This window comes from Ruminococcus sp. AF31-8BH (genome assembly GCF_003460605.1).
In the GTDB taxonomy this organism is placed as follows: domain Bacteria; phylum Bacillota; class Clostridia; order Lachnospirales; family Lachnospiraceae; genus Blautia_A; species Blautia_A acetigignens.
Genome location: NZ_QTVN01000015.1, coordinates 57672 through 111808, shown reverse-complemented (window position 1 = coordinate 111808; position 54137 = coordinate 57672). Strand labels below are relative to the sequence as shown.

Genomic DNA, 54137 nt, shown 5'->3' with positions numbered 1-54137 from the left:
AATAGCCGTTCCGCAGTAGCGGAACTGGCATTCCGTTTGAACGTAATTTGCACTTCCAGAACCTTGACATATTCCTGATTATTTTGATTTTCTGCTATTGCCAAAGAAATCAACTTCATGCCAACATTGACCTTAACTGGTTGCCCATTACGATCGAATAAAGGAAGTCCATAGTCGGAGGTTGTAGTTCTAATCAGTTCTTCCAAATAGGAATACGCAAAGGGCGTAAGTACGGAGAAGGAATCAGGGAATTTCTCGTATATTCTTTGCACTTCTCCCCAATCAGGAGCCCAGTTCCAAAAATGTGCGTAATCTATTATTTGATTGAAATCTTCTTGCAGTGCCATAGAATGACCTCCTTCTTATATTGAAATGTATAATTTTATTGTAGCACGATTGGCTGTGGATTCAATATCACTTATGAGATAGCTGTGTTTTTCATGGATACAGCTTTTTCATGGGCTACAGTAGGATTATACAATACATTTACAAGAAGTATGAATATTGCAAAAGGAAGAGGTATAGATTTTAATTTTGCTGATGGCATGATCTGTGACTGGAAAAATGAAAGGGAATATAGGTTGTTGGGGTATATCTCACACATGAGTGAAAACATAGCGGATGGTTACCTACAATGATTTCATTAAGGATATGACCATCATAAGCAAAAAAGTACAGAGACGTATAACTGTATAATATACTTCTCTGCACTTTTTAGCTTATGAGATATATTTATTTTTCCTTATTTTCTGGTGGAACGTACTCCAACAGATCCTCGATCTTACAATTCAATGCACAGCACAACCTGGCTAAAACAGCGGTATCCAGCCGTGTTACCGTTCCTTTACAAAACTGGTTGAGTTGGGTCCTTTGCATTTCGGCGCGGTGAGCCAATTTGTTCTTACTGATGTTTTGCTTTTCTATCATTTCATCCAATTTAATCCGGATAGTTCCATAATTACGATCTTCCATATACCATTACCCTCAACTACAATATTATTCAGAGATTGTAAGTATAGGATAACTAATATATAATTGAATTATAAGTTGTAGAATCTCTACTGTAATTACTTGCACATACTTATTCCAATGGGAGGAAATTTTGATTATGGAAAAAAGTTTATTCAACGAATTGACCTTGGAGCAAAAACAAAAATTACTGACATTGCCGGCAGAATTGAAACATTTCACTCAGACTCAATGGGCTGCAATATACGGGATCGTACCTATGACACAAGAACTTTTTGATAGTATTCAGTTGGAACGTTTGAAAGCAGGAGAGGAACTGGAATCTGCTGCCCTGGATACATTTCTGAAATACCCTGAGTTTGCCCTTAATTACAGCAGTCGGCTCGAAAGTGCCTTAATCACTTCAAATACTATCTCTTCTGACTATGCAGAAGAAAATTTTAAGCAATTATATGAAAAAATGCGGCATTCTATATATGCGAAATTTCAATATGATATAGGCGCATAAGCTAAGAGAAATCAGGAATTTAAAAATTCTGACCTTCTTGTAAACATTTTGTCACATACGACATTATCTTATATAAAAAGACAGAGAACCCTCTTATATAATTATGTTTTGCCATATACCTAGATAATAAGAGAGTTCCCCGAATAATATTTTATCTATATTATTACTCATTCAGCTCTTCAAAGAAATCATTAAACTCACATTCAAAGATTTCCTTCATGGCCATCAGTTCGCTTACTTTAATATTCATCCGATTTGTTTCCAGCTTCGCATAGGTACTTTTGGAGATCTGGATCCCCATGAGATTCATTTTGGCAATCACTTGATCCTGTGTAAGCTTTCGGCTATACCGTATTTTCTGTATGTTCCCGCCAATGTTCATATCCGGTCTGAGTTTCTGCATGATATTCCCTACTTTCATCAATAATTCGTTATTAAGAAACTTTTGTATTGATAATAGCCGAGAAACTTCATATAATGTTTCGTAATAGAGAAATATCTGTAAGCATATCAAACACACAAAGGAGAAAACAAATCAATGAAAGAACAAGCAAAAACCCCCGTCTTTCAGGAAGACAACGGTACCTGGGCTCATCTGACCAAATTGGTAAATCCTCTTATCTGCACCATTGAATACGGCCGTCGTACCGGGTTTTCATCCCGGGAAGAAGCAGAAGAGAGCTTCCAGCGTTCCCTGGTTTCTTACCAGGATCAGTTGTCCAAACTGAAAAAGGACCGGGATATGCCTTTTACCTTTTCGGAATATCTGGATTACTGGCTGAATGATGTATGTGCTCAGGGTTCTAATGGCAGCCGTACACTGGTTCAAAAGCAATGGATCATAAAACTGATCATCCAGCCCCATCTGCATAAAGATATTCTTTTGGGATGTGTCACTCCTGATTATCTCAATAGGGTTCTGGAATCCTGCCAGGCTTACTGCTGCAACGGAGGCTATTATGCATATAAGCTGCTGCACAACGCTTTGAAAAACGCCCGCGTAAACAATTATCTTCCGGATATGGACTTCCAGCAGATCCGACACTATCCGGAGCCTCCCGGAAATCCGGTTTTCTATTCCCCGGAACAGCTTCGCACATTCCTGACTGCCGCTTCCAATTCCAACCATTACCTGGAGATTCAACTGGCTCTTTTTTGCGGCCTGACACCTGGGGAAATCCTTGGACTGAAGTATTCGGATTTCAACCGTCATGAGCAGACCATCACAATCCAGAGGATCTGTACCTCGAACGATTCCGGGAAGAACTGCCAGTTAAAAAAACTGGAAGGGACCAAACAGAACCGAACATTAAAAATCCCTTCTTTTCTATTTCCAGAACTTTCTACCCGGCGAAAAGAAAACCGGAAACTTCTGGCAAGATATCCTTCTGCTACAGAATATAAATCTTATCTTTGCCTCGGTCCCACTGCAAAGATAAAATCTGCTGTTACATTAGGAGCCGCTTTAAAAACGATCACCACAGAAACCGGCCTTTCAAAACTGAACATGCGTGATCTGAGATATATGTTCGCCCGTTTTCTTCTCGAACAGGATTTTTCCCTTGAAACAGTCTCTGGTATCCTTGGCCACACAAAACAGACTACAACACTGGCATTCTGTAACAGGATTCCATGTACGGATCCTGAAGTTGGTGCTGTCGTTGCAGGTTCCCTGGATCCGGTCCTTGGTGCTGAAAAAAAGAGGGGGAAATAGCCTGTGAAAAAGAATGAGATCTATCCCCAGATGCAGGTAAAGGAAACCTTCCTTTATGGCAGGCTCATCTCTGGGAAATCCCTTGGTGACGTTATATATGTAAAAGCCAGACGAAAATACTGTTTTCGTCTTTTACTTGTTTTTGAATCCGGCGATGTGAAGATGGTACAGCGGGCCGCCTCTTCCAACAAGCAGCTGGCCCGCCAGAAAAGGGATGAGACTCTCATGGAAATCGCAAAAGGCAGTTTCATCCCCTTTTCTTATACCGTGAAAGAGTTTTATGATTTCTGGTTTTACCATCATATGATCGGGCAAAAAAGGATCACTTATAATACCTACAACGCTTACCGGAATATCATAGAAAACTACCTGCTCCCTGCGATTGGTCATAAAATGCTGGATACGCTGCAGAGAAAAGACCTGGTAAATGCATTATCTGCTATCCCGTATCAGAAAGTACAGAGAACTGCAATCGGTGTGGTCACAGGTTCCCTTTGTTACGCCCTGAAACACAACTGTCTTTCCAGGGATATCTATACCGGAATCTCTTCCGAAGTAAAACAGCCATGCCTAAAGAAAAAAGCGGATACCCGGCAGCAGGTTTATACCGTGGAACAGGCTGCCCATCTTTTATATCTGTGTAAGCAGCAGGAACCCATGATCTATCTGCCCATGCTCCTTGCCGTCACTGCCGGCCTGCGGTTCTCCGAGATCACCGGACTCCGGTACAGCGATATTGATTTCCTTGGCAAGAAACTTTTTGTGGAACGACAGCTTGGAAAGGACCTGTACATGGAAAAACAGCAGGAAAACAGGCCGGTACTGTGCAGTGAACTCCCACTGAAAACCAAAAACAGCAAAAGAGCAGTAGTACTGGCTGATTTTGTCCTGGATGAGATCCTCCTGGAACGGCAGCGCTACGAAAAACGCAAAGCTTCTGATCCAGGGTTCCTGGATCTGGGCTACATCTGCTGCCATGAAAACGGGCAGTGCCATAACCGCAGTTTTTATATCAAACCATATAACCGCCTGATGGAACAGAGCGGAATCTCCCGGCTGCCCTGGAGAAAATTCCGGAATACCTACGCCACGATCCTCGCCCAGTACCAGGTCAACACGAAAACGATCTCCAAATGCCTGGGGCATTCCAGTCCAGAATTCACAAGCAGGGTTTATGTAGCCTTCCAGGAACAGGAAACCTATGATATCTCAAAAATAATCGAAGATTATGTGTTGACCCATCATCTTTTACCGAAAAAACAGGGCAGTGTGGAACAGAGGCCCTACCAGCTTCCTGATGCTCTTGCTTATCGGAATTATTTCTATGATTAAATTTCTTCTTTAACATTTCTTCTTCATTTCTGTATCCCCGGCTCATTACAACTCACAGATAAGCCGGGGAATTTTTGTATCAATTTTTCTAAAAAAATGTTCTTATAAAAAACGTTATTCCGACCCCAATCATACATATTTATAAAAAACAAAGCTGCTAAAAACCGGTACCCATAGCAGATAAAAACAAAACATTGATTTTTTTTAAAATTTTTCAAAAAACAGCAGAAAATTTCCGTTCTTCTGACAATATATTCTTAAAAAGCTATCGAAGCTTTCGAACAACAAAAGCGGGATGGGAAAGAGCCCTTTCATTTCCCACCCCAAAATTTTCAGGAGGATAACGTTATGAACAAACTCAAAGAACTATCCATTTTTTATTCACCTAAAGAGCTCTGGTGTTGCCGTACCAGAACGCTGAATGCTGTATCAGGGACGGTCGAGTATCATACCCACACCGGATTTACCACCCAGACAGAAGCCGAAAAAACATTAGAAGAAACAGAAACTGTTTTTCAGAAAGACTGGAAAAACAGGAAGATGTGCAGCAGCTGCTTTTGTACTTTCACGGAATACCTGGAAGACTGGTTTGAGAAACTTCCGTCAGATATCAGCAGCACTACAAAAGTGAAGTATCACTGGATCATCTACCACCTTATCCTGCCCAGGATTGAAACAGACCCACCGCTTGGCCACATCGATGCAGACTATCTTGATGCCGTGATAGATGCCTGCAAAGAATATTGTGCAAGTGCAGAATATGCGGTTTATAAACTGCTGTACAGGATCGCCACCTCCATATGGATGAACGGGTTCCTCCCATATAACCTTGCTTCTGCACTTATTCCCCGCAAGGAACCCCGTTCAAACGTATGTATCTATACAAAAGAGCAGACGAAAGTTTTCCTGCAGGCAGTGAAGAATGATCCTTATTCCCACCGTCTTGAGTATGATCTTGCATTGTTCTGCGGCTTACGTCCGGGCGAGATCCTGGGGCTGACCTATGAAAATTTCCACCCGGATACCGGGGAACTGGATATCCATAAGCAGTATACAAAAGACGGCGTTCTTCCCACTGAAAACGCTTCTTCCAGATACAGTTACAAGGATCTGGAAGAAGAACGTTTCCGTTCCCTGAAGGTACCGCTTTTCGTAAAGGACGAGCTTTCACTCCGCCAGATGGAAAACAACCATTATTTCCTGGAGCATCCGGATAAGAAAGACCCGCAGGCATTCTGTGTCAGCAGCCGCGGCTCCATAAAAACACTGGTGACCCTGAATACGAGACTGAAGCATATTACAAAAGACTGTGGTCTTCCCCTTATTTCCATGTACGATCTCCGCGACATGTTCGTCTGGACCATGCTGGAAAACAATTGCAGTCCGGAATCCATCCAAAAACTTACCGGCGGTGTTGAAATAGACCGGATCCTGGCAGCCCTGTAAATGCATTCCTTTTACCCAGATTTTCAAGGAGGATCTTATTATGAATCAAGATAAAAAAAATGTCTTTCTGTCACACGACCATTTATGGTGCAGTCAGACGAAACGCATAAACCATGAGAACCAGGTGGCTGTTTTATGTATACATACTGGATTTTTTACCCGTTCCGGAGCAAAGAAGGATTACAAAGAAACAACCCGTCTTTTTCAAAAAGAGCTGGCGGCCCTGAAAGATTCCAGTCATTGTCCTTTTTTGCTTAGCGAATATCTCGATTACTGGTTTCACAAAATATACCTTCCAGCATGCACCTGTGAAAACACCGCAGTAAGATATCGCTGGATCATTGAAAATGTCATCCTGCCAAATATGGAAACGGACCCACTTATTCAAACTGTTGATACCGGATATATGGAAGATCTGATCCGGTCCTGTCAGAAATATTGTAAAGGTACCGAACACGCTGTTTATGAATTATTGTGTTCGGTTACAGAGTCCGCCTGGAAGCAGGGACATTTGAAGCAGGAGCTGGTTTTGCCTCCAGTCCGCAAAAAAAGGCCAGAGCCCATGATATCTCTCTATACCAGGGAACAGACCAGGCTTTTTTTAGAAGCGGTGTATCAGGCGCCCTGCCCACACCGTCTGGAATTTTTTCTGGCTCTATTTTGTGGATTACAGCCAGGGGATGATGATGATAAAATAAGACTAAATCAACGGAAACCCAGTAAATACAAGGGGTTGAGTCGATTTGGTCCTGAAAAAAACTTGCAACGAATCAACAAATTTATGAAGGAAAGGCCTATCTTTTATAAAAACCTTATTCAGATGAAAGAAAATTTCCGCTTTTATCGGAAATGCTTTTACTGCATCACGAAAGTGGTGATATTACAATTTAATAGAGTAAAACAGGACCGAATTAGCTCGTAATGGATGAAAATCTGTTTAGCTGATTCGGTCATTTTTATTGATTGAAAGGTGATGAAAAAATGGCTAAAATTATTTCTATTGTAAACCAAAAAGAGGGAACGGGAAAGTCCGCATGTACAGCTAATTTAGCAGTAGGATTGGCACAAAAGAATATGAAAGTGTTAATTGTAGATGCAGATCCACAGTCTGATGTATCCGCAGGATTTGGATATCGTGATTGTGATGACAGTAATGAAACACTTACAGCTCTTATGGATGCAGTAATGAAAGATGAAGATATTCCTTCCGACTGTCATATCAGACATCAGGCAGAGGGAATAGACATTATCTGTTCTAACATTGGACTGGCAGGTACAGAAGTACAGTTGGTAAATGCAATGAGCAGGGAATATGTATTGAAACAGATATTATATGGTATCAAAGATCAATATGATGCGGTCATCATTGATTGTATTGGTAGCGGAAATGGCGGCATCATCAGTCAATTAAAGATGCAGAATGAAATGAAGTTGACGGATGAAAGCTGGATCAGCTATCAGCAGGGAAAAGGCAATGAAGAATATCAGAAGTATATGGAAGATCTGACGGATATGCAGAATCATGTACTGCCGTATCTGCAGAGCTTTTGCAGTCTGGAAGAAAAAGGTGTGCAGGAGAGACGAGAACAGCAGGTAGCAGAGAAAAATGAGAGCAGAGAAGCTGTGCCAAGAGCTGGCGTTGAAGCAAATATAGCAGTTAAGGACGCAGGGAAAGCTGAAAGAAAGCCAGTAGCACAGAAAAAGGCAATGCCAAGAAAAGAAACCGTCAATCCATGAACGCTTAGAAATCAATAAGAGAATTATCCAGGAAAAGCAGGGAAAAGATAAGCCGGAGAGAGGAGCTGATTTGGGTGTAAGGACAGTGTAGAATAAGTATAACGAGTCGGAGGTCATGAAGATTATTGTGACCTTCGGCTTTTTGTAAATTGTTAAAAGAATTATATTGTTATATGATTTCGTAAGTGATATACTTAAACATAAGGAAAACCGTGTGAAATTACAGTTTGCTTTTCGCACGGTTTCTTTTATACATAGTAGTTAGCTAAAACTAACAACAGAACGATGTGAAAGTACTTTTGACTATACCGAGGAATACATAATGCTAATGAATGTTTTTGAAGGTATACTGATTCCATTTGTTGGAACAACGCTAGGTGCAGCATGCGTGTTTTTTATGAGAAAAACACTTAGCAAGTTACTACAACGTGCACTTGCAGGGTTTGCAGCAGGTATAATGGTTGCTGCTTCAATCTGGAGTCTTCTGATTCCGGCAATTAAACAATCTGAGAATATGGGAACTTTATCGTTTGTTCCGGCAGTTGTTGGGTTCTGGATTGGTATATTGTTTTTACTTGCACTTGATCATTTGATTCCACATCTTCATGTTGGAAGTGATCAGGCAGAGGGACCGAAAAGCAAACTTGGCCGTACTACGATGATGGTGTTGGCAGTTACGTTACATAATATCCCTGAAGGTATGGCAGTTGGTGTTATGTATGCAGGATTTCTTGCTGAAAATGCACAGATTACAGCAACAAGTGCACTTGCTTTATCACTTGGAATTGCTATCCAGAATTTCCCGGAAGGAGCAATTATATCCATGCCGCTTAGGGCAGATGGTGAAAGTAAAAGAAAGGCATTTCTGGGAGGTGTACTTTCAGGAGTCGTTGAACCGGTTGGAGCAGTAATGACGATTCTTGTCGCACAGCAGGTAATCCCGGCATTACCATATTTACTCAGCTTTGCAGCAGGAGCTATGCTATATGTCGTGGTTGAAGAACTAATTCCGGAAATGTCTCAGGGACAGCACTCGAATATCGGTACGCTTTTCTTTGCACTTGGATTTAGTTTGATGATGATCTTGGATGTGGCACTGGGATAAGAGGAGAGGAATGATTCTTATGAGAATATTGATTTATGGTGCTGGTGTGATTGGATCCTTGTATGCGGCTTTATTTGCAGAAGCCGGTTATGATACAAATATTTATGCCAGAGGTAAAAGACTTGAGGCTTTAAGAAATAATGGATTGCAATATAAGAAAAATCAGGAAGTAATAAAGGCAGAAATTAGGATTCTTGGAGAACTACCAAACGATGATATTTATGATTTTGTTTTGCTTACTGTCCGGGAAAACCAACTGTATAAAGCACTTACTGAATTGAAAAATAATAAAAGTAATACGATTGTTACAATGATAAATTCACTGGACAGTTACAATAAATGGGAAGACATTGTTGGAAAAGGAAGAATATTACCAGCTTTTCCAGGAGCAGGCGGAAGTATAAATGATGATGGAATCCTTGATGCAGTACTTACTCCAAGGTTGATTCAGCCGACAACATTTGCAGAAATATCAGGAAATAAATCCGAAAGAACTAAGCAGTTTTCAGAGATATTAAGGCATGCTCATATACCATACAAGAAAGTAACGGATATGCATCTATGGCAGCTTTGTCATCTTGCTATGGTGGTACCGATTGCGGATGCGTATTATGAATCAGACGATCCGGAGAAAGTAGAAAAAGAATGGAAAATCATGAGGAAAACAGCAGAAAGGCTGAAAAGAAATTTTAATTTTTTGCGAAAACAAAAGGGTAAACTGTCACCATGGAAAATGAATATTTTTTGCTTTTTGCCATTGTCATTTCTGACGATTATGCTGGCAGTTACATTTGGAAGTAGTTTTGGAGATAAATTTATGTATCAACATGCTATGAAGGCACCAGATGAAATGAGGGAATTACATAAGCAGTTTTATGCTTATATTAAAAGAATGAAGAAATGCGGATGCAAGACGAAAAAGGTACTGTGATTGGAGAAAAAGCATGAAAAATGAAGAATATAAAAAATTGTCAATTAAAGAATTTACAAAAGCAGCAGGAAGATATGAAAGTAGCCATGCTGGTATTTACGAAATGTGCAAGAAAGATTATCCGGATATTCTGGAAGAATTAGAGAAGGAGCCTTTTAGAGATTTATTAGATGCAGGCTGTGGGCCTGCTCCGATGATTTCTTTATTAGCAGAAAAATATCCAGACCGACATTATACAGGACTGGATTTGACTCCGGCCATGATTGAACAGGCAAAAAAGAAAAATATTTCAAATGCAACATTTGTTGTAGGAGACTGTGAGAACTTTCCTTTTGAAAATGATTCATTTGATGCAATTATTTGTTCTATGAGTTTCCATCATTATCCGAATCCACAGGCATTTTTTGACAGTGTGAAGAGATGTCTTCGCCCAAATGGAAGATTGATACTGAGAGATGTGACCAGTGACAATAAAGTATTGGTATGGCTAATGAATACATTGGAAATGCCGTTGGCAAATATATGCGGACATGGAGATGTCCAAGTGCCAACAAGAGATGTGGTCATAAAATGTTGCAAAAAAGCAGGATTAAAAGTAGAAAAATTTGAAATTCGTAAAGGTATGCGAATGCATTGTGTTGTGAGAAAACCTATGGGAAAGGCGATAGGAAATGAAAGATAAGTATCTTAGGGAAACACGAATGGTTGATTTTTCTAATCCGGCAATTCAAAAACTTATTCAAAATATGAAATGGAAGGAAATGGGTGAATTTGAAAGGATTAAGGCAATCTACAACTATGTAAGAGATGATGTTTTATTTGGATATAATATTGATGACGGAATTTCAGCTTCAAAAGTACTTGCAGATGGTTATGGACAATGTAATACAAAAGGAACTTTATTTATGGCACTTTTACGTGCCTGCAATATTCCATGCAGAGTACATGGTTTTACGATTGATAAAAGATTGCAGAAAGGGGCTATGACCGGGCTTGTTTACCGTAATGCTCCAAAAAGTATTTTCCATAGCTGGGTAGAAATTAATTTCGAAAATCAGTGGTACGAACTGGAAGCTTTCATTTTGGATAAAACCTACATAAAGAAGTTACAGGAACAAAATTCGGAATGTACAGGTGCATTTTGCGGTTATGGAGTAGCAGTCAAGGATTTCAGAAATCTCAGTATTGAGTTTGATAGGAACAATACTTATATTCAAAGCGAGGGAATCAATCAGGATTTTGGTGTTTATGATTGTCCAGATGAACTTTTGAAGGAACATCATCAAGAAATTTCAGCCTTTAAAGCATTTGCTTATAGACATATTGGAAGACACCTCATGAATCATAATGTCAGGAAGATTAGAGAACGATAGTTTTAAGCTTTTAGAATTAAAATTAAATTTGGAGGGTAATATGGCAGACAAAATACAAAATGCTTATGAAACATCAAAAAATATATATGACGATGTTCTTACGCAAAGAAATATTTTCAGCAAACTGTATATTAAGTTATTTTGGAGTGGCACTGATGATAATGATATAGCACGAAAAGTTTTATCATATGTTCCTGATGACTTTTCAGGAAATCTTCTTGATGTTCCGGTTGGAACTGCTGTATTTACGGAAAACAAATGGAGTTCTCTGAAAAATGCACATATTACTTGTATTGATTACAGCATGGATATGCTTGAACAAGCCAGAAAAAGACTTGGTAGTCATGCACATATCAAATGTATTCAGGGTGATGTGGGAAATCTGCAAATGGAGAATGAATCTGTTGATACTGTTGTCAGTATGAATGGTTTTCATGCATTTCCTGACAAGCAAAAAGCATTTCATGAAATATGGCGTGTTTTGAAACCAGGCGGCAATTTTATTGCCTGCTTTTATATCAGGGGAAAATCGAAACGGACAGACTGGCTGGTAAAAAATATTCTTGCAAAGAAAGGGTGGTTTTCTCCACCATTTCAGACGGAGAAAGAGCTGAGAGATATCCTTCAAAAACTATATAAAGAAACGGATATCTATGTTGACGGTTCTATGGTATATTTCCGTTGTGTGAAGTAATGCAATGATGCTGGATTTATAATAAAGTTTCAGATAATAAGTCTGGAACTTTATTTTTGTCTAAATGGATTATTGCTGTCCGTTCAGGTCTGGATAATGCTCGATTCTCATGTTAAGATAATAGAAAAGGTTAGATAAAACTAACACAAAGAAATACCACTATGTGAAAGGAGAAGAAATTTGAATATAAATGAAATTGCAAGACTTGGAAGTAATGTGAAGCCTGTGATTCAGAATGAGAATTGCTCTGTTCTTATATTAAATGATGCGACAGGAGAGGGCGTTATGACGGTTTACCGAGTAATGCCAGGTGTGATGATTTGTTTTTCAGACATGCACATGGAACAGTGCGCATCTGAATTTGAATTGAAGAATGACAGAAAAATATTCTGTATTGACCACTGCCGGGAGGGAAGAATTGAGATGGAGGTAAAGCCAGGTGTGTTCAGTATTATGCAGGAAAATGAACTCCGTTTGGATAACAGAGAAAATCATAAGGGGACGACTTATTATCCGTTGAAGCATTATCATGGAGTCAGTATTTTCATGGAAGTTGCGGAAGTTCAGAAGGCACTTGATGAAATGTTTCATGGATTTTCCGTATCTATTGAGGAGCTTCGAAGCCGTTATTGTTCAGAAGAGAAACCTTATGTAATTCGTGGAGATAAGGAACTGGGGTCAATTCTTTCCGGATTTTACCAGAAAAACATGGCACATCCGGAACTTGCAAAAGCAAAAGAATATTATCAGATAAAAGTCGTGGAATTATTGTTGTACTTAAACACGATGACCGTAGAAGACAGGAAAGAAGTCAGACCATATTATTACAAAACTCAGATGGAAAAAATCAAAGGGATTCATGCGCAGATCACAGGGAATCCTCAGACACGGTTTACCATCGAAGAACTTTCCTCTATGTATGAGATTCCACTGACAACTATGAAAAAATGCTTCAAAGATGTTTATGGAGATTCTATTTATTCTTATCAGAAGAGATACCGCATGAATCTGGCTGCAAATATGTTGTTACAGGATAAGGCGAAAGAAATACAGGAGATCGCCTCCTGTTTAGGATATGAAAATCCGGGAAAATTTTCATCTGCATTTCGAAGTGTGATGGGGTTATCACCTGTAGAGTACAGATTTCGGAAAGGGGAAATATTAGATGGGAAATAGGAAAACATCAGAAAAAAAAGACAGCTGGCTGAAAGTATTGCTTGGCTATACCGAAGGAAGCGGGCAAAGGCTTGGAATATCCGTTGTTTTATCTGTTATCAGTATTATCAGTGGACTCATGCCATATTATTGCATTTACCGTGGCATTGATTTGTATATAAGAAATCTGAACCAGGCTCCTATGCAGGAAATTTTAAAGTGGTGTCTATATGCCTTACTCTTTTACACTATAAAAATCGTAAGCTTTTCCGCATCCACATGGATTTCCCATATAGCAGCTTATCACATATTGGAGGGTTTAAGGCTCCGCCTGACAGACCGGTTTCTGAAAGCACCATTAGGAGATGTGGAAGGGCACAGTATTGGTGAAATCAAGAGCATTATGGTAGAAAAAATCGAAAATATGGAACCACCCATTGCTCATATGATTCCGGAAGGAAGCGGACATATCCTGCTTCCGGTAATCAGCTTTATCGCTTTGCTTACGCTGGACTGGAGAATTGCACTGGCTTCTCTTGTAACCGTTCCATTGTCTTTGGTATTTATGACACTTACCATGATTATCAGCGGAAAAAGTTTCACTCAGTACGACGAATCCAATGCACATATGAACAGTACTATTGTGGAATACATAGAGGGCATAGAGGTTATTAAGGCATTTGGCAGGGCAGGAACCTCTTATGAGAAATATGCAAAAGCAATTCTGGATTATAAGAAATTCGTTGTGAAATGGCTGTCTTCCACCTGGATTACCATGAAAATGACATTCGCCCTGTTTCCATCGACACTGCTTGGAACTTTGCCTGTGGGACTGTATCTGACGATGCATGGTCAGTTGACCATATCACAGCTTGTGCTGGCAGTCATGCTGTCCATGTCCATGGTGACATCTTTTGCAAAAATAGAGGTATTCTCTGAAAATCTTCGTGAAATGCAATATAACATCGAAAGAATACAGGATTTTCTTACGATGAAAGAATTGCCGGAGCCTTCTGTATATGCAAATATCAACAGCTATGATGTGAAACTGGAAAATGTGCATTTCTCTTATACCGGTGAGGAAAAGGACGAGGTGATGCATGGAATTGACCTGACAATGCCAGCAGGAAGTTTTACCGCATTGGTCGGACCGAGCGGGGGAGGTAAATCCACGGTAGCAAGGTTGATCTCAAGATTCTGGGATGTGACATCAGGAAGTATTACCATAGGTGGTGTGAATATTAAGGAAATTCCATTGTCACAGCTTTCAGAAATGGTTAGTTTTGTGACACAGGATAATTTCCTGTTCCGGTGTTCCATTCTGGAAAATATACGTCTCGGCAATCCGACTGCATCGGATGAAGAGGTGCGGGAAGCGGCAAAAAAGGCATGCTGCCAGGAGTTTATAGAGAAGCTGCCGCAGGGCTATGATACCCCGGCAGGGGAAGCAGGAAAACGGTTATCCGGTGGAGAAAAGCAGAGGATTGCCATTGCCCGAATGATATTAAAAAATGCACCAATCATCATTCTTGACGAAGCAACTGCATTTACGGATCCGGAAAATGAGAACAAGATCCAGAAGAGTATAGAAAAACTGACAAAAGGCAAGACATTGCTGGTCATTGCACACAGACTTTCCACAATCACAGATGCAGACAAAATCGTTGTTTTGAAAAATGGCTGTATAGAAGGGGCGGGAACCCAGGAAGAGCTGCTTCAGAATTGTCAGCTTTATCAGCGAATGTGGCAGGCTCATGTGGGAGCAAGACACTGGGCAGTGGGAAGTCAGAAAGAAGGTGAAGACTCATGTTTGGCACTGTAAAAAGAATCATTGACTGGTGTGGCAGTTTTAAAAAGAATCTGTATATCGGTTTTGTTTTTTCCTTTTTTTCAGGCTGGTTTGCGGCAATGCCGGTCATATGGGCGGCATATACGATCGGAAAGCTTGTAGAATGCGAGGGGCAGGGAAAAACTATTTCAGCGGATTGGATTGGGAAAAGTATCGTAATTCAGCTGCTTTTCATCTTTTTGCGTTTTCTGTTTGATTATTTAAGAGCAAGATTTCAGGAGTCGATCAGCTATGAATTGATTGCCAGAGACAGACTGGCAGTGGGAGATGCGCTGAAGCGTGTATCTTTAGGATATTTTCAGAACATGAATACAGGTACGATTCTTAATTCCATCACGACAGGCCTTCATACACTGGAAGGAATGGGAATCCGTATGATTGATAACTTTGTAGGAGGTTATCTGAATTTTATCTGCATCCTTTTGTGGCTCACCTGTGTGAACTGGAGAGTAGGGCTGATTGCAGTAACGGGTGCCGCTGTTTCCCTGATATTCCTGTTCATCATTTCAAAATACAGTACAAGAAATGCACCAATCCTTGCTGCGGCAAACAAGGATCTGACCGGAGCAACCCTGGAATACGCGAGAGGACTTTCTGTAGTGAAATCCTTTGGAAAAGCAGGAGCTTCTATGGAGTCAATGAAAAAAGCATGCAGGGACAGCCGTGACATTAATCTGAAAATAGAATGGGGATATATTCCTTATAATGCACTGCATCTGCTGGCGTTAAAAACAGCAAGTGTGTGTATCGTAATTGCTGCGTTTTATCTGGGATTTTCCGGACAGTTGGATTTTACTTATATGATGTTTGTGATTCTGCTGTCATTTCATGTGTTTGGTTCTTTGGAGCCGATTGCAGACTGTGCTCATGTACTGGCTGTCATTGATGACGCCCTGGAGCATTTGGATGAATTGACAAAAGAGTCATTCATTGATGCAGATGGACAGCAGATAGAGATTGCACACTATGATATCGAATTTCAGAATGTAAATTTTTCTTACGGGGAAGGGAAGGAAAGAAGACAGGTGCTCCATAATGTGAATCTGAAAATTCCGGAGTATTCAGTTACAGCAATCGTGGGTCCTTCCGGAAGCGGAAAATCTACGATCTGCAATCTGATTGCCCGGTTTTATGATGCAGACAGTGGAAGTGTTCGTGTGGGAGGACATAATGTGAAAGAATTTACCTGTGACAGTCTGTTATCCAACATTTCCATGGTATTTCAGAATGTATATCTGTTTCATGATACAGTGAGGAATAATATTTGCTTTGCAAAACCGGATGCAACAGAAGCGGAAATGGTAGAAGCGGCAAAGAAAGCATGTTGCCATGAATTTATTATGGCATTACCGGAAGGATACGATACTGTCATCGGAGAAGGCGGAGGGAGCCTGTCCGGTGGAGAAAAACAGCGCATTTCCATCGCAAGAGCGATTCTAAAAGATGCACCAATTATTATACTGGATGAAGCAACAGCCAGTGTAGACCCGGAAAATGAACATCTGATCCAGGCAGCTATATCGGAACTTACAAAAGGAAAAACCATAGTAACCATTGCACACAGACTGGCGACGATTGAACAGGCAGACCAGATTCTGGTGGTAGATAATGGGCAGATTATTCAGAGAGGAACCCATAGAGAACTTGTGGCTGTTCCTGGAAAATATAAGGATTTTGTAGATATTAGAAGTCAGTCGGAAGGCTGGAAAATCGGCTAAGGAGGAACGAAAGACATGGAAGAATCAAGAAAATTATCAGGAAAGGATCTTATTACAATAGGAATCTTCTCTGCAATTTATTTTATGCTCAATCTGGCAGCTATGTTTACTGGATTTGTGCCAGTGTTGTGGCTGCTGTTACCGGGCGTGACAGGAATTGTGACCGGAATCCCATTCCTGCTTATGACAGCTAAAGTGAGAAAACCAGGGGCAGTATTTATTATGGGAACAATTACTGCATTGCTTTATTTCGTGACTGGTCAGTTTACAGTATTGTTACTGATTACATTTGCTATTGCATGTATATTGTCGGAACTGTACAGGTCTGTGACAAAGTATGATAACAGTTTTACACATATGATGATATCGTTTGTGTTTTTCTGTTATGGAATGCTTGGCTCTCCACTGGCAATATGGGTGTATAAAGACAGTTTTTTGGCGCAGATTCAGCAAAATGGAATGTCTGCAGAATATGTCCGGTCTTTATCGGGATTGATTTCTACGCCAATGCTGATTATACTTTGTATCTCTCCAGTCATAGGAGGCGTGATTGGAGCGTTGATTGCTAAAGGTTTATTCCGTAAGCATTTTAAGAAAGCAGGGATTGTCTGATGAATAAGAGAACAGTCATCAATCATCTTGATCCAAGAGCTGGGCTGTGGCTGCTTTTAATGGCAAATATTGGTATGTTCTGTCAGAAAAATTCTGAGCAGGGGAGTATGCTTTCAGGCATATTTCTCCTGCTTATGCTGGTGCATGGACTATATAAGGCGGCAGGTAAAGGTATCGTTTTACTTGTTTCTTTTCACCTTTTACTAATGTATGTATTTCCGCAGTGCCCCGCATGGATGAATATGGTGTTTCCAGTTTTAGTTAATTATTCATTGCGTATGCTGCCGTGTGTTTTGGCAGGTTTGTTGCTGCTTCGAACATCGTCCATGCAGAAAATGATCGCTGCCATGTATACACTGCATCTACCACAAGGATTTATCATAGCAATGTCTACGACACTTCGATATTTTCCAGCTTTGAAAGAGGAGTTCGTACATATAAATGCTGCTATGAAACTTCAGAATATCTCATGGGCATCCCGCTTGGAGTGTACGGTAGTTCCATTGATCGTGTCTGCAGTCAATACATCGGATGAAATAGCAGCGGCGGCAGTGGCAAGAGGAATCGAGAACCCAGGAAAAAAGACTAGTGAAATAACACTTCACATGGGAATTTCAGACGGGTTGATAATGATTTTGGTAACATTTGGAATACTTATAGTGGTGATTGCGGGATAAAAAAATGATAAAGTTTGAAAATGTAAATGTAACAATGCAAGGAAAAAGAATTCTGTCAGATATAAATCTGGAGATACAGGATGGGGAGTTCGTATTGATATGCGGGGAAAGTGGATGTGGAAAAACCACAATGACAAAACTGATTAATGGATTGATTCCGCATTTTGTAAGGGATGTCAGCGTAGATGGAACGATTACGGTTTGCGGGAAAAATGTTGCAGAGATGCCTATGTATGAGATTGCAGAGCTTGTAGGGTCTGTTTTTCAGAATCCAAGAACTCAGTTTTTTTATACGAATTCTAATGCTGAGATGGCATTTGGCCTGGAAAACAGAGGCGTGGAACCGGAATATATACGAAAAAGAATTAAGAATACAATAAATGAATTAGATATAGAGAAGCTGGAAGACCGGGATGTATTTTCCATGTCAGGTGGTGAGAAACAGCTTCTTGCGTTTGCATCAGTATATGCCATGAATCCGCAGATTTATGTGCTGGATGAGCCGTCAGCGAATTTGGATATAGCAGCGATGGAAAAGCTGAGTGAAAGAATGAAGGTAATTAAGGAGAAGGGACATACTGTAGTTGTGGCAGAGCATCGTCTGGCATGGATCCAGAAATTCGCAGACAGAATTATTTATATGAAAGAAGGACGTATAGAACAAGAATTTACATCAGATGAGTTTAAGGCTTTGTCTGATCTGAAACGAAAACAAATGGGGCTCAGAAGTATCGTTCCTGAACAGATACAGATCCCGGAGATTACAGGAAACTCAGAAGACGCAGTACTTCAGATTTGTAACCTTTCATGTAAGAGAAAGAAACAGATGATTTTTCAGAATATTAGTTTATCTGCAAGAGCGGGAGACATCATCGGTATCACAGGGAAAAACGGTGCCGGAAAATCTACTTTTTGCAATTGCTTGTGCGGTCTGCTTAAGCCCAAAGGCGGCGAGATTCTGTATCAAGGGAAAAAGCTGTCGGAAAAGGCCCGGACCAAACTGTTCGGGATGGTTATGCAGGAAGTCAATCATCAGTTGTTTTCAGATAGTGTGAAAAATGAATGTATGCTTGCAAATGAAGAAGCCTCTGAACAAGAAATCAGGGAATTACTTGAAAAATTTGACTTGGAAGAGTATGCAGAATATCATCCGATGATATTATCTGGTGGACAGAGACAGAGGCTTGCTATTTGCCAGGCAGTTATGGGTGAAAAAAAGCTGCTTATTTTCGATGAACCTACCAGTGGGTTGGATTTTAGGCATATGTGTCAGGTGGAAAAATTGATGAAACAATTGTCAGAAGAAAAATATATTATTATAGTTGTAACACATGACTATGAGTTTTTGAATCGAGCTTGTAAGAGGTATATTAGAATAAATAGTTAACTTTTAGGAAAGGAAAACGGATTAAAGGAAGAAATTATCCATTCATGAACGGCTTGAGATTAATAAGAGGATTATTCAAGAAAAGCAGGGAAAAGATAAGCCGGAGAGAGGGGATGATCGGGGTGTAAGATAGGTAAAAGTTAAGACTGGAAGTCACTGGTGTAGGTGGCTTCTGGCCTTTTTTTTAATTAGATGAAGTGGTGGAATAAATTGCCTTTATGTGTACGGAGATTTCTCTTCTAAATTTATTAACTGATTTGCAGTAGAATTATATACAGAAAGTGTACGAGGGGGTGCAGGATGAAATTATTATATTCAGATATTCTGCCATTAGGAACAGAGGAAAATTCGCAACCACAGTTAGACTGTCCCCATTTGGCGATCTGGATTTTTTTGACTGTTGCGAGAACATCGTTAGAATTTGTCGGCGGTCAGGTTGTATCATGTGCGGCTCCCTCCTTGTAAGCCGCCGTGAGTGCCAGCGTCAGCGCGTCATCCCTTTTGAGGGTAAAAGAAACGGCGACCTTGATTCTCTCAAAACCGCCGGTAAGCATGGTATTCCCAAAGTGGGCACACGAAATTATCTGCCCAGACCAACGGTTTTTTTCTTTCCCCGTTCGGGGGCAGATAATTCATTATGCAGTGCAGGGCCGACGTGCGCTATTCGGTTCCCTGTACTTTTTTCTTCAACTTCTGAAAAGCTGTATCACTGATTGCATGTTCTATCCGGCAAGCATCCTGCTTCGCCGTTTCCTAATCATTACCAGTAATCACAAGTTCATGCGGAAATTTTTTGCTCTGCATTCCACATGGCAGCATATTTCCCGCCTTTCGTCAAAAGCTCGTCATGTGTGCCAGATTCTGCAATTCTGCCGTCCGCCACAACAAGTATCTGATCTGCATTTTTCACGATGGACAATTTGTGAGCAATCATAACTACGGTCTTTTTCTCTTTCAGAAGATTAGCGATTGCCTGCTTTACAGCCAGCTCATTTTCAATATCAAGAGACGCTGTTGCTTCATCCAGCAGCAGGATAGGACTGTTTTTCAGGATAGCGCGGGCAATCGAAATCCTCTGCCGCTCACCACCTGAAAGCAGATTGCCATTTTCGCCGGTTGGCGTGTCATACCCTTTTTCCATCTTACGAATAAATCCGTCGCAGTTCGCCTCCCGGCAAGCCGCCTCTATTTCAGTGTCCGTAGCGTCAGGACGGGCATGACGGATATTTTCACGGATGGTATCATCAAACAGAAATACATCCTGATCCACCATAGAGATTTGTTCCAGTACCCGCTCTGCTGCCACATGATCTATCGGCTTACCGCCAATGGAAATTGTACCACCGCCAGCTTCATAGTATTTTGCAATCAAATTCAAGATTGTAGACTTTCCGCTTCCAGAATCACCGACAATGGCGGTCAACTTCTGATCGAGAACCGTAAAGGAAGCGTGTTTCAAAACAGGCTCTCTGGGGACATAGGAGAAATCCACATCTTCAAACCGAATCTCATGTGTAGCTGTTTGGAATGTCTCCATACTGCCTGTTTCTTCCGGCTCGTCCATAACACCCAGGATTTTGTTTTTGGAAATCATCAGGTTTTTATAGCTGGTGAGGTCTACAAAAATAGAGTTTGCCAGCTTTGCACAGAACAAAGGCAGCATACAGATCAAAAGATAGTCTACCGTGTTCAGTGTCCCTGTGGCCCAGGGCGCATACGCTGTCCAAATAACCAGTGGGCAGGACAGCCAGCTTAAAATGCCAAATCCAGCACCGATAGGCAGTACCTTTGCTTCGTACACAAAGCTGATCCGGCAGAACTCCCGCATGGCATTGATAACGGTTTTATTCTTCAAACCACCTACGCCATAGGCCCGGAAAGTTTGAATACCAGACACATACTCCACAATGCTGCTGATATTCTCCGCACAAATATCATTCTTTTCTTTACCATACTTCCGAACCATACGGAAAGAAAGCCACAGTCCAGGGATCAAAAGCAGGTCGGCAATCAGCAGGATAATTCCGGCAGGCACATAAATGGTCATCACAAAAATAATCAGCATGAGCGACAGTGCAAAACTCTTTGCCAGATCACCGATCTTATGGGTCAGGATTTTTTCATAGTTGTTTACATCGCTTGTGATGGTATTGATATAATCGCCGGTCTGTCCCTGGGTAAACCGGGATAGCGGGATACGCTTTAAATGATCGCCCATAAAAAGTCTGATGTTTTTGCTGACCTCTGCGCCGCCAATCTGTGCTTTGGTATAACCATAGCTGTAAATCAGAATACGAAGCAGGAAAATGACCACAATTACACCAGTCAATATCAATGCCCGGTTCATGTCAAACTGCCCTGACCACAGAAATTGCATGACAGAGTAAAGAAGCATGAACAAGCTGCCGGAGAGAAGCCCTTCCAGAACAGTCCCGCCAACGCCAATATAAAAATTACGGTTCTTTTTCAATACATCATGCTTACTCATGCTGCTTGCCTCCCTCCAACTGATAAGTAATATTCCGAGCTGTTTCGTAGTTCTCCCACGCCTTCCGATAGTAAGCATTGTTCTTTCGGACTTCCTCATGGGTTCCGACACAGGTAATTGTGTGATTTTCAACCACTGCTACACGCTCGCACATCTTCAACGCGCTCAAACGATGGGCTACCACAATGACGGTCTTTCCCTTGCAGAGATTTTGAATGGCTTTGTCAATCTCCATCTGATTTTCCGGGTCAGAGGCGCTTGTGGCTTCGTCTAAAATCAAAATGGGGGCGTTCTTCAGGATAGCGCGGGCAATGGCAATCCGCTGTTTTTCACCGCCGGAGAAGCGAGAGCCAAAGCTGCCCACTTTCGTGTCATATCCATCTGGCAAGGACATGATAAAATCGTCAATCTGCGCCTCTTTTGCAGCAGCCTGCACTTCTTCCAGAGTGGCGTTGCTGCCCATTCGGATATTTTCTAAAACGCTGTCACGGGTCAGGAATGTCTTTTGAAATACGATGGCTACATTTTTCAGAATGGTATCGTAGTCAAGCTCCTTGACATTTTTTCCGCCAATCAGCACTTCGCCCTCCTGTACATCATAGAAGCGGGAGATCAGTTCAATCACAGTGCTTTTACCGGCACCAGACTGTCCCACAAGAGCCACGCGTTCCCCGTCATTGATTTTGAGGTTGACACCTTGCAGTACATCGGTCTTGCCGTCATAGGAAAATCGGACATTGCGAAGTTCAATATCGTGATTTTGGGGAAAGTCCGTTCCACCCTCATAAATCGGAATATCCAGGATTTCTTTGGTCTTGGTAACAGCGTTCAGTACATTGGCAAAATTAGTCCCCAGTTCTTGCAGGGGGCGGATTTCCGCCAGATACATGGAACCTACATAGACGAACAGCAAAAATGCGCTGGCTGCCAGTGAGCCTTTGAGGAAAAACATTCCGCCGATTGGAACCATCAGCAACATCCCACATTCGATGATAACAACAAAGGCCGCATAAGGTGGCCCCATGCGCCGGGAAGTTTCATTCCACATGGCGTTTTCTTCCTGGATAGCGTCTGAAAACTTTTGAAACGATTTGCTCCCCATGTTATAGGCTTTAATCAATTTCATACCGCTGATGTACTCAATCATAACCGAGTTCAGTGTGGTAATGGAGCGATTGGCCCGTTCCATCAGGTCATCCGTGTTGCGGAACATCATCCCCATTACAACAACAGCAAGGATCAGCGGAACCAGGGAAATCAATGCCAGAGGAATATTGACGGTCATCAGGTAAATAAAGATGACTACCGGCCCAACCAGATAGCACACAAGGTCAGGAAGGTTATGGGCCAGGAACAACTCCAGCTTTTCAATATCTTCATTCAGAACCGTTTTAATATCCCCGGTGCGCCGTTCATTCAAGGCCCCCAAAGGCGCTCTGGCTATGTGTTCCGCAACCATGCAGCGCACTTTGAACAGTGCGCCGTATGCGCCTTTATGGGCTGCCACGCCGGAACAGCCGAATAATGCAAAACGCAGGGTGACAGCAGCGGCAATCATTGCCACAGTCTGTACCACAAGTTCTTTTGTGCAGGCATTGTTAAATGTGGCATCCATCAGCCTGTAAATCCCAATGTAAGGGACGATAATGCAGAGACCACTGACCGCCGATAGAAAAATCGCCAGAAACAGCCAGATTTTCTGCTCACCGGCCCAGTGGAGCAGCAAAGCCACTCTGTTTTCCTTTTTCTGCTTCATAGACTACCTCTCCTTTCCATCTGAAACAGAGAACAGCTCTCTCAATTTCGGGAGGGCATCCATTGTAACTTGTACATCATCGGGCATTTCGCCCTCGTCAAAATGCAGGACACGGGAGCAGGTACGGCAGACAAACTCAAAATCATGGGTAACAATGAAAATAACCTTTCCCATATTGGACAACCTGCGGATCAGTCCTGCCACCTGTGTCATACTGTCAAAGTCAAGGCCGCTGGTCGGTTCATCGAATACCAGCAGGTCTTTCCCACAAATCATACTGACGGCTACCGCCACCCGTTGTTTTTGACCGCCGGAAAGTGTGTTTGGATGGCGTTCTCGGTATGGGGCAAGCCCCAGTTCCTCCAAAGTCGCATTTATCAGCGTTTGATCTGGATTGCGGATACCAAAGGAACACTCTGCTTCCACACTGTCAGCAAAAAGTTCATAATTTACATCCTGCATAACCATATAGGAACGTTTCAGCCTTGCCTTACGATCCATCGGCTTACCTTCCCACAGAAATTGTCCCTCGCAGTCTTTGTGAAGCCCGCAGATGGCGCGGGAAAATGTAGTCTTTCCGGCTCCGTTGTGACCGACCACTCCGATCACTTCACCCTTTGTAGCAGAAATATTGATATTATGTAAAATCGACCGTTCCTTATAATGCAGCGCCACATCACATAGCCTCAGCATTTCCTTTCCAGATGCAGGCTGACATGTCAATGGACGAACCTCCTGCAAATCCACTGCCCGAAGTCCCATTCGTTCTCGCATATCCTGAGGCAACCGCCGCAATTCCTCCGGCGTGAAAATATTTGTAATCCTGCCGTTATCCAGATACACAATGCGGTCTGCAATATCCATCAGGTAATATAGACGGTGTTCGGCAATCAGAACGGTTTTGCCCTGCGCCTTTATCAGTCGCAGATGTCCCGCTAATTCCTGGATCGAAGTCATGTCCAGATTAGAGGAAGGTTCATCAAGCAGATAGATTTCCGGGTTCATTGCATAGACTGACGCAAATGCAATTTTCTGCTTTTCCCCTCCAGACAACTCAAAAATATTGCGGTTCCGCAGATTTTGAATATTCAGATCATCCGTTGTCTGATCTACACGCTCTGCCAGCTCTTTCGGAGGCAGTGCCTCATTTTCGATTCCAAAAGAAATCTCGCTGTCAGTATCCACGTTAAAAAACTGCGTCCGGGGATTCTGAAAAACCGAACCGACCTTTGACGCGATCTGATACATAGGTAGATTGCTGATTTTCTGCCCGTCTACCAATATGCGGCCTTGTAACTCACCCTGATAAAACTGCGGAATCAGACCATTTACCAGCCTTGTAATTGTCGTTTTCCCACATCCGCTGCGTCCGCAGAACAGGACACATTCGCCGTCTGAGATTTTCAGATTGATTTCATGCAGGCCATTATGTTCCTGTCCCTGATATGAAAAAGACACATTTTCAAATTCAATCAACCAATCACACCTCCCTGCAAACACAATTCGAGTGCAAAAAAGGCAACAGCAACGCTCATTCCGATCCAGTCCGCAGCCCCACATTTTATCTGAACAAGGCAAGTGCGGGGACTGGGGTTCTCAATGCCACGAGTAATAGAAGCGATGGAAAGTTCGTCTGCCGCTTTTGAAGCTGCCATCATCAGCGGTACATAAATACACTCGATTGTCATTCCCGGATTTTTAAGAAACCCGGCTGGCGTTGGGGAAACATCCCGCATACGCATAGCGTCTTTGATAAAGCGCCAATCCTCCTGAATAGTTGGAATGTAGCGCAGCATGACCGCCAGCGGGATAACCAGCTTTTTGGGTGCATGAATCCGGTTCATTGCTGATAAAAATTCGCTGACTTTCGTTGTTGACAAGACAATTCCGGCCAACATACCACAGGCATAAACCTTATGGAACAGACCGAGAAACGCCACAAACATTGTCCGCAACGTGCCAGTCATCTCTGTCATGATCCACACCGTCAAAACACAGATAACAGCATAGAAGCACACTGCGTTTACAGCATACTTCCACTTTCCGAACAATACTCCTAATAATGCAATCAGAAGTACAAGTATAAATTGATATCCGAGTGACGGAGCAACCATGGACGCCAGTACACACATCAGAATAAGAAAGAGTTTGGCCCGTGGATCGAGCCAGAACCCTTTCTTACGGTTTTCACCCATCATGCTGTAATACCTGCTTTTTCAAACTGCTTTATTAACATCCGGCTTCCTACTATGGCACTGATTGTGGCCGTCACAAGCACAGCTGCGAACATTGCAATCAGAATCCCGGTATTTGCCGTTGCCTGCATGGTATCAATGTAGCCCTGTTCCGTCCCGTTTCCTAACATTGTTTGCGCCCATCCATCCGGGTCTGCAAAGAACACGAGATACGAGCCTGTTCCACCGAGGGAGAACAGGATGTAGGAAATGATATTGAATTTTTTGCTTTTGTACTGTCCTGCACCAGCGACAAAATCAGCGATGATACCCATAAGCATATACCCAAGAGCAAAAGCCCAATGCATACCCGTCACAAACCAAACAATGCCAATCAGAACCCCCATGATCGTCAGGCTCCAGCGTTTTTGCACTTTAGCGACCATCAATAAGTAGATTGGCCCGCAGAGCAGGGCGCTGCCTGCCGGCATATAGAATGTAAGTACCGGGTTTGTTGCAAAGAAAACACCGCCCACCATCGTGAAAACGAACAGCAGCGCCGTAAAGATTCCTGTCGTTACCAAGTCCTTGACGGACAATCCTTTTCTCACAGTTTCTTGATTGCTCATAAAATTTTCCTCCTTGTTTCAGGAGCGATTGACCTTTCGCCCCGAATCTGTTATAGTATGATTAGTTACTGCTAACTACGTTCCTATAATACTCATAGGACGAAGATTATGCAATAATTCAGGGAGATGTTCGTCCTTTCATTGCAAAGGTTCGTCCAATCGTTTCAAAGGAGGCCGTTATTTGGACAATAGCATTATTGCGGACTACTATGAACCGCTTTTAACAGATAATCATTTTATTCCAGCAGATGACAACAACAGCTTTAATTCTGCTGGACAATGTTGGAGGCTTTCTCATGAGTTTGGAGAAGGCTTCTATTGGGTCTATGCAAAAAAAGACCTGTATGATATTAAGATTCACGACTTCTATTTCCACGATGATTTTTTCATGGAATTTAATTTGCCGGAATGTTTGAGTATCACTCAATACGAATCAATCTCCGGCGAAGAACTGAATCCATATCGGCGTCTTTCTGCCGGATGTATCAAGACTTTTATCGGAGGTGACAAGCCCTATAAGGCATTGATCCACAAGAAGATTCCCATTTATTCCATCGGTATTGAGGTCATGCCTGCATATTATGAGGGCTATCTGAAAAAGCAGTATCCGAGTGATTATATAAATCCTCTTGCTGCATTCAAGCAGGTGGATCAGACAACGGATTTTCCAGCCATGGCAAAGTTGCTCCATGAAGTAAAACTCTATCGAGGAGATGGTATTGCTGCAGGTTTATTTTATGAAGCTAAGGTTGCCGAGGCGGTTTCTCTTGTGGTGGAAGAACAGAAAAAGCTTCTCACTCGCAAGGAAAAACAGCTAACCGATCAGGATATAGCACAACTGGAAAATGTGATTGCTTATTTGAACGACCATTATGCTTTTGACGTTCCGCTGGAACGACTTGCCAAGATTGCATGCATGGGAACAACCAAGTTGAAATCATCTTTCAAGCAATTACAAGGCTGCACGATCACGGAATATGTTCAACAGCGTCGCATGAGCCAAGCTGAACACTTGTTGATAGATACGGATTTTACGATGGGACAAATTGCGGAAATGATTGGATATTCTACATCCAGCCGGTTTGCGGAGCTGTTCCGTAAAAGCACAGGAATTTTGCCGATAGATTATCGGAAGATGGCACATAAGCAATAACATCATGAACGCTAGGGATTTTTTCTCTGGCGTTTTCTTTGTCAATTTATACGATATATCTTTTCCGAACAGCCAAAATCTCCGTTCCAAATTGTAGTATTAACAGAGGGAAAAACAAAGGTAGGGTTTCGATAGCAAGCACAGCAAGCGAGTACCCGCTTGCGATTTTTCGGATTTTCAGGTCCCTTGCCCGAAAATGAAAAATGCTTGCTGGGATATCCCAGACTCTTATGAGAAACGGAGGCGGAGCATGGCAAACCGGAAGCGGAGCGTTCAAATGAAATTTTATATCACGGAGGAAGAAAAACGGCTCATTGACGAGAAGATGGCACAGCTCCCCACAAGGCGCTATGGTGCCTACCTCTGCAAGATGGCGATTGACGGATATATCATTTACACCGATACGGCGGATATCAAAGCGTTCACCGCGGAGCTTTCCGCCATCTGACGGAATATCAATCAGATCGCCAAGCGGATCAATGCAGGAGGCTCCCCCTATCAGGCGGATATGGAGGAAATCTGGGAAGAGGCACCGTTAAGTAGGTACCTCTTCTGTTTAAAGAGTTGGCTCTTTTTCTGATACGGGAATTTGTATTTCTGGAGCATTAAGCAGTGATGTGAAATTCTGCCGAATGATATCAAGTGTCTTTTGCTTTTTCTGCAGCTCCTGTTTTTCTCGGACGGTAGCAGCCTGTTCAGATTCAAGATTTTCAATTTGCTTCTGGATTTTATTAGAACTTGGGATTTTGGTGACACCGAGATCCTGAAGCTCTTTTTTTAGTGAATCGTGGAGATGGTATTCTGCCTGATGCTTGGTACGGTAATCTTTTGGATTTTTAGCAAATTTGCAATCCTCAATCACTTTTCGGCAGAGCCGGTAAGAATCGCAGTGTTTCTGAATGACTTTCTGCGTGTTCAGATCACTGTTGATTTGTGCTATTTTTTGGTCGGCAACTTTCACAGAAACTTCAATGTCAGATACATGCTGCTTGAAATCCTCATAATTCAACAGGTTATTTTCGGAAAGATAGTTAAAGGTGCGGGCTGCCTCTTTCAGATTATTGAGCTTTGCCCATCGTTCAAATCCTTCTCGATTGCCGGTCGTAACATAAGTGGAAATATTGATATACAGGCGAGCTTCTCTGGACAGATGCTTCGGAGTTTTCACTTTGTTACGATTTTTAGCTAGGCGGATGCGGATATTTTCTTCTGAATAATAGCTTCCGAGAGATTTCATATAAGTGAAATTCTTCTGCTCCGGTGCACGGAAGGACAGGTGTTTTCCTTGGCGGACTTCATATCCGGCTAACTGCATTTTTTGTAGAAATTCCTCATAGTTGATGGAAGTCCAGATTGCCTTATCAACTGCAACACGTAGTTTGGCTTTCCAACTCGTGCCACGATGATATTCCATGTTCTCTTTATAGCTTTTACCTTTTTCTCCGGTTGGCATACTGGTGGCAAGTCCATTTTCATGGCAGATACGATTACTGATCCGGCAGATTTTATGGTAGCTCCGCTTATTCGAAACATATTTGTGATGATCAACAAAACTTGCTGCATTAAAGATGATGTGGTTATGAATGTGGTTTTTGTCAACATGGGTACTAATCACGTATTCATATTTTCCTTTCAGTACTTCGTCTGCAAATTGTTGTCCTAAGCGATGGGCAGTTTCGGCATCAACTTCTCCAGGTTTAAATGACTGGATCAGATGAAATGCCAGGTTATCGCCTTTGTCCATTCCATTCTTTTTTGCCAGTTCTCTTGTCATAGAAAATTCAAGATCTGCAGTTTCCGGGGAACAGCCAAAACTGGAGACTAACAGTTTTTCATCTGTTTTATCTGGATTCGTGATGTAGTCCAGAGCTTTCTTGTCTGTTACTTTAATTGGGAAGATCTTAAGATACGCCATAATTCTTTCACCATCTCTTTCAATTCTTGCATTTCTTCCGGATACAGATCTCCGGTGCTGTTTACTTTTTTGGCAATCTGATTAATATTCACACCAATCTTATGCATTTCTTCATATTGTTTTTTTAATGGAGTGGTATCGGTGTTGACGATGTAACCGTCAATTGCCATTTTACGAAGATAAGCTCCCATGTTTTTTGTCTTTGATTCTATCATTTTTCTGCGGATAAACTTACGTTCTTCTTCGGTGACATAGAAATGGATTTCTTTGTTTCTCTTTCTTTCAGCCATTGGCGGGTTCTCCTTTCTGAGAGGGCAGTTGTATCGTTGCTTTCAGCGTTTTTCAATTTAGGGCAGGGTACCCTAAATTGGGATTTTCCGGAAGTGTATCCTCACTTCCTGTCCTTGCTGTTTTACCCCTCTATTAGTTAAAGTCAGGAGAACCGGGAAAATGCAAAAGAATTTTGCAGGTAGTACGGGATACGAAAATGTGGTATGATTATGGGCAGGATATCAGAAGAATTAGGAGTTGAATAGATTGTGAAGAAAGAAGAAATTTTTGAATATGTGCAGAAACAGTATGGCACGATTCCGGAATATTTATGGAGTAAACTACCGGACAGTGCAGTACTCCGACATGAAAATGGAAAATGGTATGCAGTGATCATGACGGTTGAAAAATCGAAATTGGGATTAGAGGGAAATGATCTGGTTGACATCATGGACGTAAAGTGCGATCCAGAAATGATCAGCATGATTATTCAGACTTATGGATTTTTACAAGGATACCATATGAATAAGCAGCACTGGATCACGATTTTACTGGAAGGTTCGGTCAGTGAAGCAAAGATACTGGACTTTTTGGATATGAGTTATGACCTGATTGATGGAGCAGGCAGAAAGGAAAACAAATGAGAAAAGCGATCGTATATGCATCTGTCCATCATGGAAATACAGAAAAATTAGTAAAAAGCATAGCAGAAGAGTGCCAGGTCGATTTGATTGATGCTGTAAAACAGCCAAATGCAGATATGAACAGTTATGATATGATTGGATTTGCATCAGGAATCTTTTTTTCAAAATTTCATCAGTCGATATTGGGATTTGCAGAGAAGAACCTACCGGATGGCAAAAAGATATTTCTGATTTGTACTTATGGTGGAAGTGCGAATTATAAATCCTTAGAGCAGATTTTGGACAAGAAGCATTCTAAAGTGATAGGAAAATTTGGGTGCAAAGGGTATGACACATTCGGACCATTTAAACTGGTTGGAGGTATTGCTAAAGACCATCCTAATGAAGAAGATATGAAAAACGCAGCGGACTTCGTAAAAGGATTACACTAATTTTTGAGCAAAAAGGAAAACCGGGGATTTTACTCCTCGGTTTTCTGGCAGTTGTGTTTCAGTCTTCAACCTGAAAAATATCTTCTACAGGCACTTTCAGGTAATGTGCCAGCCGGATTGCAATCTCAAGAGAGGGATTACGTTCTCCACGTTCGATGCGGCCTATAGTCTGGCTGCAGGAACCTATGGCTTCAGCCAAATCTGCTTGAATGAGATTCCGTTCTTCACGAATATCTTTTAGTGTATTATTGATTGCCATTCAATCACTTCCTTTGCTTATTGTTATCAGCAGGATCATGAACCTGCTGTTGAAATCTAATGAAATCCCGGAATTTCTGCACCTTTGCATTTCCCGATTATTTTTCCAAAAATCTTAAAAGAGTCAGATTCCAAAACCTGGATAGGACGATATTTTTGATTTAAAGAAATCAGATAAACACCATCTGGCTCATCGTGTAATTCCTTGATGTAAGTATTGCCGTTGAGATAGAAGATTCCAATTTCACCATTAGCAAGAGAATCTTTTTTCTGAATCCATGCAACATCGTCTGTATGATAAAGTGGCTCCATACTGTCACCGGAAATCCGTACACCAAAGTCAGTCTGCTCAGGAGCAAGGTGTCCTACATCATAGGTTTCTTTTACAGAATCCTCCAGGTAATTTCCAGTACCAGCAGAAACTGGTTCCCAGGTAATTTCTACAGGATGATGGAATGGGATAATTTTTGCAGACAGTGGAGAAAACTTTTTAGAAGCTTTCAAAATATCAGCAAATTCAATCAATTTATTTCTGCCTTCTTCATTCAATCCACTCATAATGTTATATGGGTTTTCTCCAAAGAAGGATTCATATATATCTTCGATATCAAGTAACTGGCAAAGTGTCAGGAAAACATGTAAAGCTGGTTCTCGTGCATTGGTCTCCCATTTGGAGATTGCTTTTGTAGTGACCTGAATACCTTCCTGAGAAAGCAGGTCTACCAGATCTGATTGAGAGTATCCTTTCTTTTTTCTATTTTCTGCTAATATTTCCCCGAAATCACGCATTTGTTCGCCTCATTTCTATTTGAATTTTCTACATGCATTATACTGTATGTTAGAAATAAAATCAACAACAATCTCCAAAATGGAGAAAATACAACCAAGATGTTACTTGACTATCTCCGGAATGTCGATATATACTAAACATACAAAAATTGATAAGACATCATGTTGAAGGAAACAGCTGGGAGGTGAAAAGTTTGAGTGAGCGTGTGATCCTGCATAGTGATATGAACTGTTTTTATGCCAGTGTAGAAATGCTACATCATCCGGAATTTGCCGGAATGCCTCTGGCAGTCGGTGGCGATCCGGAAGCCAGACATGGAATTGTACTGACAGCAAATTATATTGCCAAGAAAAAAGGTGTAAAGACCGGAATGGCATTATGGCAGGCAAAACAGATTAGTCCGGAAATCATATTTGTACCACCACGGATGGATTTGTATTTGAGATTTTCAAAGATGGCAAGAGAAATCTATTCGGAGTATACGGACAAGATCGAGCCATATGGAATTGATGAAGCCTGGCTGGATGTATCGGACAGCAGAAATCTGAAAGGAAGCGGAATGACGATTGCAAGAGAAATCAGCCATCGGATTAAATACGAACTGGGTGTAACGGTAAGTATTGGAATTTCCTGGAATAAGATTTATGCGAAACTTGGTTCAGATTATAAAAAGCCGGATGCAATCACAGAGTTTAATCGAGAAAATTATAAAGACAGGATATGGCAGCTTCCAGCGTCAGATTTGCTTTATGTCGGAAGACAGACAAATAAGAAATTGCAAAAACTTGGAATCCGGACAATCGGGCAACTTGCGGAATCAGACGAAAAGTTGTTAGAGAGTCATTTTGGAAAAATAGGAAATGTATTATGGGCTTTCGCAAATGGCTGGGATGAAGATCCGGTTTGCAAGGAAGGATATGAAGCACCAGTAAAGTCGATAGGTAATAGCACTACAACACCGAGAGATCTGGAAAATGATCTGGATGTCTGGATCATTCAAATAGCATTGGCAGAAAGTGTAGCTGCACGATTGCGGAAACATGGATTTAAATGCAAAACAGTAGAAATTACAGTTCGAGATAATCGATTGTATAGTTTTTCCAGACAGATACATTTACGACAGCCAACGAATATTACAAACGAGATTGTAACTGCAGCATTTCAGCTATTTAAAGATAATTACAAATGGGAACATCCCATTAGAAGCCTGGGAATCCGAGCTGCGGATCTTGTGTTAGATGATATTCCCGTGCAGTTGGATTTATTTGGAAATCAGGAGAAAAAGGAAAAGTTAGAGAAGCTGGATCGTACTGTAGATGAGATTAGACGACGGTTTGGATATTTCAGTATACAGCGAGCGGCAATGTATCAGGATAAAGTCTTATCCCACTTAGACGCTGGTACGCACACGATCCATCCACACAGTTATTTTCATGGGTAATTGGAGGGATAGATTTGAAAAAAGTATTAACCAGAAAACAGAAAGAAAGTTATCAGTGTATTTTGAATTATACGAAGGAGCATGGATACCCGCCGACAGTTCGGGAATTTGGAAAATTGATCGGGGTGAAATCAACATCATCAACATTTTCCAGAATCAAGCAGTTGGAGTTAAATGGATATATCCGCAGAATCCCGGCATCGCCAAGAGCAATTGAGATTTTATAGTGAGGTGTCGGCATGAACAAAGTATATGTAGATGTAGTAGCAGAGTTTCGGAAAGACGGACAGCTGGTTCCCATATTTTTTACATGGGAGGATGGAAGAAAGTATAGCATTGACAGAATTTTGAAAATCGAGCGATGCGCCAGCAGAAAAGCAGGCGGTGTAGGAATGATGTACACCTGTATGATACAAGGGCAGGAAAGCCACTTGTTTTACGAAGTGGATAAATGGTTTATGGAGAGAAAAACAGCATAAGGAGAGATTGGTATAGACGATATTATTTGGATTATTAACCGGCAGGGATAGTCACTTTCCCTTTATATTCCTGCAGGTTTTACATAAGAAGAGGGATTCTGGTCAGCAAAGGCAGCTCCCACAATGCCTTTTGGATATCCGCTTCTGCAAATTGTAGTAAGTAATTGCTTCCCATCAAAATCATGGGGAAAGCGAACTGGTCTGAAAGACCGCCAGTTAGTGTGATGATGATAAGGAGATTTTGAAACTGATGACAGACAGAGATTATGCAATTAAATCAATGAAAGAGATTACCTTCCAGATGGCAAGCCATGCGCAGGATTATCTGGAAGTTACAATCGAAAGACATTATACTGATATTAAAGAACTGATGACAAGCTATCAGAAATTGATTTTGGAAAATCAGATTGTGTTAGAAGAACTGGATATGGAGTGCCAGGAGAAAATCAATGAAGATATGGCATATGCGTTGAGTTATCTGAGCATTTATAACAATCAGCTGAATGTGCCAAAGATGCACCGGGAAATGAATAACCTGATGATCATTTATGGTTTGTCAGATATGATCTATCGTGGAATGACACTGGTGAAGTTCTATGCACCGAATGGTGTGATGCTCAGTGAGATCCTTCATTCCTGTTTTTGCAGTCATTATAATAAGACAGATGTGGAAGTACAGCAGGAGTTAGGAATAGGCAGGACTTCTTTTTATAAAATGAAGAAGCAGGCACTTGGATATTTAGGATTTTATTTTTATGAGATCGTGGTACCGCAGGCAAAGGATAAAAGATTTAAACCGTCACTGGGCGTTGAGGAAGAGTAGGTGAGTAATATGAGATACGAAGATTCGATGAAAGGTGTAGCTGATCAGATAATCAAAGAACAGCAGCGAGTCAGTAAAATTAAAAACAATCCAGAAGAGTTCCATTGGCATGACGAATATGCAACGTTGAATTTCTTTCGGTTTATCTGCAAAAATATCGGTAACTTGAGAAATGGAGAAATTGAAAAAATGGTCACACGTTTAAAGAACATAGATCAGAAAGCAGTGGAAAACCATGTGAATGGTGCTGTTTGGGCATTTGATTATGATAAGATGTTCTGTGTATTGATGGAAAATGAAATTTGCCGAAAGGTGTGTGAAAAGAATAAATATAACAGTTGGATGAATCTGATTGGACAGTATTGTGTTTCAAGGAATTAAAGACGAAAAAGTTGTTGGAGAGAAATAATTTCCAGCAACTCTGTCTTTAATGAATAGAGTTCATTTTTTTATTCAACTATTCCCATGATATATACAATATGTAAATTTGCAATTCAAATATAAGTTTATGCTAAGTACAATAATAATAATTACTATTATTGACAAGAGAATAATTATCATGTATAATACAAATATACAAGAAACAAAGTGTTAGAAAAATTGTTAGGAACTTGGTAACAAAAATAAATCGACATTGAAAAGGGAAAATGACTATGATAAAATATGAATGTGAACCATGTGGATATATTTATGATCCGGCAGTAGGAGATCCAGACGCTGGTATCGAGCCAGAAACTGCATTTGAGGATATTCCAGATGACTGGACATGCCCAATCTGCGGATTAGGAAAAGATGTTTTCGTTCCTGTAGAAGACTAAGCAGAAAATGCAGGTACGAAACTGCCAGACATTAAAAGATCCTAAGAGAACATATAAAAGAAATGGAGGTCAAATTATGACTTACGATTTAAACATTACCTTTGATGACAATTTAGTAACAGGAAATGAAACAATTGATACCCAGCATAAAGAATTGATCGACCGTATCCAGAACTTTGTAACTGCCTGTCAAAATGGTGACAGCAAAGTAAAAGCAATCAAAATGCTGGATTATCTGGATGAATATACTGACTTTCATTTCAAAGAAGAGGAAAAGCTTCAGGAAAAATCCGGTTATCCAGAGCGTGAAAAACATTATGAAAAACATGAAGAGTTTAGAAAGACAATTCAGGAACTGTATGAATACCTTCAGGAGTATGAAGGACCGACAGATCGGTTCAGTGAACTTGTACAGAAAAATGTAATCGACTGGCTGTTTGGACACATTAAAACATACGACCGCTCTGTGGCAAAATTTATCTTTATGAAACAAAATCCAGACCAATGCTAAAATAAACCAGGGAACGAGTTCATTCAGAATGTAGACAACGTGATGAAGTAAACTAGGGGCTGTCACAATGCAGCCCCTTTCCTGTTATAACGATATTCTAGGTAATATATTGCGCCGGCATGACATATTATTTTACTACTATATGGGAAGAGCAAGCAGCTCTTCTTTTTTGTCCTTTTTATCCAATTTTAAGTTGTAAAGTTTCTTTTCATGCCAACAGAAATATGCTAAATTGATTTTATAGAACAAGATATAATTCCACTTATATATCGGAGGAAAATGAATGAGAGAGAAAACTATATATGAGAAGATTGCAGAAAAGTATAACACAACACCAGAAGAAGTACGCAGAGAAATGCAGATAGCCATAGATGCAGGATTTGATAATCCTGACCCGGCTGTACAGGAAGAATGGAAGAAAATGACACTTAAAGGAGACAGCCCACACCGGAAGAAGTAATCAATTACGCAGTAAAAAAATTAAAAGGAAATTAAAAATATGAAGAAAAAGATAATTGCAGTAATTTCAGGAACAGCAATTTTGATAATTGCTGCAGGAAGTATTTATGGGAAATTTGAATCCAGTCATAAAGAAGGCGAACCAGATGTAGTTGGAACTTTTTCTGTAAATCGGGATGAAAATATAACCGTGGTCGCAAATAGGGAAGATATAGAGGATAGAGAAGCGTTTGCAAGAAAACTTTTGCAGATGTACAAGGATGATTCTTTTCATTCGACAAAATTTTCCACAGACAGAAGATATGCGACGAGCATTGATATGAACATCTATTTATGGAAAGAGGATATTGAAGACGGGGAATCGGTAATGACAGCCGAATATAGACCTGTAGAATACGGAAAGGACTATGATGTTGTCAATAATCCTGATAAATTTCAACTATATATAGATGGAAAAAAGATTAAATAGTAATCTCCTGAAAGCAAACTTTTTGTCAATTATTTCAAAGAAAAATTAAAGGATAACAATACATAGTTTTGACAATGATATTTTGAAAAAGTTTTATAGGAATGCTCTATTATCAAATTGACATAGGAATATGGTAGCATATAATTAGAATTGAATACACTGAAAAAATGGAGGAATTACATGAAAGCACATAAATATTGGTCAGTAGGAGCTTTAATCACAATGATTGGAACTTTTTATACAGGATATAAAGGGTTAAAAGCAGCACACAAATACTTTGCATTTGGCTCTCTGATATGTATGATTATGGCAGTCTATTCTGGTCATAAAATGATTTCGGGTAATAAAAGAACAAGAAAACAGGTGAAAAATACAAAAGCGGAGGAATAGTAAATGTTAGAGTTAGGAATAAAAGCACCGGATTTTGAATTGCCGGATCAGAACGGAGAAGTGCATAAATTAAGCGATTATGCAGGAAAAAAAGTGATCTTATATTTTTATCCAAAGGATAATACACCAGGATGTACGAAGCAGGCATGTGGCTTTTCTGAGCGTTATCCACAGTTTACTGAGAAGGGAGCTGTTATTCTCGGAGTAAGCAAGGACTCTGTAGCGTCTCACAAGAGATTTGAAGAAAAATACGGACTGGCATTTACTCTATTAGCAGATCCGGAGCGTAAAGTTATTGAAGCATATGATGTCTGGAAAGAAAAGAAAAATTATGGCAAAGTCTCTATGGGAGTAGTAAGAACCACATATCTTATTGATGAACAGGGGATTATTATAAAGGCAAATGATAAAGTCAAGGCTGCAGATGATCCTGAAAATATGCTCAAGGAATTAGATTAATGAAGATAATATTATCCCCTGCTAAAAAGATGATTACAGATACTGACAGTATTGAACCGGATGCATTGCCTGAATTTATTGAAAAGACGACAGAGATACAAAGTTGGTTGAAAAGTAAGTCAAAAGAGGAACTGAAAGGAATTTGGAAATGTAATGACAAGATTGCAGAACAAAATTTCAATAGATTGGGAAATATGAATCTTTATCAGATGCTCAGTCCGGCTGTTTTATCATATGAAGGAATTGCTTTTCAATATATGGCACCATCTGTGTTTGAAGATATGCAGCTTGAGTATGTGCAAAATCATTTGAGAATATTGTCTGCATTTTATGGTGCTCTGAAACCAATGGATGGTGTGACACCTTATCGTTTGGAAATGCAGGCAAAGATCAGGATTGGAGATTCCAAAAATCTGTATGAGTACTGGGGTGACTTGTTATACCGTTCAGTAATAGATGACAGCAGGATTATCATTAATCTTGCATCAAAAGAATACTCAAAATGTATAGAAAAGTATTTGACACCACAGGACAGATATATTTCGGTTACATTTTGTGAAGCTTCTGGAGATAAAATGGTAACAAAAGGTACATATGCCAAGATGGCTCGTGGTGAAATGGTCAGATTTATGGCAGAAAATAATATTGAGAATCCAGTGGATATTAAGAAATTCGACAGACTTGGTTATTCATTCCGGTCTGATTTATCATCAGATACTGAATATGTTTTTGAACGAAAAATAGAACAATGATTTAGATTAAAGATGCTCAGCATGAGCATCTTTTAGTAATAATGAGAATTATTACTATATTATTGACAATATAATAATGATGATATACAATCCCGTCTTTTATTTGATAATTATGCAGATAAAGATTTGCCTGTTATTTTTGTATAAATAATAATGAAACCTTTTTTATATAAATTTTTTGTGATAAAATAACAGTCAGATATATAATACAGACAGGAGACAAAAGGGGATGAAATTAGATGTTTTGGGATTGTTGGGAGCGTGTTCCTATGCATTGGACTGTGTGGAAGCAGAGTTAGTGCATGTAACAGATAAGCATGCGAAGCGTGTTGCATATATGAGTGTCTGCATGGCAGAACAGATGGGAATTCAGGGGGAGAGTCTGCAGGATCTGACAGCCGGTGCGTTGTTACATGATAATGCACTGACTCAATATATTCAGGAAGAATTACACAATGATATTGCAAGTGCAATAGGTTCGGCGATTCCACTGGAGCTGGGAATTCACTGTGCGGCAGGTGAGAAGAACATGAAAGACATTCCATCCCATACGGATATAAAGAATGTCATTTTGTATCATCATGAGAATGCAGATGGAAGTGGACCTTTTGGAAAAAAATGGACAGAAGTACCGGTTTTTGCACGAATTATCCATCTATGCGATCTGCTTGACCAGGTCTGCTGCAGTGATTCTTTTGATTCAGACACCTGGCAGAAGGTAGAAGCATTTCTTCAGGAAATCACAGGTTCTATAGCGGATGAAGAATGTATAGAAGCATTTAGACATGCTTTTTCTGAACAACATTTTCTGTCACTTGGAGAAAAAGATGTGGAGACTCGTTTATGGAACAGAGTGCCGCGTACAAAACAAGATCTTAGCTTTGAACAGATTAAAGCACTGGCGAAATTTTTCGCACGCATCGTAGACTATAAATCACCATTTACGAGTACACACTCCATAGGTGTGGCGGCAGATGCTGAGAAATTATCCAGATTTATGGGATTTGATGAGGAGACAATGCAGAAAATGTATCTTGCAGGAGCGCTGCATGACATTGGAAAGGTTGCCATAGGTAACAAAATTCTGGAGAAGCCGGGAAGACTGACGGATGATGAGTTTGCAGTTATGAAACACCATGCAGCATATACTTATTCTATTCTGTCAGAAATCGATGATTTTGAAGAGATATGTGACTGGGCTGCCTTTCACCATGAAAGACTGGACGGGACAGGCTATCCATTTGGAAAAACAGCTGCTGAATTAAACACACAGGAACGCATCATGGCGTGTGTCGATATTTATCAGGCACTGACAGAAAGCCGCCCGTATAAACAGGGAATGCCACATGAAAAAGCTTACGGTATTTTAAATGATATGGTAGAAAAAGGATGGCTTGATGGAGAAATCGCTTCACAGGTTGATGCTTGTTTTGATCAGAAAATGACAGACATAATTCATGAGGAGAAACAGCTTGGAGAATAAAAAATTATTCCAGATTGGTGATGTGGCAAAAATGTTTCATATCAGTGTTGGCAGCCTGCGGCATTATGAACAGGCAGGTCTGTTGAAACCAGAATACACAGATCCGGAAACAGGCTATCGCTATTATAGTGCACGTCAGTTTGAGGTTTTAAATACGATTCGTTACTTGCGCGTTTTGGATATGCCATTGGGTCAGATTGGAGAGTTTTTGGGAAACAGAGACATCGACGTGATAGAAGATAAGTTGTTAAATCAGAAAAAACTGATAGAAAAAAACGGCGGGAGTTGGAAACAATCGAACGCAAGATATAAAAGCAGCATATCCTACAATCGGAAAAGGAACTGTATATAGAAATCTTGATATATTGGTAGATGAGGGTTCGTTAAGGAAGGTTGAAGTTCCGGATGGAGCGAATAGGTTCGATTTTTCATTGAAAAATCATTACCATGTCAGGTGTACAAAATGCGGTGAAGTTTCAGATGTGGATATGGATGAAATACCGGATTTGCTGGAAAGAATTCATAACACTCATGGAATCGAATTTTTGGATTAGGATATTTCATTTAAAGGTATTTGCCAAAAATGCAGGGAGAAGGTAAAGGGAGGAACAAACTAATGAAATATGTATGTGACGTTTGCGGATGGGAATATGATGAAGAGGAAGGTTATCCAGAAGGTGGTATTGCACCAGGAACAAAGTGGGAGGACGTTCCACAAGATTTTGAATGCCCATTATGTAATGTTGGAAAAGATCAGTTTTCAGAAGTTGAATAAAATTCTGATTATTTAAATACGGATAGATAAACAAAAACCCTGGTGCGTGTGTGAGCAACAGGGTTTTTTATTGCGATAGTTTGTGATGATATCACAGAAAATGATTTACCTTTAGCTTATAATGTAACTACAAACAAAGTAAGGAGGTAGTCTAAATGAGATTAAAAGATAAAGTTGCAATCATTACGGGTGGAAGCCGTGGTATAGGATTTGCTACAGCTGATAAATTCTTGAAGGAAGGTGCTTCAGTTGTGTTGGCAGCAAGTTCACAGGAATCGGCAGACGTTGCTGTAGATAAATTAAAAGAAAAATATCCCAATGCAATAGTTGCTGGAATTAGTCCAAATCTGGCAAGCATGGAGTCTGTCAGAAAGGCTTTTAAAGAGGCAACTGAAAAATATGGATGTGTCGACATACTGGTAAATAATGCAGGGATTTCAGAAAACACCTCATTTATGGATTATACAGAGGAGACTTTTGATAAAGTCATGGATCTAAATGTAAAAGGAGTATTTAATACTACTCGTGTAGCAGCAGAATGTATGGTGGCAAGAGGCAAGGGGGTCATTCTCTCAACTTCTTCCATGGTGAGTATTTCGGGACAGCCAAGTGGGTTTGCTTATCCGGCATCGAAGTTTGCAGTAAACGGATTGACTGTATCATTAGCAAGAGAACTAGGACCTAAAGGTATTCGTGTTAATGCTGTTGCACCTGGGATTACAGAAACTGATATGATGAAGGCCGTGCCAAAGGAAGTTATCGAACCTATGATTGAAAGAATTCCATTGCGTCGTCTTGGACAGCCAGAAGATATTGCCAATGCATTTGTGTTTCTTGCTTCAGATGAGGCGAGTTACATTACAGGTGTTATATTAAGTGTAGATGGTATGGCAAGAAGTTAAGTCAATGTGGTATGGTGATGTCATCACAGAAAAGAAATAAAAATCAGATTATAATAAAGCCACAAAGAAATGATAGGGAGGATTATAAAATGACTGCAATTAATATCAATAAAAATAATTTCCAGAGTGAAGTAATGAATTCTGATAAACCTGTCCTTTTGGATTTTTGGGCGCCTTGGTGTGCTCCTTGTCGTATGGTGGTTCCTATCATAGAGGAGATTGCAGGTGAACGCCCTGATATCAGAGTTGGTAAAATCAATGTGGATGAGCAGCCTGAACTGGCAAGTGAATTTAGTATTATGAGTATCCCAACTTTGGTGGTTATGAAGAATGGGAAGATCGTACAACAGGTTTCAGGTGCGAGACCTAAGAATGCAATTTTAGAAATGCTTTAAGGAGGAGGTGCACTAATGGGATTTTTTGATTTCCTTAAACAGGCGAATATTAATCAAGGGATAGAGGAATATAAAAGGACTGCTGGTGCAGTTCTGCTGGATGTACGTACTCCGCAGGAATATCAGGAAGGGCATATACCAGAAAGTAAAAATGTACCGTTACAACAACTTAACAATGTTGTTTCAGTAGTGAAGAATACAGAAATTCCACTGTTTGTATACTGTTATTCCGGAGCCCGAAGTCGTCAAGCAACAGGGTTGTTGCAACGAATGGGATATTCTAAAGTAAATAATATCGGTGGCATTGCTGCTTATTCAGGAAAGGTGGAAAAATAAGATGAAGGTAATAATCGTAGGAGGTGTAGCCGGAGGAGCTACAGCTGCTGCAAGAATACGAAGACTGGATGAACATGCAGAAATTACTGTGTTTGAAAGATCCGGATACATATCCTATGCGAATTGTGGGCTTCCATATTATATTGGAGACGTGATCACAGATCCGGAAGAACTTACACTACAGACACCTGAGAGCTTTTTTAAACGCTTCCGTATTAATATGAAAATTCATCATGAAGTTATCTCCATACATCCGGAACGTAAAACTGTTTCAGTGAAGAATTTAGAAAACGGTGAAATATTTGAAGAAAATTACGATAAGCTGATCCTTTCTCCAGGTGCAAAGCCAACACAGCCGAGACTTCCTGGAGTAGGTATTGATAAACTATTTACACTTCGTACTGTAGAAGATACTTTTCGGATAAAGGAATATATAAATAAGAATCATCCAAAATCGGCTGTATTGGCTGGCGGCGGTTTTATTGGTTTAGAGCTGGCAGAAAATTTGAGGGAGCTTGGCATGGATGTTACGATTGTCCAGCGGCCTAAGCAGCTGATGAATCCATTTGACCCGGATATGGCATCCATGATCCATAATGAAATGAGAAAGCATGGAATAAAACTGGTACTAGGCTATACAGTAGAAGGATTTAAAGGAAAAGACAATGGAGTGGAGATCTTATTAAAAGATAATCCATCCCTTCAGGCTGATATGGTGGTGCTAGCAATCGGAGTCACACCAGACACAGCATTAGCAAAAGAAGCTGGTCTGGAACTTGGCATCAAGGGAAGTATTGTAGTGAATGACAGAATGGAAACTTCTGTACCGGATATTTATGCAGCAGGTGATGCAGTTCAGGTAAAACATTATGTTACGGGTGATGATGCGCTGATTTCTTTAGCGGGACCTGCTAATAAACAGGGCAGGATCATCGCGGATAACATTTGTGGTGGTGATAGTCGTTACCTGGGCAGTCAGGGAAGCTCCGTTATCAAAGTATTTGATATGACAGCAGCCACTACAGGTATCAATGAAACCAATGCCAAAAAGTCAGGATTAGAGGTAGATACAGTAATTCTTTCTCCTATGAGTCATGCCGATTACTATCCTGGTGGAAAAGTGATGACCATGAAGGTGGTTTTTGAAAAAGAGACCTATCGTTTGCTTGGCGCTCAGATTATTGGATATGAAGGAGTTGATAAACGTATTGATGTGCTGGCAACAGCAATTCATGCAGGGCTGAAGGCAACCCAGCTGAAGGATTTGGATCTCGCATATGCACCGCCTTATTCCTCTGCCAAGGATCCTGTAAATATGGCAGGATTCATGATAGACAATATAGCAAAAGGTACCTTAAAACAATGGCATCTGGAAGATATGGATAAGATTTCTAGAGATAAAAGTGTTGTGTTGCTGGATGTGAGAACTGTAGGTGAATTTAGCAGGGGGCATATTAATGGATTCAAAAATATTCCTGTAGATGAACTGAGGGAACGGATCAATGAAATTGAGAAAGGAAAACCTGTATATCTGGTATGCCAGAGTGGGCTGCGCAGTTATATTGCGAGTCGTATTCTGGAAGGAAATGGATATGAAACATATAACTTTTCCGGCGGATTTCGTTTCTATGATGCAGTGGTCAATGACCGTACGCTGATTGAAAAGTCATATGCATGTGGTATGGATTATTAGAAATAAACAAAACATTTTTATAATTTTTTCGTAGTATAAAAAGATCCCCCATTTATTAGAATGACTTTTATAATTCTGATAAATGGAGGATTCTTTAGATGTTATAGAAATCAGTTTTATGATCTTTGTAGAGTTTCCAGTCTTTTCGAATCAAGGATTGTGATTTTGCCGCGGGAGAGTCTGACAAGCCCCTCGCCTTGAAAGTATCGAAGCATTCGAGTGATAACTTCCCTGTGAGAACCAAGATGATTGGCGATAGTTTCGTGAGTGATTTTCAATTCATTTGTACCTTCAATAGAGGTCTCTTCTAAAAGAAATGAAGCAACACGCTTATCCAAACTCTTCCACATGATTTGTTCAATCAGCCACATGACATCAGAAAAACGGGTAGCCATTAACTCATTGGTATAGTTTGCGACAGGAGCAGATTCCTTCATAATACCTTTATAGATTTCAGCAGGGATAATCCAAAGATCAGTATCTTTTTCTGCTTCAATGGTTACTTCAAATTGAATGGAGCGCATGATACATGAGGCGGATAAAAGACACATATCCATATCGAACAAACGGTAAAGTGTAATCTCCCGTCCTTCATCTGAAAGTATGTAGGTTCGAAGTTGCCCGGATTTAACCAGTAATAATCCAGTGCAGTCCAAGTTTCCGTTGTGAATGATCGTTCCTTTTTTTACAACCTGTGTGATTAAATTGTCTGAAATTAGTTTTTTCTGTGCTGTATTTAATTCATTCCATACTGGAAAATAATTTTCGAAGCTCATAACCGTTATCTCCTTTACGAACATAGTATACTTGCTTTTTTTAGATGCGTCAATTATATAACTGGCATATGCCATAAATAGAAATAAAAAGAAGTGTAATAAAGTAAATTGTCTTTCCGTGATATCATCACTGAAGTAAGACTTTTTATGAGGTATATTAAGTTCAAACAGGAGAAGGAGTTGAAAAATATGACATCAATAAATATAAATAAAGAAAAGTTTGGACAATTAATTCATAAAGAAAAACCGGTTTTGGTTGATTTCTGGGCACCTTGGTGTGGTTATTGCCGTAGAATTGGAGCAGCTTATGAAAAAATAAGTGAAGAATACAGCGATATTCTTATTGCAGGAAAAGTAAATATTGATGAAGAACCACAGATTGCAGAAGCTGAAAAGATTGAGATAATTCCTACGCTGGTTTTATATCGAGATGGAAAGGCAATAGATTCTATTGTTGCACCCGAATCAAAAAAAATGATAGAAAACTTTATTAATGAAGCTTTGGAAAAATAAAATAGGAGGACTGTTGTATGAATGAAAATCATGTTTACGATATGATTATCGTAGGGGGAGGACCTGGAGGGTATACTTCAGCATTATACGCAGCCAGAGCAGGACTTGATACAATTGTTATAGAAAAATTATCTGCAGGTGGTCAGATGTCATTGACCTGGCAGATTGATAACTATCCTGGTTTTGAAAATGGAATTGACGGATTTTCATTGGCAGAGAAAATGCAAAAACAGGCGGAAAAATATGGTGCTAAAAGTGAATATGCAGAAGTTTATAATATGGATTTAACAGGAAAGCTTAAGAGAGTAGAAACTAGTTCGGGAATTTATATTGGGAAAACAGTAGTGATTGCTACTGGAGCAAATCCAAGAGAACTTGGTCTCGCTAAAGAAAAAGAATTGATAGGTCATGGGGTTGCTTATTGTGCCTCCTGTGATGGTATGTTTTATAAAGATAAGATCGTGGTGGTTGTTGGTGGTGGGAATTCTGCTGTATCAGATGCTGCTCTTTTAAGTCGAATTGCTAAGAAAGTCATCATTGTTCATCGTAGAGATACATTACGTGCAACGAAGATCTACCATGATCAGCTGATGAAAACTGAAAATATAGAGTTTCGATGGAATAATACAGTAAATGAACTGATTTATGGAGAACGATTGACTGGTGTGCGGTTGAAAGATACAGTTACAGGAGAAGAAAACATTATAGAATGTGACGGGCTGTTTGTGAGTATAGGAAGAAAACCGACAACAGATTTTTTAGATAATCAGATAGAACTGGATAATAAAGGATATATTGTAGCAGGTGAAAATACTGAAACGAGTATTCCAGGTGTTTATGCTGTAGGAGATGTCAGAACAAAGTTACTTCGTCAGATAGTAACAGCTGTGGCAGATGGTGCTATGGCAGTACATATGGCAGAAAAATATATGGGGAAAATGTAAAGTGAACTCCGCCTTTTAGCATAGGAATTGTTTTGTTAAGTTAAATAATGAAACAGGAAATAGTCATTTTGATAGACCATATTAACTATAAATAATCAGAATTTGAATAGTGAACTTTTTATACTGAAATATGTACGATTTCAATAATGACATGAACTTATGGGAACGTATTGCGGATACTTTGTGAACTTTATCCTGATACAATGATTATGCTGATGAAAGAAGGCATAGATAACTGAATACAAGAAAGAGACGAAAGCCTCAGTAGTTAAGAAAAAACTACTGGGGCTTTTTTTCGTGCCTGAATTTCTCAGCCAATAACTGCGGGCGTATCCCGGCAGGATAAAGGCGGAGCAGGCATGATCCTAAACAGAGGTCCGCCTTCTGGATTTGAAACGAGCAACAAGATTTCAAATTCAGGAGGAACGGATATGTATATTGAACACCCATATTTTTATGAAGGAAAGTATTACGCAAATATTGATGGAGAAATGATCGAGATTACAAAAGAAGTTGCGTATGCGATGAATAATTTTTATAGAAGCAGCAAGGCAAAAAAAGTTGAGATTAAGAACGAACTGGGTGAGGTTGTGGATAAGATGCTGAGAGAAGTACCTTACAGCGGTCAGTCCATTGATGGAGAAGGCTTCATGATTGAGGATTTTCCAGATCTGAACTGCGATGTGGAGCACTGTGTACTGACAAAAATGGAACAGCAGGATATTCACAAAGTGATCAATCAGCTGAACTCAGAGGAACGCATGATTATTTATGGCATTTTCTTTGAAAACAAGACACAGACACAGATGGCGGAGATTATGGGGATTTCCAGACAGATGCTGTCATACAAGCTGAAATCCACTCTTAATAAGATGCGTGAAATGTATATGAATAAATTTTTTTAAAAAATTTTTTAAAATCTTTTGCATCTGCCAAAGTCATTTGACTTTAGTAATTAGAGGAAGTTAAAGGACTTCCTAAAATGAACCATGATAACTGAATATCCAATAATAACTGACGTGACATTTCATGCAGAGAGCACGAGGAAGATGCCGCTATAGGATTATAAGACAAAACCAAGATTTTTAGTTCAGTCTGTAATGCTGCGAAAAAGCACTGACCGAAGCCAGCTGGCAGGCTGGTGATGCGATGATATGTATGAGATGCGATACACTTGCAGATCCTGAGAAGTCTGTAACTGGTAAACCTATGAACTGCTGGAGCCTGGAAACGAGAGTTTCCGGGTTGTGGTCCGGAGTATGCATCCGGGCAGGTTATTATTCCCTTCCTGCATATGCGGGAGTAACGATTCGGGGTATCGAGGATAAATAGAATCGAGCGAGCACTGTTTAATAATCAAATTGGCTCCACAGGAATGCGGCAGAGCTTTCCTTATGGGAAAGAAACTCTGCCGTATTCCTGTGGAGCCAATATAGCGCTATGGATGCTTTACAAATAAAAATAATAGATTGGAGAGAGGACAAATGACAATCCGCCGAGGAGATATTTTATGGGCAGATCTCGGTATGTTTCCTACAACATCTGTTCAGGGTGGAGTAAGACCGGTGATCGTAGTGAGTAATAATAAAGCCAATACATACAGTTCAGTCATAACGGTAGTTCCGCTGACATCAAGAATTTATAAGAAACGGTATTTGCCAACACATGTATTTATCAGCAAATATGATATGACGGGAATCCGAAAAGGAAGCCTGGCACTGGCTGAACAGGTTATGAGCATTTCTACGAAATGTATTATTGAGAAATGCGGAAGAGTGAACAAGTGGAGCCTGGATCGGGTACTGAAAGCAGTACAGATTCAGATGGGAATGGAAGGAGAAGGGCATGACGGCAGAGGAATATAGAAACTATCTGGAGCAGGATTTCAGTGATGTAGATATCAATGAAATGACTGATCTACGGATGATAAAAGCAGACAGAAATAAATCGCTTCAGGAACGGAGAGATATTTTTCTGAATAAAGTAGGAAATCCATATTTGGTCCGGATCGGCAATATGAAAGTAAAAGTCAGATTTGCCAATAACGGTATATCTATGGAGCAGGCATTTGAGAATATGCTTCTGAGTGTCTGAAAAAGTACTGGCAAGATTGAGGGGACTGTGTTAGAATGTCGGTAAGGACAAATTATGCAGCCCCCTTTTATTACATGGATTTTCTGACGTAATAAAAGGAGGTAAGATATGTATCAGAATATCAATAAAATCTATCATGCCGCCATCTATGTCAGATTATCTAAAGAAGATGGCGATATTTCCAGTTCAGCAAAACTGGAAAGTAACAGCATTTCTAACCAGAAAGCTTTGATTCTGGATTTCCTGAAAGACAAAAAAGATATAAAAGTTGTTTCAGTCCGAGTTGATGATGGCTACTCAGGCTCTAATTTTGATCGTCCTGCATTCCAGGCAATGCTGGAAGATATCCGGCGTGGAATTGTAGATTGCGTAGTGGTAAAAGATTTATCACGATTTGGAAGGGAATATATTGATTCTGGGAAGTATATCGAGAGATTATTCCCGGCTCTTGGTGTGCGTTTTATTGCCATCAATGACAATTATGACAGTCTCAAGGGAAAGAATCAGGCAGACGAAATTATTATCCCATTTAAGAATTTAATCAATGATGCTTATTGCCGTGACATTTCTATTAAGATCAGGAGTAATCTTGAGATTAAGAGGAAAAAAGGCGAATGCGTGACTCCGTTTGTAGCTTTTGGATACAGGAAGACAAAGACAGATAAGCATAAATTAGAGATTGATCCATCTGCAGGCAGTGTAGTACAGGATATTTTTAAGATGAAGCTGCAGGGAATGAGTCAGGATGCGATTGCTAATCGTTTAAATGAACTGGGTATTCTTTCCCCATTTGAGTATAAAATCAGCAGTGGCAGTCATTATGAAACAGGCTTCCGGCAGAAAGAACAGGCACTTTGGAGTTCCGTTACCGTCCGCAGGATACTGGAAAACGAGGTTTATATCGGAAACCTTGTGCAGGGAAAAAGGACGACACCGAACCATAAAGTGAAGCAGACTTATGTGAAACCGGAAGATGACTGGATCCGGATTGAGAAAAATCATGAGCCATTGGTGAGTGACCGTGATTTTGAAATTGTTCAGAGACTTCTGGGCATGGATACACGTACTTCGCCTGACCAAAAGCAAGTATATCTGTTATCTGGAATTGCTGTATGTGCGGATTGTGGTGCACCTATGACAAGAAAGGTTTCTACTGTGGCAGGGAAAAAATATGCTTATTATCTATGTTCCGCAAATAAAGAAACAAAACGCTGTTCTAGTCATAGAATACCGGAAAAGGATCTGGAAGATGCCGTACTGGTGATGCTGAAACAGCATATCCAGAATATCCTGCACCTGAAAAGAGTCCTGGAATTTGTTGGTACTGTGCCATTTCAGGAGATCAATATGAAGAAGCTGCAGGACAGGCTGGAGAAGAAAAAACAGGAGACAGAACGTTGTAAGGAGTTACGGATGATGCTCTATTCGGATATGAAAGAGGGCATTGTATCAAAAGAAGACTATGTAGAGCTTCATGCAGCCTATGGAAAGAGGCTTAGAAATGCGGAAGAGAGTATCCGTGCAATCCAGAAAGAAATGGATAGTGAGCTGGAAAAAGCAGACAATGCCAATACCTGGCTGGATTATTTTGTGAAATATCAGGATATTGAAGAACTGTCCCGCACAGTGGTGGTAGAACTGATCAGGAAAATCAGAGTATATGATAAAAAGAATATAGAGATCACTTTTGATTTTGATGATTGTTATCAGACATTGCTGAATCAATTACCGGCTATGGGAGTTGATACGGTAATAGATGATGATAATAATCTGCAGGTCAAGGTAAAGGAAGTTGTATAAAATGGCACGAAAGAGTAGGAAAAACATTCCGGAAGTAGTCGGCAGTGAAACCGTCCAGACAGAGGTGAGAAGACCATTCCGGGCAGGATTGTATGCCAGAATTTCAATGGAAACAGAAGAAACATTAGAAAGAGGGACGATAGAAACCCAGGTGGAATTGATGAAAAACTTTGTAGCAGATACGGAAGATATTTCGGTTGCGGAAGTTTATAAGGACTCAGACTATTCAGGTACAAATTTTGACCGTCCTGGATTCGTACAGATGATGGAAGATATCAAGCATGGAAAAATCAATTGTGTTATTGTAAAAGATTTGTCCAGACTTGGAAGAAATTATGTCGAAACCAGCAACTATATTGAACGAGTATTTCCGTTTTTTCATGTAAGATTCCTGGCTGTGACAGATGATTTCGATTCCTTCAGAGAGGGTGTGGATCTTACAGTTCCACTGAAGAATATTATCAATGAGTTCTATTCGAAAGACCTTGCCAAAAAGAGCAGCAGCGCAAAAAAAGCTCTTTGGAAAAAAGGAAAATTTACAAGTGCCTGGGAACCGTATGGTTACAGAAAGTCAGAAGAAGACCATCATCAGCTGATCGTTGATGAAGAAGCTGCAGAACATTTGAAAAGTATATTTTCTATGTATATGGATGGCGGGAACTATAGTGATATTGCAAGACAGCTCAATAAAGATGGAGTTTTATCGCCGACTTTACAGAGAAAATTCTATAAAACCGGTGAAAAGCCGCTTCCGGAGTCAAAACCCTGGAACAATTATGAAGTGAAACGAGTTCTTCAGGATGTTCATTGCACAGGTGATTCTGTATTTGGAAAATATCAGCAAAGTGTTTTCCAGGGAAATAAACAGAGAAATCGACCAGAGAGTGAATGGGTGCATGTGGAGAACACGCATGAAGGGATTATAGATAGAGAGTTGTTTCAACAGGTACAATCTAAAATCCAGGAATATACGGAAGCTTATAAGAAGAAACATCAGCAGAACAATGGAGCTATTAGAAACCATAATTTCTATACAGGAAAGATATGGTGCGGAGGCTGTGGCAACCGCATGACGTTGTCCAGAGAAAGAAATGGCACATTCTTTTATATCTGCGGAGCCAATACTAACCATAAATCCGGAGGAAAGCAATGCAAAGGGCACAGAGTCAGAAAAGAATATGTGGATGACGATGTTCTTCGCCTGATTCAAACGCATATGAAAACCGTATTGGATACAGAAAAAATGATTCAGGAAATGAATGCAGCTTCCAAAAATCAGACACAGTACCTGCTTTTGGATAAAGAGGTGGGGAAACTTCGACGGGAACTGAGCCGTATCAGTAAGCGTAAATCGGATTTATATGAAGATTACTCAGAACGTTTGATTACAGAAGAAGAGTACATACAGTTTTCTCGGATCTATTCCAATGAAATTGAGAATATCAAGAGCCGTCTGGACACTGTATTGGCGGCACAGGTTCGGTATTCCCAGAATTACCACATTGAAGAAGGCTGGGGAAATGTGATACATACTTATATGTCAAAGCGTAAGCTGACAAAAGAAATGGCAGATGCCTTTGTGGATTCAATTATTATCCATGGTAAGTATGATTATGAGATCAAGCTGGTATATGACGATCAGTTTGCAGATTTACAGAAATTAAAGAAAGAGAAGGAGGCGCAGTCAAGATGACAGATCATAGAAAAACAGCTGTTTATATCCGTTTATCCGCAGAAGATGACAATGTAGATGGCAGAGCCAAAAAAGAGAGCGACAGTGTAACTTCTCAGAGAATTCTGTTAAAATCATTTGTGATTGATCAGCTGGGTGTAGCTGAGGCTGACATCCTGGAATATGTGGATGACGGTGTCAGCGGTACTCATTTTAAACGGCATGGATTTCAACAGCTGCAGGATGACATGAAAAGCGGAGAAATCGGCTGTGTAGTTGTAAAAGACTTTTCCAGATTCGGAAGAGACTATCTGGAAGTTGGATTTTATATTGAATATATTTTCCCACTTCTACAAATACGATTTATTTCGATTAATGACAGCTATGACAGTGCAGCAAGCAGCGGAATGACTGGTGGAATGAATGTAGCATTGCAGAATCTGGTATACAATATGTATAGTCTGGATTTGTCCAAGAAAATTTCATCAGCAATGCAGACAAGAACAAAAAACGGCACACGCCTTCCGGTAAATGCCAGATATGGCTATAAAAAAGGAAAAGATGGAAGGCTGGAAGTTGATCCGGAAGCTGCAAAAGTTGTGAAAATGATTTTTCAGATGGCAGCAGAGGGAACAAGTTTTGCAGATATTACAAGGGAATTGAACAGACAGGCGATTGCCACTTGTGATGAGCAGAAATTATCAAGAGGGGATCAGGTGCAGTTCCAGAGGTTTGACACGATCAAAAAGAAACACTGGAGCCCTACGACAGTAGCGGCAATTGTACGGGATGAGATTTATATTGGAACCAGAATCTGGGGAAAAACACGTTGCAGTATGCATACCGGTCATAAAGCAGTTCTAAATGAGGAAACAGAATGGGTTCGCCTGGAAAATCATCATACGGCAATTATAGACAGGGCATTGTTTGAAAAAGCAAATGAAATGCATCCGAAAAAGAAGAGAAGTGTTGCGGAATCACGCACTAATTTTACTCTGGAAAGACGTAAAAAACAGCCGGCATTGCTGCTATGTGCCAACTGTGGGCATTCTCTGTTAAAAGAAACAGAGCATCTGCTGAAATGCTCAGATGCCCGAACCAATGGTGATCCTGTGTGTCGAAGTCTGGTGATCCGGCGGGAACCGCTGGAGGAGAATATCCTTGGGCTTGTTCATCAGTATGCAGCGTCAATGTTGGAAAAAGAAAAGAAAGTATCTGCCAAAAGGCAATGCGACTACAAAGAGATCAATACCTCAGAATTGCACAGTTGACCTCGGAAAAGATGAAGCTCTATGATGATTATAAAGATGGTCGTATAGATCGTGATTTGTATAAGCAGAGAGCTGAAAAGATAAGTGTACAGCTGGATGAAATAAAACGAAAGATAGAAGATGCAGAGAATAGTAAAAAGCTTCTTGAACAAAACGAACTTTCTGATAAAATAAAACTAAAAGATTTCTTGGGAATTCAGAAGTTCGATACAGAGAAGTTGCGTGAGATTATCAAGGTGATTCGTGTTCATAGTCAGGATGAAATTGAAATCGAATGGAATTTTGACGATATTTTTTCGGAACAGAGGTAACTTGAGCAGGACAAGAATGACTTATCATAAGATAATAAAGGTGCTGGGACTACCTGATGGAAGCGTCAGATAGTCTTCGGCAGAAAAAAATAAAATTTTTTTGTCCTATACTTGACACATCCACATGTATGCAGGCATACATATTGTTCCAATATGGCGAAAGCTGGAATGAATCCGAAAGCACTCCAATATTTAATGGGACATTCTGATATAGGGGTTACGTTAAATGTATATACGCATCTGGGATTAATTGATGCAAAAGAAGAGATGAATAGGATTGCAAAACTGGCATAGTATGATAAAATAATAGAAAAAAGAATTAAGAATAATCTGATTATAAGGTTCTTAGAAAGCCTGTTTTCCAGGCTGATTATTACTAAGAAGTTACTAAATTTGGATAAGAAAATATACGAATTTATGCTGTGATATACAGGAAAATGACAGGATTGAAGATTATCGGAAAATGCCTGCAAACAGCGTAAATACAGCATTTCAAGGAGTTTTAAGCAATGATAAGTGTGTTATTTGTCTGCCACGGCATTACTATTACGATTTCTGTTCCAGAAGCCACAGATAGTATGAGTGATTTGCTTGATCTGTTTTCTATTGACTTATCCGAAATAGAAAAAGTGTTCCAGTTGGCAACGCGGCCATTTATTATGCATGGAGATATATTTCCAGACCATATTTTTAACGAACTTTATCATGTGCCGGAATACATCCGCAAAGAATATCTTCGGGTGAAAATATTGGAATTGCTGATCTCTCTAAAGATGATTGACCCATCCACGATTGGGGAAACAAGACCCTATTTTTATAAGACCCAGGTTGAAAAAGTAAAGGCGATTATGGCGCT

General features: G+C 40.3%; 65 protein-coding genes and 3 pseudogenes (1 of these 68 only partly in view). 54 read left to right on the top strand and 14 right to left on the bottom strand.

The genetic code is table 11. The annotated features are described in order from the left end of the window. Positions 1-347: hypothetical protein (locus DWZ38_RS17160; RefSeq protein WP_207661330.1), on the bottom strand; the 347-nt coding region annotated here is incomplete at its 3' end. A gap of 93 nt (positions 348-440) precedes the next feature. On the opposite strand from DWZ38_RS17160, the gene DWZ38_RS17155 reads away from it, so the two are divergent. Continuing rightward, the gene (locus DWZ38_RS17155) at positions 441-638 is read left to right on the top strand and encodes a hypothetical protein (protein ID WP_147343030.1); all 198 of its coding nucleotides are present in this window, start codon (positions 441-443) and stop codon (positions 636-638) included. 94 nt (positions 639-732) lie between these two features. Here the strand turns inward: DWZ38_RS17155 and DWZ38_RS17150 are convergent, their stop codons facing one another. Then, complete coding sequence (locus tag DWZ38_RS17150; RefSeq protein WP_117854310.1) at positions 733-972, bottom strand: helix-turn-helix transcriptional regulator; 240 nt, start codon at positions 970-972, stop codon at positions 733-735. Positions 973-1108: 136 nt separating this feature from the next. Between DWZ38_RS17150 and DWZ38_RS17145 the strand changes: the two genes are divergently transcribed. Continuing rightward, positions 1109-1477 carry a hypothetical protein gene (locus DWZ38_RS17145; protein WP_117854309.1) on the top strand — a complete coding sequence of 123 codons (369 nt, stop codon included), beginning with the start codon at positions 1109-1111 and terminating at the stop codon, positions 1475-1477. A 163-nt stretch (positions 1478-1640) separates the two neighbouring features. Here DWZ38_RS17145 and DWZ38_RS17140 read toward each other — a convergent pair whose 3' ends face one another. Beyond that, positions 1641-1880, bottom strand: coding sequence for a helix-turn-helix transcriptional regulator (locus tag DWZ38_RS17140; RefSeq protein WP_117854308.1), 240 nt, complete (start codon positions 1878-1880; stop codon positions 1641-1643). 135 nt (positions 1881-2015) lie between these two features. On the opposite strand from DWZ38_RS17140, the gene DWZ38_RS17135 reads away from it, so the two are divergent. From DWZ38_RS17135 to DWZ38_RS17060, 16 genes are all read left to right on the top strand, one after another. Continuing rightward, complete coding sequence (locus DWZ38_RS17135) at positions 2016-3191, top strand: site-specific integrase (protein WP_117854307.1); 1176 nt, start codon at positions 2016-2018, stop codon at positions 3189-3191. 3 nt (positions 3192-3194) lie between these two features. Then, positions 3195-4523, top strand: coding sequence for a site-specific integrase (locus DWZ38_RS17130; protein WP_117854306.1), 1329 nt, complete (start codon positions 3195-3197; stop codon positions 4521-4523). A gap of 348 nt (positions 4524-4871) precedes the next feature. Next, the gene (locus tag DWZ38_RS17125) at positions 4872-5969 is read left to right on the top strand and encodes a site-specific integrase (RefSeq protein WP_117854305.1); all 1098 of its coding nucleotides are present in this window, start codon (positions 4872-4874) and stop codon (positions 5967-5969) included. Between the two features lie 40 nt (positions 5970-6009). Next, positions 6010-6891: a hypothetical protein gene (locus tag DWZ38_RS17120; protein ID WP_117854304.1), complete on the top strand. Its 882-nt coding sequence runs from the start codon at positions 6010-6012 to the stop codon at positions 6889-6891. A 59-nt stretch (positions 6892-6950) separates the two neighbouring features. Beyond that, a complete protein-coding gene (locus DWZ38_RS17115) occupies positions 6951-7706 on the top strand; it encodes an AAA family ATPase (protein WP_243000327.1) in 756 nt (251 codons plus the stop codon). Between the two features lie 322 nt (positions 7707-8028). Then, positions 8029-8811, top strand: a complete 783-nt coding sequence (locus DWZ38_RS17110; RefSeq protein ID WP_202031117.1) for a ZIP family metal transporter — start codon at positions 8029-8031, stop codon at positions 8809-8811. Between the two features lie 19 nt (positions 8812-8830). Next, positions 8831-9742 carry a 2-dehydropantoate 2-reductase N-terminal domain-containing protein gene (locus tag DWZ38_RS17105; protein WP_117854316.1) on the top strand — a complete coding sequence of 304 codons (912 nt, stop codon included), beginning with the start codon at positions 8831-8833 and terminating at the stop codon, positions 9740-9742. A gap of 13 nt (positions 9743-9755) precedes the next feature. After that, positions 9756-10424: a class I SAM-dependent methyltransferase gene (locus tag DWZ38_RS17100; protein ID WP_117854302.1), complete on the top strand. Its 669-nt coding sequence runs from the start codon at positions 9756-9758 to the stop codon at positions 10422-10424. After that, positions 10414-11115 (top strand): transglutaminase family protein, encoded by a 702-nt coding sequence (locus DWZ38_RS17095; RefSeq protein ID WP_117854301.1) that lies wholly within the window; start codon positions 10414-10416, stop codon positions 11113-11115. The genes DWZ38_RS17100 and DWZ38_RS17095 overlap by 11 nt, the downstream gene beginning before the upstream one ends. After that, positions 11090-11809 (top strand): class I SAM-dependent methyltransferase, encoded by a 720-nt coding sequence (locus DWZ38_RS17090; RefSeq protein ID WP_243000326.1) that lies wholly within the window; start codon positions 11090-11092, stop codon positions 11807-11809. Before DWZ38_RS17095 ends, DWZ38_RS17090 begins: the two co-directional genes overlap by 26 nt. Before the next feature lie 180 nt (positions 11810-11989). Next, a complete protein-coding gene (locus tag DWZ38_RS17085) occupies positions 11990-12985 on the top strand; it encodes a helix-turn-helix domain-containing protein (protein ID WP_117854299.1) in 996 nt (331 codons plus the stop codon). Then, the gene (locus DWZ38_RS17080; RefSeq protein ID WP_117854298.1) at positions 12975-14786 is read left to right on the top strand and encodes an ABC transporter ATP-binding protein; all 1812 of its coding nucleotides are present in this window, start codon (positions 12975-12977) and stop codon (positions 14784-14786) included. The genes DWZ38_RS17085 and DWZ38_RS17080 overlap by 11 nt, the downstream gene beginning before the upstream one ends. After that, complete coding sequence (locus DWZ38_RS17075) at positions 14771-16531, top strand: ABC transporter ATP-binding protein (RefSeq protein ID WP_117854297.1); 1761 nt, start codon at positions 14771-14773, stop codon at positions 16529-16531. The genes DWZ38_RS17080 and DWZ38_RS17075 overlap by 16 nt, the downstream gene beginning before the upstream one ends. A gap of 15 nt (positions 16532-16546) precedes the next feature. Continuing rightward, positions 16547-17143: an MptD family putative ECF transporter S component gene (locus DWZ38_RS17070; protein ID WP_117449263.1), complete on the top strand. Its 597-nt coding sequence runs from the start codon at positions 16547-16549 to the stop codon at positions 17141-17143. Beyond that, the gene (locus DWZ38_RS17065; RefSeq protein ID WP_117854296.1) at positions 17143-17820 is read left to right on the top strand and encodes an energy-coupling factor transporter transmembrane component T; all 678 of its coding nucleotides are present in this window, start codon (positions 17143-17145) and stop codon (positions 17818-17820) included. Before DWZ38_RS17070 ends, DWZ38_RS17065 begins: the two co-directional genes overlap by 1 nt. A 4-nt stretch (positions 17821-17824) precedes the next feature. After that, positions 17825-19207 carry an ABC transporter ATP-binding protein gene (locus tag DWZ38_RS17060; RefSeq protein ID WP_117854295.1) on the top strand — a complete coding sequence of 461 codons (1383 nt, stop codon included), beginning with the start codon at positions 17825-17827 and terminating at the stop codon, positions 19205-19207. Positions 19208-19867: 660 nt separating this feature from the next. Here the strand turns inward: DWZ38_RS17060 and DWZ38_RS22925 are convergent. From DWZ38_RS22925 to DWZ38_RS17030, 6 genes and pseudogenes are all read right to left on the bottom strand, one after another. Next, positions 19868-19972 (bottom strand): annotated as a pseudogene (locus tag DWZ38_RS22925) (iron dependent repressor, metal binding and dimerization domain protein); the annotation flags it as partial. A 13-nt stretch (positions 19973-19985) separates the two neighbouring features. Further along, positions 19986-21695, bottom strand: coding sequence for an ABC transporter ATP-binding protein (locus tag DWZ38_RS17050; RefSeq protein ID WP_117854294.1), 1710 nt, complete (start codon positions 21693-21695; stop codon positions 19986-19988). Continuing rightward, entirely contained in the window at positions 21688-23451 is a 1764-nt protein-coding gene (locus DWZ38_RS17045) for an ABC transporter ATP-binding protein (protein ID WP_117854293.1), read from the bottom strand. The genes DWZ38_RS17050 and DWZ38_RS17045 overlap by 8 nt, the downstream gene beginning before the upstream one ends. 3 nt (positions 23452-23454) lie before the next feature. Beyond that, positions 23455-24927, bottom strand: a complete 1473-nt coding sequence (locus DWZ38_RS17040; RefSeq protein WP_117854292.1) for an energy-coupling factor ABC transporter ATP-binding protein — start codon at positions 24925-24927, stop codon at positions 23455-23457. After that, a complete protein-coding gene (locus DWZ38_RS17035; protein ID WP_117854291.1) occupies positions 24924-25649 on the bottom strand; it encodes an energy-coupling factor transporter transmembrane component T in 726 nt (241 codons plus the stop codon). The genes DWZ38_RS17040 and DWZ38_RS17035 overlap by 4 nt, the downstream gene beginning before the upstream one ends. Further along, a complete protein-coding gene (locus DWZ38_RS17030) occupies positions 25646-26254 on the bottom strand; it encodes an MptD family putative ECF transporter S component (RefSeq protein ID WP_117854290.1) in 609 nt (202 codons plus the stop codon). Before DWZ38_RS17030 ends, DWZ38_RS17035 begins: the two co-directional genes overlap by 4 nt. A 181-nt stretch (positions 26255-26435) precedes the next feature. Here DWZ38_RS17030 and DWZ38_RS17025 point away from each other — a divergent pair, with 181 nt between their 5' ends. Together DWZ38_RS17025 and mobC are read left to right on the top strand one after the other, a co-directional pair. Further along, entirely contained in the window at positions 26436-27407 is a 972-nt protein-coding gene (locus DWZ38_RS17025; protein WP_117854289.1) for an AraC family transcriptional regulator, read from the top strand. Between the two features lie 250 nt (positions 27408-27657). Continuing rightward, a pseudogene (mobC, locus tag DWZ38_RS17020) lies at positions 27658-27987 on the top strand (plasmid mobilization relaxosome protein MobC). Here mobC and DWZ38_RS17015 read toward each other — a convergent pair. Next, positions 27964-29322, bottom strand: coding sequence for a relaxase/mobilization nuclease domain-containing protein (locus DWZ38_RS17015; RefSeq protein ID WP_117854288.1), 1359 nt, complete (start codon positions 29320-29322; stop codon positions 27964-27966). The pseudogene mobC and the gene DWZ38_RS17015 overlap by 24 nt on opposite strands. Next, positions 29289-29612, bottom strand: coding sequence for a MobC family plasmid mobilization relaxosome protein (locus tag DWZ38_RS17010; RefSeq protein WP_117854287.1), 324 nt, complete (start codon positions 29610-29612; stop codon positions 29289-29291). The genes DWZ38_RS17015 and DWZ38_RS17010 overlap by 34 nt, the downstream gene beginning before the upstream one ends. 249 nt (positions 29613-29861) lie before the next feature. On the opposite strand from DWZ38_RS17010, the gene DWZ38_RS17005 reads away from it, so the two are divergent. Together DWZ38_RS17005 and DWZ38_RS17000 are read left to right on the top strand one after the other, a co-directional pair. After that, complete coding sequence (locus DWZ38_RS17005) at positions 29862-30236, top strand: MmcQ/YjbR family DNA-binding protein (RefSeq protein ID WP_117854286.1); 375 nt, start codon at positions 29862-29864, stop codon at positions 30234-30236. Beyond that, positions 30233-30667: a flavodoxin family protein gene (locus DWZ38_RS17000; protein ID WP_117854285.1), complete on the top strand. Its 435-nt coding sequence runs from the start codon at positions 30233-30235 to the stop codon at positions 30665-30667. The genes DWZ38_RS17005 and DWZ38_RS17000 overlap by 4 nt, the downstream gene beginning before the upstream one ends. Positions 30668-30725: 58 nt before the next feature. Here the strand turns inward: DWZ38_RS17000 and DWZ38_RS16995 are convergent, their stop codons facing one another. Together DWZ38_RS16995 and DWZ38_RS16990 are read right to left on the bottom strand one after the other, a co-directional pair. Continuing rightward, positions 30726-30926: a helix-turn-helix transcriptional regulator gene (locus tag DWZ38_RS16995; protein WP_005344265.1), complete on the bottom strand. Its 201-nt coding sequence runs from the start codon at positions 30924-30926 to the stop codon at positions 30726-30728. Between the two features lie 56 nt (positions 30927-30982). Beyond that, on the bottom strand, positions 30983-31714 hold the full coding sequence (locus DWZ38_RS16990) for an XRE family transcriptional regulator (protein WP_117854284.1): 732 nt from the start codon (positions 31712-31714) through the stop codon (positions 30983-30985). A 194-nt stretch (positions 31715-31908) separates the two neighbouring features. Between DWZ38_RS16990 and dinB the strand changes: the two genes are divergently transcribed. The 20 genes from dinB (at position 31909) to DWZ38_RS16890 (ending at position 43900) form a co-directional block, all read left to right on the top strand. Further along, positions 31909-33156: a DNA polymerase IV gene (gene dinB / locus DWZ38_RS16985; RefSeq protein WP_117854283.1), complete on the top strand. Its 1248-nt coding sequence runs from the start codon at positions 31909-31911 to the stop codon at positions 33154-33156. Positions 33157-33170: 14 nt separating this feature from the next. Then, positions 33171-33383 (top strand): DNA-binding protein, encoded by a 213-nt coding sequence (locus DWZ38_RS16980; RefSeq protein WP_117854282.1) that lies wholly within the window; start codon positions 33171-33173, stop codon positions 33381-33383. Between the two features lie 12 nt (positions 33384-33395). Next, entirely contained in the window at positions 33396-33635 is a 240-nt protein-coding gene (locus DWZ38_RS16975; RefSeq protein WP_005344271.1) for a hypothetical protein, read from the top strand. Positions 33636-33885: 250 nt separating this feature from the next. Beyond that, a complete protein-coding gene (locus DWZ38_RS16970; protein ID WP_008688147.1) occupies positions 33886-34458 on the top strand; it encodes a hypothetical protein in 573 nt (190 codons plus the stop codon). 9 nt (positions 34459-34467) lie between these two features. Next, positions 34468-34839: a hypothetical protein gene (locus tag DWZ38_RS16965; protein WP_117854315.1), complete on the top strand. Its 372-nt coding sequence runs from the start codon at positions 34468-34470 to the stop codon at positions 34837-34839. A 272-nt stretch (positions 34840-35111) separates the two neighbouring features. Further along, entirely contained in the window at positions 35112-35276 is a 165-nt protein-coding gene (gene rd / locus DWZ38_RS16960; RefSeq protein ID WP_117594029.1) for a rubredoxin, read from the top strand. A gap of 76 nt (positions 35277-35352) precedes the next feature. Beyond that, positions 35353-35787 (top strand): hemerythrin family protein, encoded by a 435-nt coding sequence (locus DWZ38_RS16955; RefSeq protein WP_117854281.1) that lies wholly within the window; start codon positions 35353-35355, stop codon positions 35785-35787. A gap of 283 nt (positions 35788-36070) precedes the next feature. Further along, on the top strand, positions 36071-36247 hold the full coding sequence (locus DWZ38_RS16950) for a sporulation initiation factor Spo0A C-terminal domain-containing protein (protein ID WP_243000325.1): 177 nt from the start codon (positions 36071-36073) through the stop codon (positions 36245-36247). Between the two features lie 39 nt (positions 36248-36286). Then, a complete protein-coding gene (locus tag DWZ38_RS16945) occupies positions 36287-36715 on the top strand; it encodes a hypothetical protein (protein ID WP_117854280.1) in 429 nt (142 codons plus the stop codon). Between the two features lie 180 nt (positions 36716-36895). Continuing rightward, the gene (locus DWZ38_RS16940) at positions 36896-37105 is read left to right on the top strand and encodes a DUF6219 family protein (protein WP_008708189.1); all 210 of its coding nucleotides are present in this window, start codon (positions 36896-36898) and stop codon (positions 37103-37105) included. Between the two features lie 3 nt (positions 37106-37108). Then, on the top strand, positions 37109-37564 hold the full coding sequence (gene bcp, locus DWZ38_RS16935; protein ID WP_117854279.1) for a thioredoxin-dependent thiol peroxidase: 456 nt from the start codon (positions 37109-37111) through the stop codon (positions 37562-37564). Then, on the top strand, positions 37564-38316 hold the full coding sequence (gene yaaA, locus DWZ38_RS16930) for a peroxide stress protein YaaA (protein ID WP_117854278.1): 753 nt from the start codon (positions 37564-37566) through the stop codon (positions 38314-38316). Before bcp ends, yaaA begins: the two co-directional genes overlap by 1 nt. A gap of 229 nt (positions 38317-38545) precedes the next feature. Further along, positions 38546-39799: an HD domain-containing phosphohydrolase gene (locus tag DWZ38_RS16925; RefSeq protein WP_117854277.1), complete on the top strand. Its 1254-nt coding sequence runs from the start codon at positions 38546-38548 to the stop codon at positions 39797-39799. Beyond that, positions 39789-40151, top strand: coding sequence for a helix-turn-helix domain-containing protein (locus tag DWZ38_RS16920; RefSeq protein WP_330385708.1), 363 nt, complete (start codon positions 39789-39791; stop codon positions 40149-40151). The genes DWZ38_RS16925 and DWZ38_RS16920 overlap by 11 nt, the downstream gene beginning before the upstream one ends. After that, a complete protein-coding gene (locus DWZ38_RS16915) occupies positions 40108-40353 on the top strand; it encodes a transcriptional repressor (RefSeq protein WP_117854276.1) in 246 nt (81 codons plus the stop codon). The genes DWZ38_RS16920 and DWZ38_RS16915 overlap by 44 nt, the downstream gene beginning before the upstream one ends. A gap of 62 nt (positions 40354-40415) precedes the next feature. Then, entirely contained in the window at positions 40416-40574 is a 159-nt protein-coding gene (locus DWZ38_RS16910; RefSeq protein ID WP_117854275.1) for a rubredoxin, read from the top strand. A gap of 155 nt (positions 40575-40729) precedes the next feature. After that, a complete protein-coding gene (locus DWZ38_RS16905; RefSeq protein WP_005421611.1) occupies positions 40730-41476 on the top strand; it encodes a 3-oxoacyl-ACP reductase family protein in 747 nt (248 codons plus the stop codon). Positions 41477-41565: 89 nt separating this feature from the next. Further along, complete coding sequence (trxA, locus tag DWZ38_RS16900; RefSeq protein WP_117854274.1) at positions 41566-41871, top strand: thioredoxin; 306 nt, start codon at positions 41566-41568, stop codon at positions 41869-41871. Between the two features lie 15 nt (positions 41872-41886). Continuing rightward, a complete protein-coding gene (locus tag DWZ38_RS16895) occupies positions 41887-42207 on the top strand; it encodes a rhodanese-like domain-containing protein (protein ID WP_117854273.1) in 321 nt (106 codons plus the stop codon). 1 nt (position 42208) lies between these two features. Continuing rightward, complete coding sequence (locus DWZ38_RS16890) at positions 42209-43900, top strand: FAD-dependent oxidoreductase (protein ID WP_117854272.1); 1692 nt, start codon at positions 42209-42211, stop codon at positions 43898-43900. A gap of 116 nt (positions 43901-44016) precedes the next feature. Here DWZ38_RS16890 and DWZ38_RS16885 read toward each other — a convergent pair whose 3' ends face one another. Beyond that, the gene (locus tag DWZ38_RS16885; RefSeq protein ID WP_117854271.1) at positions 44017-44700 is read right to left on the bottom strand and encodes a Crp/Fnr family transcriptional regulator; all 684 of its coding nucleotides are present in this window, start codon (positions 44698-44700) and stop codon (positions 44017-44019) included. Positions 44701-44865: 165 nt separating this feature from the next. Here DWZ38_RS16885 and DWZ38_RS16880 point away from each other — a divergent pair, with 165 nt between their 5' ends. The 12 genes and pseudogenes from DWZ38_RS16880 to DWZ38_RS16830 all read left to right on the top strand — a co-directional run. Continuing rightward, positions 44866-45189 (top strand): thioredoxin family protein, encoded by a 324-nt coding sequence (locus DWZ38_RS16880; protein WP_117854314.1) that lies wholly within the window; start codon positions 44866-44868, stop codon positions 45187-45189. Positions 45190-45206: 17 nt separating this feature from the next. Further along, a complete protein-coding gene (gene trxB, locus DWZ38_RS16875; RefSeq protein WP_117854270.1) occupies positions 45207-46133 on the top strand; it encodes a thioredoxin-disulfide reductase in 927 nt (308 codons plus the stop codon). A gap of 431 nt (positions 46134-46564) precedes the next feature. After that, on the top strand, positions 46565-47038 hold the full coding sequence (locus DWZ38_RS16870) for a sigma factor-like helix-turn-helix DNA-binding protein (protein WP_172677496.1): 474 nt from the start codon (positions 46565-46567) through the stop codon (positions 47036-47038). A 253-nt stretch (positions 47039-47291) separates the two neighbouring features. After that, complete coding sequence (locus DWZ38_RS16865) at positions 47292-47465, top strand: hypothetical protein (RefSeq protein ID WP_226840949.1); 174 nt, start codon at positions 47292-47294, stop codon at positions 47463-47465. 152 nt (positions 47466-47617) lie between these two features. Then, on the top strand, positions 47618-47998 hold the full coding sequence (locus DWZ38_RS16860; protein WP_015568867.1) for a type II toxin-antitoxin system PemK/MazF family toxin: 381 nt from the start codon (positions 47618-47620) through the stop codon (positions 47996-47998). Next, complete coding sequence (locus tag DWZ38_RS16855; protein ID WP_015568866.1) at positions 47979-48227, top strand: DUF6870 family protein; 249 nt, start codon at positions 47979-47981, stop codon at positions 48225-48227. Before DWZ38_RS16860 ends, DWZ38_RS16855 begins: the two co-directional genes overlap by 20 nt. A 108-nt stretch (positions 48228-48335) precedes the next feature. Then, on the top strand, positions 48336-50027 hold the full coding sequence (locus DWZ38_RS16850; protein WP_117854269.1) for a recombinase family protein: 1692 nt from the start codon (positions 48336-48338) through the stop codon (positions 50025-50027). Between the two features lies 1 nt (position 50028). Continuing rightward, positions 50029-51720 (top strand): recombinase family protein, encoded by a 1692-nt coding sequence (locus DWZ38_RS16845; protein WP_117854268.1) that lies wholly within the window; start codon positions 50029-50031, stop codon positions 51718-51720. Then, positions 51717-52970, top strand: coding sequence for a recombinase family protein (locus DWZ38_RS16840; RefSeq protein ID WP_243000323.1), 1254 nt, complete (start codon positions 51717-51719; stop codon positions 52968-52970). The genes DWZ38_RS16845 and DWZ38_RS16840 overlap by 4 nt, the downstream gene beginning before the upstream one ends. Then, on the top strand, positions 52928-53281 hold the full coding sequence (locus DWZ38_RS22920) for a hypothetical protein (protein WP_243000322.1): 354 nt from the start codon (positions 52928-52930) through the stop codon (positions 53279-53281). Before DWZ38_RS16840 ends, DWZ38_RS22920 begins: the two co-directional genes overlap by 43 nt. 120 nt (positions 53282-53401) lie before the next feature. Beyond that, positions 53402-53575 (top strand): annotated as a pseudogene (locus DWZ38_RS16835) (tyrosine-type recombinase/integrase); the annotation flags it as partial. A 215-nt stretch (positions 53576-53790) separates the two neighbouring features. After that, positions 53791-54137: the 5' portion of an AraC family transcriptional regulator gene (locus tag DWZ38_RS16830; protein WP_021925322.1), read on the top strand. The gene runs 289 nt beyond the window's last position; 347 of the gene's 636 nt are visible here — the first part of the coding sequence; the start codon lies at positions 53791-53793; the stop codon falls past the right edge of the window.

Excerpts from the sequence above, each read along its gene's own strand:
- DWZ38_RS17155 (WP_147343030.1), top strand. The coding sequence starts at position 441 with ATGGATACAGCTTTTTCATGGGCTACAGTAGGATTATACAATACATTT.
- DWZ38_RS17150 (WP_117854310.1), bottom strand. The coding sequence starts at position 972 with ATGGAAGATCGTAATTATGGAACTATCCGGATTAAATTGGATGAAATG.
- DWZ38_RS17145 (WP_117854309.1), top strand. The coding sequence starts at position 1,109 with ATGGAAAAAAGTTTATTCAACGAATTGACCTTGGAGCAAAAACAAAAA.
- DWZ38_RS17140 (WP_117854308.1), bottom strand. The coding sequence starts at position 1,880 with ATGCAGAAACTCAGACCGGATATGAACATTGGCGGGAACATACAGAAA.
- DWZ38_RS17135 (WP_117854307.1), top strand. The coding sequence starts at position 2,016 with ATGAAAGAACAAGCAAAAACCCCCGTCTTTCAGGAAGACAACGGTACC.
- DWZ38_RS17125 (WP_117854305.1), top strand. The coding sequence starts at position 4,872 with ATGAACAAACTCAAAGAACTATCCATTTTTTATTCACCTAAAGAGCTC.
- DWZ38_RS17120 (WP_117854304.1), top strand. The coding sequence starts at position 6,010 with ATGAATCAAGATAAAAAAAATGTCTTTCTGTCACACGACCATTTATGG.
- DWZ38_RS17115 (WP_243000327.1), top strand. The coding sequence starts at position 6,951 with ATGGCTAAAATTATTTCTATTGTAAACCAAAAAGAGGGAACGGGAAAG.
- DWZ38_RS17110 (WP_202031117.1), top strand. The coding sequence starts at position 8,029 with ATGCTAATGAATGTTTTTGAAGGTATACTGATTCCATTTGTTGGAACA.
- DWZ38_RS17105 (WP_117854316.1), top strand. The coding sequence starts at position 8,831 with ATGAGAATATTGATTTATGGTGCTGGTGTGATTGGATCCTTGTATGCG.
- DWZ38_RS17100 (WP_117854302.1), top strand. The coding sequence starts at position 9,756 with ATGAAAAATGAAGAATATAAAAAATTGTCAATTAAAGAATTTACAAAA.
- DWZ38_RS17095 (WP_117854301.1), top strand. The coding sequence starts at position 10,414 with ATGAAAGATAAGTATCTTAGGGAAACACGAATGGTTGATTTTTCTAAT.
- DWZ38_RS17090 (WP_243000326.1), top strand. The coding sequence starts at position 11,090 with ATGTCAGGAAGATTAGAGAACGATAGTTTTAAGCTTTTAGAATTAAAA.
- DWZ38_RS17080 (WP_117854298.1), top strand. The coding sequence starts at position 12,975 with ATGGGAAATAGGAAAACATCAGAAAAAAAAGACAGCTGGCTGAAAGTA.
- DWZ38_RS17075 (WP_117854297.1), top strand. The coding sequence starts at position 14,771 with ATGTTTGGCACTGTAAAAAGAATCATTGACTGGTGTGGCAGTTTTAAA.
- DWZ38_RS17070 (WP_117449263.1), top strand. The coding sequence starts at position 16,547 with ATGGAAGAATCAAGAAAATTATCAGGAAAGGATCTTATTACAATAGGA.
- DWZ38_RS17065 (WP_117854296.1), top strand. The coding sequence starts at position 17,143 with ATGAATAAGAGAACAGTCATCAATCATCTTGATCCAAGAGCTGGGCTG.
- DWZ38_RS17060 (WP_117854295.1), top strand. The coding sequence starts at position 17,825 with ATGATAAAGTTTGAAAATGTAAATGTAACAATGCAAGGAAAAAGAATT.
- DWZ38_RS17050 (WP_117854294.1), bottom strand. The coding sequence starts at position 21,695 with ATGAGTAAGCATGATGTATTGAAAAAGAACCGTAATTTTTATATTGGC.
- DWZ38_RS17045 (WP_117854293.1), bottom strand. The coding sequence starts at position 23,451 with ATGAAGCAGAAAAAGGAAAACAGAGTGGCTTTGCTGCTCCACTGGGCC.
- DWZ38_RS17035 (WP_117854291.1), bottom strand. The coding sequence starts at position 25,649 with ATGATGGGTGAAAACCGTAAGAAAGGGTTCTGGCTCGATCCACGGGCC.
- DWZ38_RS17030 (WP_117854290.1), bottom strand. The coding sequence starts at position 26,254 with ATGAGCAATCAAGAAACTGTGAGAAAAGGATTGTCCGTCAAGGACTTG.
- DWZ38_RS17015 (WP_117854288.1), bottom strand. The coding sequence starts at position 29,322 with ATGGCGTATCTTAAGATCTTCCCAATTAAAGTAACAGACAAGAAAGCT.
- DWZ38_RS17010 (WP_117854287.1), bottom strand. The coding sequence starts at position 29,612 with ATGGCTGAAAGAAAGAGAAACAAAGAAATCCATTTCTATGTCACCGAA.
- DWZ38_RS17000 (WP_117854285.1), top strand. The coding sequence starts at position 30,233 with ATGAGAAAAGCGATCGTATATGCATCTGTCCATCATGGAAATACAGAA.
- DWZ38_RS16995 (WP_005344265.1), bottom strand. The coding sequence starts at position 30,926 with ATGGCAATCAATAATACACTAAAAGATATTCGTGAAGAACGGAATCTC.
- DWZ38_RS16990 (WP_117854284.1), bottom strand. The coding sequence starts at position 31,714 with ATGCGTGATTTCGGGGAAATATTAGCAGAAAATAGAAAAAAGAAAGGA.
- DWZ38_RS16975 (WP_005344271.1), top strand. The coding sequence starts at position 33,396 with ATGAACAAAGTATATGTAGATGTAGTAGCAGAGTTTCGGAAAGACGGA.
- DWZ38_RS16970 (WP_008688147.1), top strand. The coding sequence starts at position 33,886 with ATGACAGACAGAGATTATGCAATTAAATCAATGAAAGAGATTACCTTC.
- DWZ38_RS16965 (WP_117854315.1), top strand. The coding sequence starts at position 34,468 with ATGAGATACGAAGATTCGATGAAAGGTGTAGCTGATCAGATAATCAAA.
- rd (WP_117594029.1), top strand. The coding sequence starts at position 35,112 with ATGATAAAATATGAATGTGAACCATGTGGATATATTTATGATCCGGCA.
- DWZ38_RS16955 (WP_117854281.1), top strand. The coding sequence starts at position 35,353 with ATGACTTACGATTTAAACATTACCTTTGATGACAATTTAGTAACAGGA.
- DWZ38_RS16950 (WP_243000325.1), top strand. The coding sequence starts at position 36,071 with ATGAGAGAGAAAACTATATATGAGAAGATTGCAGAAAAGTATAACACA.
- DWZ38_RS16945 (WP_117854280.1), top strand. The coding sequence starts at position 36,287 with ATGAAGAAAAAGATAATTGCAGTAATTTCAGGAACAGCAATTTTGATA.
- DWZ38_RS16940 (WP_008708189.1), top strand. The coding sequence starts at position 36,896 with ATGAAAGCACATAAATATTGGTCAGTAGGAGCTTTAATCACAATGATT.
- bcp (WP_117854279.1), top strand. The coding sequence starts at position 37,109 with ATGTTAGAGTTAGGAATAAAAGCACCGGATTTTGAATTGCCGGATCAG.
- yaaA (WP_117854278.1), top strand. The coding sequence starts at position 37,564 with ATGAAGATAATATTATCCCCTGCTAAAAAGATGATTACAGATACTGAC.
- DWZ38_RS16925 (WP_117854277.1), top strand. The coding sequence starts at position 38,546 with ATGAAATTAGATGTTTTGGGATTGTTGGGAGCGTGTTCCTATGCATTG.
- DWZ38_RS16910 (WP_117854275.1), top strand. The coding sequence starts at position 40,416 with ATGAAATATGTATGTGACGTTTGCGGATGGGAATATGATGAAGAGGAA.
- DWZ38_RS16905 (WP_005421611.1), top strand. The coding sequence starts at position 40,730 with ATGAGATTAAAAGATAAAGTTGCAATCATTACGGGTGGAAGCCGTGGT.
- trxA (WP_117854274.1), top strand. The coding sequence starts at position 41,566 with ATGACTGCAATTAATATCAATAAAAATAATTTCCAGAGTGAAGTAATG.
- DWZ38_RS16895 (WP_117854273.1), top strand. The coding sequence starts at position 41,887 with ATGGGATTTTTTGATTTCCTTAAACAGGCGAATATTAATCAAGGGATA.
- DWZ38_RS16890 (WP_117854272.1), top strand. The coding sequence starts at position 42,209 with ATGAAGGTAATAATCGTAGGAGGTGTAGCCGGAGGAGCTACAGCTGCT.
- DWZ38_RS16885 (WP_117854271.1), bottom strand. The coding sequence starts at position 44,700 with ATGTTCGTAAAGGAGATAACGGTTATGAGCTTCGAAAATTATTTTCCA.
- DWZ38_RS16880 (WP_117854314.1), top strand. The coding sequence starts at position 44,866 with ATGACATCAATAAATATAAATAAAGAAAAGTTTGGACAATTAATTCAT.
- trxB (WP_117854270.1), top strand. The coding sequence starts at position 45,207 with ATGAATGAAAATCATGTTTACGATATGATTATCGTAGGGGGAGGACCT.
- DWZ38_RS16870 (WP_172677496.1), top strand. The coding sequence starts at position 46,565 with ATGTATATTGAACACCCATATTTTTATGAAGGAAAGTATTACGCAAAT.
- DWZ38_RS16865 (WP_226840949.1), top strand. The coding sequence starts at position 47,292 with ATGAGATGCGATACACTTGCAGATCCTGAGAAGTCTGTAACTGGTAAA.
- DWZ38_RS16860 (WP_015568867.1), top strand. The coding sequence starts at position 47,618 with ATGACAATCCGCCGAGGAGATATTTTATGGGCAGATCTCGGTATGTTT.
- DWZ38_RS16855 (WP_015568866.1), top strand. The coding sequence starts at position 47,979 with ATGACGGCAGAGGAATATAGAAACTATCTGGAGCAGGATTTCAGTGAT.
- DWZ38_RS16850 (WP_117854269.1), top strand. The coding sequence starts at position 48,336 with ATGTATCAGAATATCAATAAAATCTATCATGCCGCCATCTATGTCAGA.
- DWZ38_RS16845 (WP_117854268.1), top strand. The coding sequence starts at position 50,029 with ATGGCACGAAAGAGTAGGAAAAACATTCCGGAAGTAGTCGGCAGTGAA.
- DWZ38_RS16840 (WP_243000323.1), top strand. The coding sequence starts at position 51,717 with ATGACAGATCATAGAAAAACAGCTGTTTATATCCGTTTATCCGCAGAA.
- DWZ38_RS22920 (WP_243000322.1), top strand. The coding sequence starts at position 52,928 with ATGCGACTACAAAGAGATCAATACCTCAGAATTGCACAGTTGACCTCG.